This is a genomic window from Brevibacillus nigriterrae (genome assembly GCF_049846925.1).
Taxonomy (GTDB): domain Bacteria; phylum Bacillota; class Bacilli; order Brevibacillales; family Brevibacillaceae; genus Brevibacillus_H.
The window spans coordinates 1-57,671 of the sequence record NZ_JBNCMT010000015.1 but is presented as its reverse complement, the minus strand read 5'-3'; the positions used below and the strand labels follow the sequence as shown (position 1 = coordinate 57,671).

The 57,671-nt window shown below is 44.3% G+C and carries 50 protein-coding genes, 1 riboswitch and 1 other annotated feature (1 of these 52 running past the window's edge); of the genes, 12 read left to right on the top strand and 38 right to left on the bottom strand.

What is annotated here, in order from left to right:
- Nucleotides 1–143 carry the 3' portion of a phage holin family protein gene (locus ACPW7N_RS12765; RefSeq protein WP_425651475.1) on the top strand. Its footprint begins 217 nt before the window's first position, so only the last 143 of its 360 coding nucleotides appear in the window; its start codon lies off the left edge, out of view; it ends in the stop codon at nt 141–143.
- A gap of 229 nt (nt 144–372) precedes the next feature.
- Here ACPW7N_RS12765 and zapA read toward each other — a convergent pair whose 3' ends face one another.
- The 4 genes from zapA to pheS form a co-directional block, all read right to left on the bottom strand.
- Entirely contained in the window at nt 373–639 is a 267-nt protein-coding gene (gene zapA, locus ACPW7N_RS12760; protein ID WP_425651474.1) for a cell division protein ZapA, read from the bottom strand.
- Between the two features lie 128 nt (nt 640–767).
- Nucleotides 768–1,427 (bottom strand): HAD family hydrolase, encoded by a 660-nt coding sequence (locus tag ACPW7N_RS12755; RefSeq protein ID WP_425651473.1) that lies wholly within the window; start codon nt 1,425–1,427, stop codon nt 768–770.
- Between the two features lie 121 nt (nt 1,428–1,548).
- Complete coding sequence (pheT, locus tag ACPW7N_RS12750; RefSeq protein WP_425651472.1) at nt 1,549–3,972, bottom strand: phenylalanine--tRNA ligase subunit beta; 2,424 nt, start codon at nt 3,970–3,972, stop codon at nt 1,549–1,551.
- 15 nt (nt 3,973–3,987) lie between these two features.
- Entirely contained in the window at nt 3,988–5,022 is a 1,035-nt protein-coding gene (gene pheS / locus ACPW7N_RS12745; protein WP_425651471.1) for a phenylalanine--tRNA ligase subunit alpha, read from the bottom strand.
- A gap of 113 nt (nt 5,023–5,135) precedes the next feature.
- Nucleotides 5,136–5,367, bottom strand: a binding site (T-box leader).
- Between the two features lie 115 nt (nt 5,368–5,482).
- Here pheS and ACPW7N_RS12740 point away from each other — a divergent pair.
- Entirely contained in the window at nt 5,483–6,220 is a 738-nt protein-coding gene (locus ACPW7N_RS12740; RefSeq protein ID WP_425651470.1) for a DUF2225 domain-containing protein, read from the top strand.
- Nucleotides 6,221–6,335: 115 nt separating this feature from the next.
- Here ACPW7N_RS12740 and ACPW7N_RS12735 read toward each other — a convergent pair whose 3' ends face one another.
- The 3 genes from ACPW7N_RS12735 to ACPW7N_RS12725 all read right to left on the bottom strand — a co-directional run bounded on the left by ACPW7N_RS12735 (nt 6,336) and on the right by ACPW7N_RS12725 (nt 8,100).
- Nucleotides 6,336–6,500, bottom strand: coding sequence for a hypothetical protein (locus tag ACPW7N_RS12735; RefSeq protein WP_425651469.1), 165 nt, complete (start codon nt 6,498–6,500; stop codon nt 6,336–6,338).
- A 127-nt stretch (nt 6,501–6,627) separates the two neighbouring features.
- Nucleotides 6,628–7,443: a TrmH family RNA methyltransferase gene (locus tag ACPW7N_RS12730; protein ID WP_425651468.1), complete on the bottom strand. Its 816-nt coding sequence runs from the start codon at nt 7,441–7,443 to the stop codon at nt 6,628–6,630.
- 3 nt (nt 7,444–7,446) lie between these two features.
- Entirely contained in the window at nt 7,447–8,100 is a 654-nt protein-coding gene (locus tag ACPW7N_RS12725; protein WP_425651467.1) for a potassium channel family protein, read from the bottom strand.
- A gap of 139 nt (nt 8,101–8,239) precedes the next feature.
- Here ACPW7N_RS12725 and sspI point away from each other — a divergent pair, with 139 nt between their 5' ends.
- Nucleotides 8,240–8,476, top strand: a complete 237-nt coding sequence (gene sspI / locus ACPW7N_RS12720) for a small acid-soluble spore protein SspI (RefSeq protein ID WP_425651466.1) — start codon at nt 8,240–8,242, stop codon at nt 8,474–8,476.
- A 58-nt stretch (nt 8,477–8,534) separates the two neighbouring features.
- Here the strand turns inward: sspI and ACPW7N_RS12715 are convergent, their stop codons facing one another.
- The 5 genes from ACPW7N_RS12715 to ACPW7N_RS12695 form a co-directional block, all read right to left on the bottom strand.
- Nucleotides 8,535–9,617 (bottom strand): M42 family metallopeptidase, encoded by a 1,083-nt coding sequence (locus tag ACPW7N_RS12715; RefSeq protein ID WP_425651465.1) that lies wholly within the window; start codon nt 9,615–9,617, stop codon nt 8,535–8,537.
- Nucleotides 9,618–9,940: 323 nt separating this feature from the next.
- Nucleotides 9,941–11,392, bottom strand: coding sequence for a hypothetical protein (locus ACPW7N_RS12710; protein ID WP_425651464.1), 1,452 nt, complete (start codon nt 11,390–11,392; stop codon nt 9,941–9,943).
- A gap of 21 nt (nt 11,393–11,413) precedes the next feature.
- Entirely contained in the window at nt 11,414–11,767 is a 354-nt protein-coding gene (locus tag ACPW7N_RS12705) for a DUF1294 domain-containing protein (RefSeq protein ID WP_425651463.1), read from the bottom strand.
- Nucleotides 11,768–11,942: 175 nt separating this feature from the next.
- On the bottom strand, nt 11,943–13,733 hold the full coding sequence (locus ACPW7N_RS12700; RefSeq protein ID WP_425651462.1) for a B12-binding domain-containing radical SAM protein: 1,791 nt from the start codon (nt 13,731–13,733) through the stop codon (nt 11,943–11,945).
- 10 nt (nt 13,734–13,743) lie between these two features.
- Nucleotides 13,744–14,250, bottom strand: coding sequence for a MogA/MoaB family molybdenum cofactor biosynthesis protein (locus ACPW7N_RS12695; protein ID WP_425651461.1), 507 nt, complete (start codon nt 14,248–14,250; stop codon nt 13,744–13,746).
- Between the two features lie 140 nt (nt 14,251–14,390).
- Between ACPW7N_RS12695 and ACPW7N_RS12690 the strand changes: the two genes are divergently transcribed.
- From ACPW7N_RS12690 to ACPW7N_RS12670, 5 genes are all read left to right on the top strand, one after another.
- Nucleotides 14,391–15,821 carry an aminotransferase-like domain-containing protein gene (locus ACPW7N_RS12690; protein ID WP_425651460.1) on the top strand — a complete coding sequence of 477 codons (1,431 nt, stop codon included), beginning with the start codon at nt 14,391–14,393 and terminating at the stop codon, nt 15,819–15,821.
- Nucleotides 15,822–15,874: 53 nt separating this feature from the next.
- Nucleotides 15,875–16,489 carry a DedA family protein gene (locus tag ACPW7N_RS12685; RefSeq protein WP_425651459.1) on the top strand — a complete coding sequence of 205 codons (615 nt, stop codon included), beginning with the start codon at nt 15,875–15,877 and terminating at the stop codon, nt 16,487–16,489.
- Nucleotides 16,490–16,495: 6 nt separating this feature from the next.
- Complete coding sequence (locus ACPW7N_RS12680) at nt 16,496–17,842, top strand: TrkH family potassium uptake protein (RefSeq protein ID WP_425651536.1); 1,347 nt, start codon at nt 16,496–16,498, stop codon at nt 17,840–17,842.
- 133 nt (nt 17,843–17,975) lie between these two features.
- Nucleotides 17,976–18,575, top strand: coding sequence for a TetR/AcrR family transcriptional regulator (locus ACPW7N_RS12675; protein WP_425651458.1), 600 nt, complete (start codon nt 17,976–17,978; stop codon nt 18,573–18,575).
- A gap of 59 nt (nt 18,576–18,634) precedes the next feature.
- Nucleotides 18,635–20,038, top strand: coding sequence for an MFS transporter (locus ACPW7N_RS12670; RefSeq protein ID WP_425651457.1), 1,404 nt, complete (start codon nt 18,635–18,637; stop codon nt 20,036–20,038).
- 165 nt (nt 20,039–20,203) lie between these two features.
- Here the strand turns inward: ACPW7N_RS12670 and ACPW7N_RS12665 are convergent, their stop codons facing one another.
- The 16 genes from ACPW7N_RS12665 to ACPW7N_RS12590 all read right to left on the bottom strand — a co-directional run bounded on the left by ACPW7N_RS12665 (nt 20,204) and on the right by ACPW7N_RS12590 (nt 41,449).
- Nucleotides 20,204–20,800: a molecular chaperone TorD family protein gene (locus tag ACPW7N_RS12665; protein WP_425651456.1), complete on the bottom strand. Its 597-nt coding sequence runs from the start codon at nt 20,798–20,800 to the stop codon at nt 20,204–20,206.
- A 20-nt stretch (nt 20,801–20,820) separates the two neighbouring features.
- Nucleotides 20,821–23,919, bottom strand: a complete 3,099-nt coding sequence (locus tag ACPW7N_RS12660) for a molybdopterin-dependent oxidoreductase (protein ID WP_425651455.1) — start codon at nt 23,917–23,919, stop codon at nt 20,821–20,823.
- On the bottom strand, nt 23,912–25,207 hold the full coding sequence (nrfD, locus tag ACPW7N_RS12655; protein WP_425651454.1) for an NrfD/PsrC family molybdoenzyme membrane anchor subunit: 1,296 nt from the start codon (nt 25,205–25,207) through the stop codon (nt 23,912–23,914). Before nrfD ends, ACPW7N_RS12660 begins: the two co-directional genes overlap by 8 nt.
- A gap of 43 nt (nt 25,208–25,250) precedes the next feature.
- Nucleotides 25,251–26,153, bottom strand: a complete 903-nt coding sequence (locus ACPW7N_RS12650; RefSeq protein WP_425651453.1) for a 4Fe-4S dicluster domain-containing protein — start codon at nt 26,151–26,153, stop codon at nt 25,251–25,253.
- A 16-nt stretch (nt 26,154–26,169) separates the two neighbouring features.
- Nucleotides 26,170–26,376 carry a twin-arginine translocase TatA/TatE family subunit gene (tatA, locus tag ACPW7N_RS12645; RefSeq protein ID WP_425651452.1) on the bottom strand — a complete coding sequence of 69 codons (207 nt, stop codon included), beginning with the start codon at nt 26,374–26,376 and terminating at the stop codon, nt 26,170–26,172.
- Nucleotides 26,377–26,641: 265 nt separating this feature from the next.
- A complete protein-coding gene (locus ACPW7N_RS12640; RefSeq protein ID WP_425651451.1) occupies nt 26,642–27,976 on the bottom strand; it encodes a sigma-54-dependent transcriptional regulator in 1,335 nt (444 codons plus the stop codon).
- Nucleotides 27,977–27,991: 15 nt separating this feature from the next.
- Complete coding sequence (locus ACPW7N_RS12635) at nt 27,992–30,013, bottom strand: ATP-binding protein (RefSeq protein ID WP_425651535.1); 2,022 nt, start codon at nt 30,011–30,013, stop codon at nt 27,992–27,994.
- A 50-nt stretch (nt 30,014–30,063) separates the two neighbouring features.
- Entirely contained in the window at nt 30,064–31,065 is a 1,002-nt protein-coding gene (locus ACPW7N_RS12630; protein WP_425651450.1) for an ABC transporter substrate-binding protein, read from the bottom strand.
- Between the two features lie 180 nt (nt 31,066–31,245).
- Nucleotides 31,246–32,622, bottom strand: coding sequence for an SLC5/6 family protein (locus ACPW7N_RS12625; protein ID WP_425651449.1), 1,377 nt, complete (start codon nt 32,620–32,622; stop codon nt 31,246–31,248).
- Nucleotides 32,623–32,775: 153 nt separating this feature from the next.
- Nucleotides 32,776–33,858, bottom strand: coding sequence for a 3-isopropylmalate dehydrogenase (leuB, locus tag ACPW7N_RS12620; RefSeq protein ID WP_425651448.1), 1,083 nt, complete (start codon nt 33,856–33,858; stop codon nt 32,776–32,778).
- Nucleotides 33,859–33,997: 139 nt separating this feature from the next.
- Entirely contained in the window at nt 33,998–35,536 is a 1,539-nt protein-coding gene (locus tag ACPW7N_RS12615; RefSeq protein WP_425651447.1) for a 2-isopropylmalate synthase, read from the bottom strand.
- Between the two features lie 32 nt (nt 35,537–35,568).
- Nucleotides 35,569–36,585 (bottom strand): ketol-acid reductoisomerase, encoded by a 1,017-nt coding sequence (ilvC, locus tag ACPW7N_RS12610; protein ID WP_425651446.1) that lies wholly within the window; start codon nt 36,583–36,585, stop codon nt 35,569–35,571.
- 58 nt (nt 36,586–36,643) lie between these two features.
- On the bottom strand, nt 36,644–37,144 hold the full coding sequence (gene ilvN / locus ACPW7N_RS12605; RefSeq protein WP_425651445.1) for an acetolactate synthase small subunit: 501 nt from the start codon (nt 37,142–37,144) through the stop codon (nt 36,644–36,646).
- On the bottom strand, nt 37,145–38,878 hold the full coding sequence (gene ilvB / locus ACPW7N_RS12600; protein WP_425651444.1) for a biosynthetic-type acetolactate synthase large subunit: 1,734 nt from the start codon (nt 38,876–38,878) through the stop codon (nt 37,145–37,147).
- A gap of 680 nt (nt 38,879–39,558) precedes the next feature.
- On the bottom strand, nt 39,559–40,725 hold the full coding sequence (sat, locus tag ACPW7N_RS12595; protein ID WP_425651443.1) for a sulfate adenylyltransferase: 1,167 nt from the start codon (nt 40,723–40,725) through the stop codon (nt 39,559–39,561).
- A 25-nt stretch (nt 40,726–40,750) separates the two neighbouring features.
- On the bottom strand, nt 40,751–41,449 hold the full coding sequence (locus ACPW7N_RS12590; RefSeq protein WP_425651442.1) for a phosphoadenylyl-sulfate reductase: 699 nt from the start codon (nt 41,447–41,449) through the stop codon (nt 40,751–40,753).
- A gap of 318 nt (nt 41,450–41,767) precedes the next feature.
- Here ACPW7N_RS12590 and ACPW7N_RS12585 point away from each other — a divergent pair, with 318 nt between their 5' ends.
- The 3 genes from ACPW7N_RS12585 (at nt 41,768) to ACPW7N_RS12575 (ending at nt 44,606) form a co-directional block, all read left to right on the top strand.
- Nucleotides 41,768–43,390: a nitrite/sulfite reductase gene (locus tag ACPW7N_RS12585; RefSeq protein WP_425651441.1), complete on the top strand. Its 1,623-nt coding sequence runs from the start codon at nt 41,768–41,770 to the stop codon at nt 43,388–43,390.
- A gap of 30 nt (nt 43,391–43,420) precedes the next feature.
- Nucleotides 43,421–43,633, top strand: coding sequence for a DUF3906 family protein (locus tag ACPW7N_RS12580; protein WP_425651440.1), 213 nt, complete (start codon nt 43,421–43,423; stop codon nt 43,631–43,633).
- Between the two features lie 265 nt (nt 43,634–43,898).
- On the top strand, nt 43,899–44,606 hold the full coding sequence (locus ACPW7N_RS12575) for a pirin family protein (RefSeq protein WP_425651439.1): 708 nt from the start codon (nt 43,899–43,901) through the stop codon (nt 44,604–44,606).
- Nucleotides 44,607–44,679: 73 nt separating this feature from the next.
- On the opposite strand, the gene ACPW7N_RS12570 is transcribed toward ACPW7N_RS12575, so the two are convergent.
- The 9 genes from ACPW7N_RS12570 to infC form a co-directional block, all read right to left on the bottom strand.
- Nucleotides 44,680–45,480, bottom strand: a complete 801-nt coding sequence (locus ACPW7N_RS12570; RefSeq protein WP_425651438.1) for a methyl-accepting chemotaxis protein — start codon at nt 45,478–45,480, stop codon at nt 44,680–44,682.
- Between the two features lie 145 nt (nt 45,481–45,625).
- The gene (locus ACPW7N_RS12565; protein ID WP_425651437.1) at nt 45,626–46,798 is read right to left on the bottom strand and encodes an aminotransferase class I/II-fold pyridoxal phosphate-dependent enzyme; all 1,173 of its coding nucleotides are present in this window, start codon (nt 46,796–46,798) and stop codon (nt 45,626–45,628) included.
- 16 nt (nt 46,799–46,814) lie between these two features.
- Nucleotides 46,815–47,957, bottom strand: coding sequence for an aminotransferase class I/II-fold pyridoxal phosphate-dependent enzyme (locus ACPW7N_RS12560; RefSeq protein ID WP_425651436.1), 1,143 nt, complete (start codon nt 47,955–47,957; stop codon nt 46,815–46,817).
- Between the two features lie 126 nt (nt 47,958–48,083).
- A riboswitch (SAM riboswitch) is annotated at nt 48,084–48,196 on the bottom strand.
- 78 nt (nt 48,197–48,274) lie between these two features.
- Nucleotides 48,275–50,053 (bottom strand): methyl-accepting chemotaxis protein, encoded by a 1,779-nt coding sequence (locus ACPW7N_RS12555; protein WP_425651435.1) that lies wholly within the window; start codon nt 50,051–50,053, stop codon nt 48,275–48,277.
- A gap of 180 nt (nt 50,054–50,233) precedes the next feature.
- Complete coding sequence (locus tag ACPW7N_RS12550; RefSeq protein WP_425651434.1) at nt 50,234–52,594, bottom strand: leucine-rich repeat domain-containing protein; 2,361 nt, start codon at nt 52,592–52,594, stop codon at nt 50,234–50,236.
- Nucleotides 52,595–52,620: 26 nt separating this feature from the next.
- Nucleotides 52,621–54,075 carry an outer membrane protein assembly factor BamB family protein gene (locus tag ACPW7N_RS12545; protein WP_425651433.1) on the bottom strand — a complete coding sequence of 485 codons (1,455 nt, stop codon included), beginning with the start codon at nt 54,073–54,075 and terminating at the stop codon, nt 52,621–52,623.
- A 219-nt stretch (nt 54,076–54,294) separates the two neighbouring features.
- Nucleotides 54,295–54,654 (bottom strand): 50S ribosomal protein L20, encoded by a 360-nt coding sequence (gene rplT, locus ACPW7N_RS12540; protein ID WP_425651432.1) that lies wholly within the window; start codon nt 54,652–54,654, stop codon nt 54,295–54,297.
- 119 nt (nt 54,655–54,773) lie between these two features.
- On the bottom strand, nt 54,774–54,971 hold the full coding sequence (rpmI, locus tag ACPW7N_RS12535) for a 50S ribosomal protein L35 (RefSeq protein WP_425651431.1): 198 nt from the start codon (nt 54,969–54,971) through the stop codon (nt 54,774–54,776).
- A 28-nt stretch (nt 54,972–54,999) separates the two neighbouring features.
- Nucleotides 55,000–55,503 carry a translation initiation factor IF-3 gene (infC, locus tag ACPW7N_RS12530; protein WP_425651430.1) on the bottom strand — a complete coding sequence of 168 codons (504 nt, stop codon included), beginning with the start codon at nt 55,501–55,503 and terminating at the stop codon, nt 55,000–55,002.
- 72 nt (nt 55,504–55,575) lie between these two features.
- On the opposite strand from infC, the gene ACPW7N_RS12525 reads away from it, so the two are divergent.
- Nucleotides 55,576–55,698 (top strand): hypothetical protein, encoded by a 123-nt coding sequence (locus ACPW7N_RS12525; RefSeq protein ID WP_425651429.1) that lies wholly within the window; start codon nt 55,576–55,578, stop codon nt 55,696–55,698.
- Nucleotides 55,699–55,749: 51 nt separating this feature from the next.
- Here ACPW7N_RS12525 and thrS read toward each other — a convergent pair whose 3' ends face one another.
- Complete coding sequence (thrS, locus tag ACPW7N_RS12520; RefSeq protein WP_425651534.1) at nt 55,750–57,663, bottom strand: threonine--tRNA ligase; 1,914 nt, start codon at nt 57,661–57,663, stop codon at nt 55,750–55,752.
- Nucleotides 57,664–57,671: the final 8 nt, after the last annotated feature.

The window sequence follows — 57,671 nt, the reverse complement described above, 5'->3', positions numbered from 1 at the left end:
TCATTTATGTAACCCAGTTTTTTGTTACCGGGTTTCGAGTCACTATTCTCGGTGCGCTGCTCGCTTCCCTGGTCATCGGGGTTATCGACTTGTTCATCCCGATTCGCAACAAGCTGAACATGCCAAACGGAGAGGCAAGATAGTTATTGAGTACAGGAAAACCTGTATCTTCCTTTTGGTTAGATACAGGTTTTCACTTGTCTAGCTGTGAATCTCCCCATTGCAAACGGACACTTCTTCAGGAACGAGCAAGTGAGTAGTAAAGCTCGTCGTTACGCTCTGCTTCCCCTTGTTCAAATCCCAATTTTTGCAGCAAACGAATGGATCTGCCATTATAAAAAAAGGTGGAGCCGTTTGTGCCCCACCTTCCGTTTATTTGTCTTTGGCATCTTCTTGCAAGATTTTCAACAGTTCTTCGTATTCCTGCCGAAGTCGAAAGTACTCATCCGTAATATTGACTGCTGCCAGAACAGCGATCTTGGCTGTATCCAGTCGGGCATTCCCATGACTGATTTCATTCATTTTGTCGTCGACGTACCCTGCCACCATGCGCATATGGTTGACGCTAGCTTTCCCACTCAGTCGGTACTGTTGACCGTATATATCAACTATGAGTCGATTTTTCCCGTCTCCCTGCACAATGGCTTCCTCCTTGAAACATCAATGACAATAGTATTTCCCTATTAGGTTACTGAAAATGACATTATCCGTCAAGATTTTCCTTTTCATTCTCATTAAACTGTACACATTTTGGGTTTTCATTCCAGCTATGACTGGGTCAAATATGTTACTAATTGAGACAAACTGCAGTCCTCCATTGATTCCAATCGCCAGTCATATTTCTCAAATTGAAGTGTTCTTGTTAGCAGATTCGGGACAATTACACAGCGAAGTCCCGCTGCAACAGCAGCATTGCAGCCATTTGCTGAATCTTCGAATGCCAGCGCCTCTGCTGACCCAACCCCTAATGAGGAAATGGCTTGCAGGTATAGTTCAGGGTGTGGCTTTACCTGTTCTACGTCATCTTTTGTTTTGAGCACCTCGAAATAATCGATGATCCCCGTTTCTGTGAGATAATGTTCAACCCACTTACGAGAGGAACTGGACGCAAGGCCGATGCGAAGACCGAGCTTTTTGGCTTCTTTCAGGTATTCCAACACGCCTGGACGCAACGAGATCGCCGTCATTTTTTCTTCATACTTTTGGAGGGTAAGCCTCTCGATTCCGTTGCGATCCAAAGGCCTCCCCACTTTTCGTTCGAGTGCATCGAACAGAACTGAATTTTCTGTTCCGATACACATTGCAAATTCTTCTAGCGTCACATTCATGCCGAACTGTTCAGAAAACACATCTCTGAACGCTTCAAACCACGCATTTTCAGTGTCTACGATCAAACCGTCAAAATCAAACACAATCGCTTTTATCATGGCAGTAGTCCTCTTTACTATGATTCATTGTGAGAATCTGGATTTTCCTCATTTTACCACAAAATGAAGACAAACTCCTCATTTTGCTAGGAGGAGTTTGTCATTTTGTCTATGAAGTTTGTTAGCCGCGCAGTTCAGCACCTGTTTGTTCTGCCAATGCTTGCACGATGCGTGACGTAGATTGTTGTACTTCTTCGTCGAGCAGGGTGCGCTCTTGATGACGGTAAACAAGCGAGAATGCCATGCTCTTCTTGTCAGCAGCAATTCGGTCGCCTGCATAAACGTCAAACAAAGTGAGTGATTCCAAGAGATCGCCTGCCTGTTCACGAATAATAGAAGTCAGGCTGGATGCAGTAACTGAGCGATCGACCACGAATGCCAGGTCACGAGTAATAGCCGGGAACTTCGGCAGTGGTGTGTACAGGCCAAGGTCAGTGGCAGATTCCACCAGCTTGGAGACATCACATTGGAAAACGTATGTCTCATCCAGATCGTATGCCTTCTCGGTGGCTGGGTGCAACTGCCCGATGTAGCCGATGATTTCATCATTAACAAGCACATTGGCTGTACGGCCTGGATGCATTCCGGTACGCTCCGTGGTTGGCTGGAAGGAAACATTGACAATTCCTAGCTTGCTCAATACAGACTCGAGAATTCCTTTAAGCAGATAGAAATCAACTGGCTGCTTCACACCCATCCAGTTCTGGTGCACCCATGCACCGGTAACCAGTGCTGCCAGGTAGTATTTTTCTTCTGGCAGTTTGGTAATTTTCTCTTCTTCTGTCAAGAACACATTCCCTACCTCAAATAAAGCGAGATCGTGGTTCTGACGGTTCTTGTTATATGTCGCCACTTCCATGATACTCGGCAACAGGTTTGTACGAAGAACGCTGTGTTCTTCACTCATCGGCATGGCGAGAGCAATCTCTGACAAGGTCTTGTCATGCAAGCCAGCCACAACATTCGCCCGCGCTGGGGCTACCAATGAGTACGTAATCGCCTCAGAGAGTCCCAACCCGATCATGTGGTGACGAATGGTACGGCGGATGGTTTGCTCACGGGTTAACATTCCTTGTGTTGTCTCTCCACCCGGCAAGCTTGTCGGGATGTTGTCGTATCCATACAAGCGGGCTACTTCTTCCACCAAGTCCTCAGGCAGAGTAATATCTCCACGACGGGTTGGCACTTCAACCTGCCATTCGTTGTTTTCCAGTTTGTAAGTAAAGTTCAGTTTATCGAAGATCGGTGAAACTTCATTGGCGGCTAGCGCAGTTCCCAAATGCAGATTTAATTTTTCCAAGGTCAAACGTACCGTTCTTGGCTTTATTTCTTGCACTTTCGCACTTGCGATTCCCTTGGACACACGGGCACCTGTCAACTGTTGAATCAAAAGAGCTGCACGGTCTGCAGCCGGAATCACACGGGATTGATCTACGCCTTTCTCCCAACGAACGCAGCCTTCCGTACGCATTTGCAGCATGCGGGACGTGCGGCGGATGGACTTCGGCGTGAAGTAAGCTGATTCAAGAATGATTTCAGATGTCTGATCCGTAATCTCGGAGTTAGCTCCACCCATCACACCAGCGATTGCCAAACCTTTTTCACGGTCTGCAATCAAAAGTGTTTGGTCGTCAAGTGTACGCTCCTGATCATCCAGTGTAACCAGCTTTTCACCCTCTTGTGCCAGTCGAACAACAATCGAGCGATCATTCACTTTTGTTGCGTCGAAAGCGTGAAGTGGCTGGCCGTACTCCAGCATGACATAGTTGGTCACGTCCACTACGTTGTTAATTGGGCGTACACCCGCTGCCATCAAGCGATTTTTGAGCCACTGTGGCGAGGAACCGATTGCAACACCTGTGAAATGACGTCCTGCGTACTGATAGCTGTGGTCTGTTGCTTCAATTTCGATGCTGACTGGATTCACGTCACCATTCTCAACTACATCTGTAGAAGGAAGGATCACGTCACGACCGAGAATTGCCGCTACTTCATAAGCCACACCAATCATGCTGAGACAATCCGAACGGTTCGGAGTGAGACCCAGTTCAAGAATATAGTCATCCATCCCGAGGTAGGAGACTGCATCCATCCCTACTTCCGCATCTTCCGGCAACACCATAATGCCCTCTTGCTGGTCTTTGCCCAGAAGCTTGTCATTTAGCCCGAGTTCCTTCGCTGAACAAATCATCCCTTGGGATTCCACTCCACGCAGCTTGGAGCGCTTGATCTGGAAATCACCCGGGAGTTTCGCTCCGATCAACGCAACAGGAATTTTTTGCCCTTGTGCGACGTTTTGTGCTCCGCATACGATTTGCAGCTCTTCTTCTTGGCCTGCATCGACAATACAAACACTGAGGCGGTCGGCATCCGGGTGTTTGGAGCGTTCTTTGACATAACCGACAACTACCTTGGATACTCCTGTATTACGTGACTCAACCGCATCTACTTCTACACCGCTGCGGGTAAGCTTTTCAGCAAGTTCATGAGGGGTAATCCCCGACAGATCTACATATTCAGAAAGCCAATTGTAGGAAACCTTCATCGTTATTTATCCTCCCTATTCCCGATTGAACTGGCGCAAGAATCTGACGTCATTGGTATAGAAATGGCGAATGTCGTCTACTGCATATTTGAGCATGGCGATCCGCTCAACGCCCATACCGAATGCAAAACCGCTCACTTCCGTCGGGTCATATCCAGCCATCTCCAGTACACGAGGATGAACCATACCGGAACCGAGAATTTCAATCCATCCGGTTTGTTTGCATGTGCGGCAACCTTCCCCATGACACATCACACATTGAATGTCTACCTCTGCACTCGGTTCAGTGAACGGGAAAAAACTTGGGCGAAGACGAATTTGCTGGTTTTCTCCGAACATTTGGCGGGCAAATGTAAGTAAGGTACCTTTCAAGTCACTCATACCGATTCCTTTACCAATAACCAGTCCCTCGATTTGCGTGAACTGATGGGAGTGTGTCGCATCGTCATCATCACGGCGGTACACTTTACCCGGGCAGATGATCTTGACCGGTGTCGTCCCATTTTTAGCAAGCATTGTTCTTGCCTGAACCGGTGAGGTATGCGTACGCATCAGAATTTCGTCCGTCACGTAAAAAGAATCCTGCATGTCCCGAGCCGGGTGGTCCTTGGGAAGATTGAGCATTTCGAAGTTGAAGTAATCCATTTCCACTTCAGGTCCCTCTGCTACCTCGAAGCCCAATCCAATGAAAATGTCTTCAATTTCTTCAATAATTCGATTAAGTGGATGCATCGTTCCCACAGGTACATGGCGTCCAGGGAGCGTAACATCAATTTGCTGAGAAGCGAGTTTTTGGTTGATCGCTGCTTGCTCAAATTCAACCTGTTTGGTGGAAATCGCTTGTTCCAGCGCTTCTCGTACTTCGTTCACCACTTGCCCGATCACTGGACGTTCTTCAGCGGACAAGCTGCCCATCCCACGAAGAATTTCGGTCAGTTCACCTTTTTTGCCAAGGTATTTGACTCGCAGATCCTGAAGCTCTTGCGCTTCATTTACCTGTGCCAACTGCGAAAGCGCTGCTTCTTTCATTTCCTGTAGCCGTTTTTGCACAACCATCGCTCCTTCAAAATTGATTGCTTTCTTAAAAGATCCTGTTCAAAAAGGGAGGACAATGTTTCCCAGACTTTTTGAACGTCCTCTAAAAAATAAAAAACCCGCCCCACAGAAGGGACGAGTTATTCTCGCGGTACCACCCTAATTAGGCAAAACTGCTCTGCCTCACTTAGATCATCGATAACGGGATGAAACCGGTATACTCCTACTACCTTGAAAAAGGCTTCAGAAATCAGCTCCAGAGTGAATTCCAAGAGGTTCACGTAGAATTGCTTGCAGTCTGTGGCAATTCCTCCCTGAAAACGGTACGTCTCCTGTACTAGTCTCCTTCATCGCTTTACCAACATATTTCCTTAACAGCTTTCAGAAATTATACCGTAAAACTCTTTTTGTTGCAAATTCGTACCAAACATTTGGGCTTATTTCTGGTATATTAGTACTGGAGGCTGATTTCAAGATGATACAACAGGACTATTTTTACGACAAACATTATGAATGTCAGTTCTGCTCTACGCCATTTACCAGCAAAAAAGTGCGTCGAAATTCCCAGAGCGTATTGAAAAGAGACAGCGATTTTTGCACCTATTACAAACAGCAATCGGCAAATCCGGTTTTGTATACTGTCCAGGTATGTCCAAACTGTGGTTATGCCTTTACGGATCAGTTCTTGCCGGTATTCTCTCCACTCACGAAAAAACGGATACATGACAACATCTTCACGAAGTGGACAGAAAAAGAATTCGGCCTGACACGCTCCATCCCGGAAGCGATCGCTTGCTTCAAACTTGCCGGATTTACTGCTGAGTTGAAAAATGAAGCCCACAGTGTAAAAGCTGGTCTCTACCTTCGTCTGGCGTGGTTGTATCGCTTTCTGGAAAATGAGCAGGAAGAGCAACGATTTCTGCGCATGGCCGCCAAGGAATATGAGGAATCTTATATCCATTCCGATTATGTCAAAGGTGACAAAGAGATGTCCGAGGCTCGCATCCTTTACCTGATCGGTGAATTGTTTCGACGTATAGGTGAATTTGACAAAGCCATCCGTTATTTTGGCAAAACCATTGAGCTGAAAGATCGTACCGTTGAACAAGGAACGATACAGATGGCTAGAGATCAGTGGCAATTGGCACGAGAAGAGTATAAGCAGGTACGTGAGGCAGAAATGCTTGATTCACGGGAGGCTGCTGAGGCATAAAAACAGTTCAGACTTTAAATCATTGCAAAAAAATGGTTAACGAGCTTCAAGTTGCTATTCTAGAGGCTCGTTTTCTTTTGCATGTTACTTGCAAATTACTCTTCCTTCTCATTGCTTAGGGACTATCCATCCTAGTTTTTGATTCTGCTTCTCCTTCTGCGCTTCTCATACCCGCTTGCACATCGATTTGTGTATGAAGCCCCTTCTTTCGGCGTTGTCTGTCAACACAAAATCCGGCAATTACCAACAATGTGATGATGGAGCCAAAAATCCAGTACATGGAGTGCGCACCTCCCTTTTCTGTCATCCAGGAAATGAAAAAAGGAGCAACCATCCAAATCTGAAATAAGTTAAGTGACATCAAAACTTACCGATTCGAAGATTGCTCCATTATTTTTGATACGAAATTATGTATTTGCACGCTGACGCTTTGCCTCGTACAGCATAATCCCCGTAGCAACTGCCGCATTCAGTGATTCTGCCCCACCATACAGCGGAATGTGCACTGTCTCGGTCGCATTCGCCAGCATTTCCCTAGACACACCTCGTCCTTCGTTTCCAATGACGATGGCGATCTTCCCGTGATAAATAGGGGAATCATACGACTTACTTGATTCTCCCAAAGAAGTGACCAGCAGTTGTCCACCGGCAGAGAGGATTTCATTTCCCGCAGTAGCTCCGTCAATCGTAAAGACAGGAATACGGAATAACGACCCCATCGTGGAGCGTACCACTTTGCCGTTGTATAAATCTACGTTGCCGCCACACAGGATTACTCCGTCAACACCTGCGGCATCCGCCGTTCTGAGCATTGTTCCGAGATTGCCGGGGTCCTGGATTTCATCGAGGACAAGCAACAGAAAATCACGTTCTTTTGTCGTGCTCCACCATTTCTGCCATTGCAAAAATTGCTTGTGAACCTCCGCAATTACTCCCTGAGGCGACTTGGTATCGGAAAGCTTCTCAATTACTTGTGGAGTCGTGGCAATCAGTTTCGTATCAGCTTGCACGTTGCTGAGCAAATTGATGATTGTTTTGTCTGCCATCTGTTCCTGATCGAACAGCAGAGTAACAACATCCTGTGAGGTGCGTAATGCTTCCTCCACTAGGTGAATCCCTTCAATCAGGTATGTGCCCGAAGCGTCTCGTTCTTTTTTCTGATGAAGCTGATGCAGCCGTTTTACCAACGGATTTTGCAGTGAGGTAATGGTTTCCCAGTTCATCTTTTATTCCTGCTCCTCGAAATCCTTTAAGTCCCTATTATGTCCAATGACGACTAGCACATCTTTTTCCTTAATGACTTCATCTGGTCCTGGCGCTATATTGAAGTTTTCGCCACTTTTGATCGCGATAACGTTGACACCGAATTTAGCACGAACATCCAACTGACGGAGTGTATTGCTGACCATACTTCTGGAGACCACAACTTCTGCTACACTGTAGTCTTCGGCAAGCTCAATGAAATCGAGTACGTTGGCCGAGATCAGATTGTGTGCTACCCGGACACCCATGTCTCGCTCAGGGAATACCACCCGGTCTGCTCCCACTTTATACAGAACTTGTCCATGACGTTCATTCTGCGCTTTGGCCACGATTTTCTTGACGCCCATTTCTTTTAAGATGAGTACGGTCAAGATGCTCGCTTGAATATCGGCACCAATCGCAACGACAACCACATCAAAATTGCGTATGCCAATTTCTTTCAGCGCCATTTCATCTGTCGAATCAGCAACTACCGCATGTGTTACGTATTGAATAATTTCATTGATTCGATCTTCATTTTCGTCAATTCCCATAACCTCGAAATCCATTTCATACAGAGTCCGAGCAACACTGGAGCCGAATCGCCCCAAACCAATTATCGCAAACTGCTTCGCCATATTTTTCCACTCCTCTTTACTTCAACGGAAATTATAACATATCCAAATATCTCTCTTCAAAAAAAGTATTGGGCAAAAGCGATAAACCAATACTACAAATAGGTACCTTATTAACTGTCTTAAGGAGGGAGCTATTACCGTGAACATTAACCTGTTAAATCTTCGACAAGCAATCATGTACAAAATGCAGGGCTCTGATGCGACGGCTGTGAAAGATACCATTACGGATGCAATCAGTTCAGGACAGGAAAAAACACTCCCAGGTCTGGGTGTGCTGTTTGAAGTCTTATGGCAAAACAGTGATGAAAACACTCGCCAACAAATGGTAAGCACTATCTCTTCGCACATTCCAGAAAATGTAGGCTCTCCCGTATAAAACCCACCCAACACATAAAAGCGCCATTGCGGACTTCCACAATGGCGCTCTTTCATTTCTAGATATAGGTACGCAGCTCATCTACTTTCTTCTGATCGAGCCGCTCCACCAGAGCAACGATTAGCTTGACGAGGTTTTCGAAATCATCGTAATGCAAAATTGACGCATGGCTGTGAATGTAACGGGTTGGTACAGCAAGAGCAATAGACGGAACACCGCTTCCAACCGTGTGCATTGGTCCTGCATCCGTTCCACCACCTGGAACTGTGGAGAATTGATACGGAATTTTTTCTTCCTCTGCAACCGATACGACAAAGTCACGCAACCCTGGATGTGCGATCATCGTTGCATCATACAAGCATATTTCAGGACCTGCCCCCATTTTGGAAGGAGCCTGGTTGCGGTTAATACCCGGCGTATCTCCTGCAATCCCCACATCTACTGCAATTGCAATGTCAGGCTTGAGCATTTGAGCAACGGTACGTCCACCACGGGAGCCCACTTCCTCTTGCACGGTTCCCACTGCATAGACTGTATTCGGGTGTTGACGCTCTTTAATCCGCTTCGCAACTTCAATTGCCACTGCACATCCAAGGCGGTTATCCCATGCTTTGGCAACCATCAGCTTGGGATTATTCATCACAGAGAATGGACAAATCGGAACAATTGCATCGCCCGGACGGATGCCGAACTCTCCTGCTTCTGCTTTGCTTGATGCCCCTACATCGATAAACATATCCTTGATCTCAACGACTTTGCGTCGTGCTTCTACACTCATCAGGTGAGGAGGAACCGAACCGACAATCCCTTCGATCAACCCGTTCTTTGTCTGAATATGTACGCGCTGTGCAAGCATGACTTGCGACCACCAACCGCCAAGGGGCTGGAATTTGATAAAACCGTCATCCGTTATTTGGGTAACCATGAAACCTACTTCGTCCAAATGCCCTGCCAACAAAATTTTCGGGCCATTGGTGTCACCCATTTTTGTGCCAATGATGCTTCCCAGGCCGTCATAGCTTACATCATCGACATGTGGCTCTATGTATTTTTTCATTACGTTACGAGCTTCTTTTTCGAAGCCAGGTGCTCCTGGTGCTTCCGTCAACTCCCGGAACATCTCAAGCAAAGTATCCTGCATGCATTCATCCTCCAATCAAGATCGAGTTCAAAAAGGAGGACAAACAGAGCCTCGAAGTTCAAGGCGCGGAAGACCCGAGGTCGACTAAATGCCCAACGTCCTGTTGGAACGTCGACACTCCCACGTCCTGTGGAGCGCAGCTTCAACGTAGGTGAGACTACGTGAGCAGCGGAGGGGCAACGCAACGCAGAAATTCGAACGCTATGTTTCCCGGACTTTTTGAACTTCCTCTCATTCTGTAAAAAATCACTCTCTTAATCATACCTTGTTCTTTTCAAAAGAAAAGCATGATTTTCCAGCGGGTAGCAGTTAGTCCACAACTGCTAACGTATGGGCTCCTTGCGATATCCATCTATCCCATTGGCATCCATCCAGCTTTTTTTGCTCTCCATTAATGTGGTTAGATCAGGATCAAGCTTCCCGGTCTGTTTGAGCAAATACCATTGCGTCAACCATAAATCATTGTATGTGAGAAACGGATAATCTTGTCGGCCCATCTCACCGCTCGGAAAATAACCATAATAAAGGTTGCCTGATGGTTGAATCCAAAGCTCCGTCGTATTTTTTACCCCGTATAACAGTTTATTCGCCATTTCCTGATATCTGCCATCTGCCGTTAATGAATACATCTCCATGAAGTAGACAATTTCCTGTAATTGATGATTCAGACTCGTGTGTGTCTTCAGGTGCTCTTTTTCGAAATGGGCATAGTCATCGATCAGCCAGCCATCTTTTTCCCCTTGAACTACCGTATGGTGCTCTTCGCAATAGCGCAACAGAAACTCTGCATAGCGCAGATTGGCGACCACAAACTGAGGGTCCTGATATTTGGCTGCTGCTTTGGCAATCAAGTAACCCATGTCCGTATTGAAACGGGTATCGAAAAACCCTGCTTCAATCCCGTAATCCTCCTTTAACCAGTTGGATTGTGGCAGAGATGGCCAGAAGCCGTGCTCATTTTGCTGGGGAAGGACTGTCTTGACCATGACCCACCCTAAATCATCTGCTGCTCTCGATCCCCCTGTGATAACAAAGGAACGGGCCACATAGTTCTCTGGCAGACGCCAAAAATGATTGCGCCCTGTCGGATAATAAGTCGATGGCGTCCGTACATAAAAGCCGTCCCACGACCATTTCTGATCCACTGACAGGTCCAAAAGAAGCCAGATTTCTGGCATTCCAGGCCTTGCCCAATCTACTAGCGGCTCTGATGATTCCAGTGCCCATATTTCACCAATCGTATCCGGTACCTGAGAAAATTCGATGATTACCTTGTATCCGCTCTCAACTTGCTGGATGCGCAGGGGATACGAATTCGGCATTTCTGTCAGGGTATTGTACAGTCCTTTTTTATAGATATCAGGAAAACTGACCAACACATGCCTTTCATCCGTATCAATAAAGCCATACGAGCGTGGAAGTACCATTTCATTCGATAAAGCGATCGTCTTCCATACCTTCATGATCTTGCCGTCAGGACTTAATGTCCGTTCTACATAGCGAAAACTTCCATTTTTTCCTGGTACTTCAAAAGAAAAAGAAAACTTCTCTTTGCTTGCTTTCTGAAACGAGAATCGCTTGAACCAGTAAGTATCCCCATTGGCGTATTGCACGTTTTTATGCCAAAACAGACCATTTTTAAATGTATACTGATTTACTTGTTCGACTGGAAGATCCAATGCTGGATTTATCTGTTCCTCAGCAAAAGCGCCGGATTGAAGGGAAAACACCAAAAAAAGGAAAGTGATCAAAACAAACTTCAGCTTTTTTGTCATCTCCTACTCCCCTATACCCTATTATCGAAGGTGCAGCCAGATTCCGTAACACTGCATGATCAGACAGATCGGTATCAATATAAGAAAGCTGATATGACGTGTTTTGTGCCGAAAAAACAGCATACCAAGTCCAATACCGGCTGCTCCCCCCAGAACAGCTACAGAAAACAAGCTTGCTTCCGGGATTCGCATGTCCCCTTTTTTCGCCGCACGTTTATCACTCCCCATCAAAAGGAATGCATAGCTGTTAACCAATAGTAGCGCCACAAACAATGTTTGCTGTCCTTCAAACAGAACAGCATAAGCAATCAGCAGAAATGTAATGACAAGGGTAATGTTACGATTTCTTCTGTGTAAAAAAAGCCGATTTCCCAACTGCGATTCACCCTCAGTTTCACAAGTTTTGAACTTCCTACTTGGTATACGATATAAATGCTTGAAATGTTGCCGAATTTTTACATTTTTATTGAAATTTATTTTAACATAGCACATGTAAAAGAGCAGATTCCCCAAAATCGGATGGGATCTGCTCTTGTAGTTATGTCTAATTTTAATTCGGCGTTACGAGCTGAGTGAGTGATTCATTGCGAACCACCGTAAAGGTATTCTCCTGATTTTCCTGATAAGGGAAGTAGACAATTAAAGCAAAATTCCCTTCTACAACCTCGCCAGTTTTTAAATACTGCTCAATGTCAAACGATACATTGGTAACCATCGTATGCTTGAAGTAATCCTTTTCGTTCTGTGAATGATGGGCAAAGTCTTCCCTAAGTTGCTCGAGCTTCTCCTTTAGCTGATTAAAAACCGCAATCGCTTCCTGTTTCTCCAGCACTTCATCCCACCAGATTTTACGTGGCCGATGCTTCTGATTGCGTAAAAAGTCGAATTTCATCAAGCTGATGACATGCTCTAATTTCTCCGTTTGTCGATTTCCTAGGAAATTTTTCATACGTAAAAACAAGTCTTCGAGCTGATGTCCAAAGCGGTTCCAGCCTTTTTCTTCCCAGTAATCACCAAACTCCTGGAAGAAGTCGAATGGAGTCTCGAAATGTCGAGTGATGACCCACTCCATCGTCACATCCAGCCGATGAGCATTCCAGAATTTTTCCAGAATATCCTCTGTCCGCTTGATTCGTTGGATATCCCCAAAGGACAGCACATTGTTCCCCAGAATTTCATAAGGGGATTCATCCTGGAAAATATAACCATGATCAGCCGCCCGAGCTCGCACTCCTGTACCCCGCAGCATTTTCAAAAAGCCGAGTTGTAGTTCTTCTGGTCGAAGGGCAAACACTTCATTAAATGTATTGCGGAAGGAAGAGTAGTCTTCTTCCGGCAGCCCGGCGATCAAATCAAGATGCTGGTCAATTTTTCCAGATTCCTTGATTTTCAATACCGTATAACTCAGCTTTTCGAAGTTTTGCCTGCGATGGACAAGGCGGTTCGTCTCATCGTTTGTTGACTGCACGCCAATTTCAAAACGGAAAATACCCGGTGGAGCATTCTCTGCAAGAAAATCGACTACATCCGGTTTCAGAATGTCTGCGGTAATCTCAAATTGGAAAACCGTTCCATTGTGATTCTCAATTAAAAACTGAAAGACTTCCATGGCATACTTTTTATGGATATTGAAGGTACGGTCAACGAACTTTACTGTTTTGATGCCGTAATCAACCAATCGCTTCAAATCTTGCTTTACCCGCTCAATATCAAAATAACGCACACCACTTTCAATCGATGAAAGACAGTACTGACAACTGAACGGACAGCCACGAGACGCTTCGAAATAGACCACTCGATTCAACAGCTCGTCCAAATGATTTTCATACGGTGACGGGATCGTGTTCAAATCCTCAATTTGCATGCGTGGAAAAGTCAGACGGACACTCTCTTCCTCCCTGTAGGCAATTCCTGCGACCGTAGACAATGCAGCAGGCTCTCCGGTTTCCTTGGCCTTGGCATACACCTGGCACAGCTCCAGGAAGGTTTGCTCCCCTTCGCCCTTTACGATGACATCGACATACGGATGTTCTCGCAGCCAGTAATCAGTGTCATAGGATACCTCGGGACCACCCAGAATAATCGGGAGATCAGGCATGACCTTCTTCAAGTTGCGGACAACCTCCAACGTCTCCCGAATGTTCCAGATATAACAGGAGAAGGCCAACAGGTCAGGCTGTCGCTTGTAAATATCTCCCACCATATTCATAGTAATATCGTTGATCGTGTATTCTACCAGCTCAATATCAGGAAAGGTCGCTTCTGCATAGCTGCGTAAATAACGAAGTGCCAGCGACGAGTGAATAAACTTTGCATTTAACGTGGAGAGTACGATTTTCAAGGGCAAACACCTACTTTCTCAATTCCCTCACTACATGGCCCAACTCTGGCACAATCAGCTTCGTCATGGCTAGACGAACAGCACCTGTAGAGCCTGGTGTAGAGAATATGGCTTTCTCTTTATACGTTCCAGCGATCGCCCGACTCAAAATCGCTGCTGACCCGATGTCTTCCGTGTAGCTTAACATGCGGAAAATCTCTCCGAAGCCAGGCATCACCTTTTCCAGCAAACTGCTAACTGCTTCATATGTATTATCCCTCTTGGCGATGCCTGTCCCGCCATTTAACAAAATCACTTGTACGGTTGGATCGGCAGCCCCTTCCTCGATGGCATTCGCAATCTCAACCGGGTCATCTTTTACAATTTTGTACAACGGGATTGCATGACCCGCTTCTTGGAGCAAGCTTTTCATCAATTGTCCGCTCTTGTCTGTATCCTCATTGCGTGTATCCGATACGGTGATAACCATGCACCCGACCTGCTTAGGCGCTTCTGCTTTATGTTCACTTGTACTCATGTCCGATTCCTCCCACACCACGATAACTTCATTCTATTATAACGCTTCTAATCACCTGTTCAAAAAGGAGAACTGGACTTTTTGAACCTCTTCTATCAGTTATAATGAAAGAATCACATCCTCGTCAACGGGAGGTACCCATGTCACGCCCTTTCTTTGCATTTCGGATACAAAATCGTAAAGATATACCGTTGGCGGAGCAACTGGCGGAACAGTTACTGACTGCTCTAGCGCACGGTGCTTGTCTACAATCTGCCCAGCAACTGATCTCCCTTAGAGAGATGAAAAAAATATCTGGCTGTTCCCTGGAGACGGTCAAAAAAGCATACGATATGCTAGTGGATCAGGGCTGGCTGACTTCGGTTCATGGAAAAGGGTATTTCATCACTCAGAAGCTGAAAAACAACGTGTCCACTTCATGGGAAGACGCCCTTGTCTCCTTGCAAGACTCTACACCTGTGCCGACAACTGACTTTATCCGGCATCTGCGTCAGGCTTTTAGCGACAGTTTTGATTCACTTGGCTCATCACCTGATCAGGTTGGAGAGCGGCGATGCAAAATCAAGGAAACCTTTATCAAGCATGAGAAAGAACGAGGGGTAAGTATCTCTCCCAAACAGTTATTTCTTTTTAATCGGAGTCTCAGCGGCTTCCACTTCCTCTTGCAATTTTTCATTCGACCTGGTGAAACCGTTTTTGTTGAGGAATTCAGCTACCCGCCTTTTATTAAACTGCTGACTCAATATGGGCTGAAAGTTCGCTCAATCCCGCTGGATGAGGAAGGTCTTTCGCTTCCTTCGTTGCTGGAAGCACATCGTCAGGAACAGGCAAACTGGCTGTTGATCCAACCCCATCACCATTTTCCAACTGGAATCAGCTACTCTCGCAAACGAAAACAGGAACTGCTCCAATGGGCAGGAACCGAGGGTGTCTCCATCATTGAAAACGACCACCACGGAGATTTGTGGTTTAACCGTCCAAGGCGCACTTTGTATCAGCTAAATCAACAAGCAGGAGAACATGCTTCTATCTACTACATCCATTCATTCTCCAAAACGTTGGCCCGAGAGCTCCAGCTTGGACTTTTGGCAATGCCAACGAAAGGTCCGTTTACGTTCGAAGAAACACAGCAATTCTTTACACTTGCAGGCTCCGAACCATCTCTACTGGTACTGGAAGCAGTTGCCCATATGTTGGAGGACTCGTGGTTAAAAAAATCCTTTCTGCCCGAGCGAAGAGCGCAGTACGCTCACCATTGGCAAGTACTGCAACAAACGGCAAAACACGTACTCCCATCGACAGCAACGCTTCATCCGATCCGTGGCGGTTTAAATTGCTGGGTAAGTTGGGGTGAAGAAACCACAGAAGCTACCAGGCAGGAATTGCAGCTTCTGGAGATTTTGCGTGAAGAAGGGCTGGTTCTTTCACCCGGACATGCCTTTCGTCTGCAAACAGAAGCAGCCACACTGCGCCGTCCTGCCGTTCGTTTTCCATTATCGCCATGGGGACCTCGGGAAATACAACATTGGATCAGTCGATTGGGTGCGGCAATCCTTCGCTGTACAAAGTAGAAAAGTGGCTTAAAGTACCTACATGTCCCGTATACTACGATGAGGTGATTACCATGCTCACAAATATATGGGAAACGATACTTTTCATTACGGGAGAATTGGGCTACTGGGGAGTGTTGATGACGCTGATTATTGAAGGGATGGGGCTGCCCTTTCCGGGCGATGCTGTGCTGGCTTTCTATGGATTTCTAGCGAGTGATTATCGTTTTACTTTACTTGCGGTCATCCTGGTTGCCACAGTCGGGAGTTGGCTTGGTTCCATTGTCGCATTTTACTTGGGAAAACGATTCGGCTTGCCTCTCTTATATCGATATGGCAAATTCCTGCTCATTTCAGAACGCTCCATTGAAGTGACCAGTCGTTTTTCCGGCAAATACGGCGTATTGGTTCTTTTATTCGGCCGGATGCTTCCTGGTATACGTACCTTGTCTTCCTATATCGCAGGAATCGGCAATTTATCCTGGCCTGTCTTTTTGATCTACAGCTTTGCCGGTTTGTGGTTGTTTTGTACGTTTTGGATCAGTGTCGGTTTTTTTCTGGGAGAAAACTGGAATACATTTGTTCTGATAATTAAAGAATACTTGGTAAGAATACTAATTGGAGTTATACTACTTGGTGGTAGTCTCCTGTTATGGAGAAAAACCTCATTTATGACAAGAGGACGTTGATTGGACATGGTATTACGATTTTTCAATGATATCCGGCATGATCCGCCGAAAATGCTGGTTGCTGGCTTTTTTCTGATCATACTAATTGGTGCTTTTCTTTTGCATTTGCCCATAGCTACAGAAAGTGGAGTACCTCTCTCCTGGATTGATGCTATATTTACAGCAACATCGGCTACCTGTGTAACCGGATTGGTTGTTGTCGATACAGGATCAACTTTCAGCACGTTTGGCGAAATCGTTATCCTGTCAATGATTCAGGTTGGAGGATTGGGGTTCATGACATTCGCCACATTCTTCGCCATGCTGTTAGGCAAACAAATTTCTTTACGAAACCGGTTGCTCTTGCAAGAATCACTGAATCAGATATCGATTGAAGGAGTCGTGCGTTTAGCACGGACATTGCTTATTTTTACCTTGATTGCCGAGGTGGTCGGGGGAATTTTACTTTCGCTGCGCTTCGCCTTTGATATGCCTCTGGGCCGTGCCATCTACTTCGGCTTTTTTCATGCTATTTCCAATTTTAACAATGCCGGTTTTGACCTGTTTGGCGAATTCCGCAGTTTGACAGGCTATGTAGACGATCCGCTGGTCAATATTGTGGTATGTTCGCTTATCGTTCTCGGCGGGATCGGATTTATGGTTGTTGCCGAACTGGTTGATTATCGTAAAAAACGCCGTTTGTCCCTACATACCAAGATCGTGCTATCAAGTACAGCAATTCTGATCATTCTTGGCACAGTACTTATCTTTATTGTTGAATACACCAATCCCAAGACCCTACAGCCACTAACCTTTATGGGCAAATTCTGGGGGTCACTCTATCAGTCAGTTACCGCTCGTACGGCTGGTTCCAATACGCTCAGTATTCCTGATTTACATCACTCTACACTCTTTTTGATCATTTTCATGATGTTTATTGGTGCGTCTCCCGGTTCAACGGGTGGTGGTATCAAGACGACAACCTTTGCAACACTGCTCGGGGCTGTCTGGTCACAGTTTCGCGGAAAAGAAGACGTCATTTTCTTCCGCCAACGAATTTTGCCAATCATGATTTTCAAATCTCTGACTGTAACGGTTTGTGGATTGTTCATCGTAACCTCTGTAACGATGCTGCTTAATTTTACAGAGCAAACAGACGATTTTCTGATGATCCTGTTTGAAGCAACGTCGGCTTTTGCTACAGTTGGATTATCCATGGGGCTGACACCAGAGCTGTCACCCTTGGGGCGCATCATTATCACGCTTGCCATGTTTGCCGGAAGGGTGGGCCCTCTTACCATCGCATTTGCCCTTGCACAAAGAAAACAGAAAGAATACTACCGTTATCCAAAAGGAAAGATTATGATCGGATAGCTGATGAAACCTCATCAAACTTTGTTTTGATGGGGTTTTCTTTTTGGATATGTCATTTTTCTGATTGACCAAAGACCACTTGGAAGGGTACGATATACCATGTTAGTGACCGCTAACATCAGGAGGTGGATAAATGGAGAAAGAAGTTGAATTTCAGCACTTGTGCACTTATGATAAAATCCTGCATGCAGCACTTGCGTTGATGTCAGAAAAGGGGTACAGCCTTGTGACAACCAAGGAGATCGCCCAACATGCGGGTGTTAGCGAGATGACACTCTTCAGGCATTTTGGAACCAAAAAAGCCCTCTTTGAAAAAGTGGTAGGCCGATTCTCTTACGGGGAACATATTCATAAACTCTTTGATGAACGACTTACGTATGACCTAGAGGCCGATTTGTTGTTGATTAGTGAGACCTATCATCGAATCATGCACAACAATAAAGAGCTTTTCCTTCTCTCTTTCAAAGAAGGGCAAATGCTGCAGGAACTGGAAGCGTTCTTTCAGCGAAATCCGATCATGCTGAAAAACTTGCTAATTGAATACTTCAAACAGATGCAACGGATGGGGAAAATGCGGGAAATCGACCCTGAATCGACTGCTATGACTTATATTTGGATGAATTATGGATATTTTCATTCGACTACCCGTTGTGGGAAAGCCATAAGCTCGATCGATGTTCCTGCTTTTGTGCAACAAAGTGTTCGCATATTTTTACAGGGGGTACAGCCCTGATCATTTTGATCGTTTTGTTAGTTAGTGCTAACAAACATATCTATCGAGGTGAAGCAAAAATGAAAGCAGCAGCCATGCCTGCCCAACGTCCTTCTATCAAAGAGGGTTCCGTCTCAGATACTGCCAAGAAAAAAATCATCCAGGCACTATGTACGATCCTGCTGTTTTCCGTGATGAATGCAACTATGTTTAATATCGCGCTTCCTGCCATCGCTACCCAGTATCAACTGCTTCCTTCTCAGGTTGGCTGGGTCGTTACTGGTTACATCATCATTTACGCACTGGGATCTCTCACGTATGGAAAATTAAGCGATATTTACCCGATGAAAAAATTGCTGACAATTGGTCTTATTCTTTTTGCCGTCGGTTCCCTGATTGGTGCACTTTCCACCACATACTGGATGGTTCTTGCCGCTCGTTTGATTCAATCTGCAGGGGCATCTTCCATTCCTGCGCTTGCCATGCTTATTCCTACGAGATACTTCCCTGTCAGCGAGCGGGGAAAAGTACTTGGCATCATCGCTTCTATGATAGCTTTTGCTTCAGGTGTTGGTCCCATTGTGGCTGGTTTCATTACAGGTACATTGCATTGGAAGTTTCTCTTCCTGATTTCATTGGGCGCACTTCTGACCTTGCCGATTTTCCGAAAATACCTGCCTGATGACCAGCAGTCAGGCAAAAAGCTGGATGTCGTCGGAGGATTGCTATTTGGCGGAAGTATTGCCTGCGTACTGGTATCCATTACAAACTTTCACTGGTTGGTTCTGCTTGCAGGCATTTTGCTTTTTGTTCTCTTTTTGTTCCGGCAAAATCAGGTTTCGAATCCGTTCATCCAGGCAGAAATATTCTCTATCCGTACCTACCGCAATACATTGATCGTCAGTTTTATCACCGGGATGGCCGCCTTTGGTACCATGATCATGCTGCCGCTCATGCTGACTCATGTGAACCTGTTGAGCCCGAACTGGATCGGACTCGTCTTGTTCCCCGGTGCTATGAGTGCAGCCATTATGGGTCGAGTTGGCGGCAAGCTGGTTGATAAAATCGGCGGTGTGCGAGTTGCGAGAATCTCCCTTTTGCTTCTAGTAGCAGGAACCTTCCTCTTGTCTACTTTTTCTGGTTATGCAGCATTCGTGATTGCTTTATGCCTAATGGTTGTCTCTGTGGGCCAATCCTTCGGCCAATCTTCCTTGGCTACGCTTGTCTCTACATCGTTGCCAAAAGAATTAACAGGGGTAGGGATGGGGATTTACTCCATGATCAACTTTATGTCAGGTGCATTTAGCGGAGCAATGATCACCAAAATTCTGGACTTCCCTGTTTCAGAGCTTGCGCTAAATCCGCTTGGTTTACACGGACCTGGCGTCGTCTATAGCAATGTATTCCTTGGATTGTTCCTATTGGTTCTGATCAATCTGCTCTTCTTTACCAGCTCCACCCGCAAGCTGGTCGCACGTAAATAGAAAAACACTCGCAGCAGAAAGTGGACAGTGGTCAAGACCCCGTTTAGTGGACAGTAAACTTCTGACCTTTCTTTGCTGGCATAAAAATGCACCCCCTAAAGTTTTCATCCGTAACCATAGAGGTTTTTCCAATGTCTACTTTAAGGGGTGCAGATCAACTACTCATTAAACCACTAATAATAATTCTTTCCTTTTTACTGTGTGACAAAAGTAATTCAGAAATTCTTTAATAAACGGATGCCTCACACGATTTTCCGCATATTTTTGCATTGGCTGCAAAATAGGATAAAGATTTTCCCACAATAGTTCCTTTTTTAAAGTGCCCAACTCCGTGGATAATTCTTTATCTAGACTTTGAGCTGCTTTAATTTCTTCCTGCAATAAAGAACTGATAAACGCCATCAAACATCCAACATGATCTGGATAGAGATTATTCTCTAGCGGATAATAAAATCCCATTTTTTCATAGTGTCCTATTAAACAAAGTAAGTTTTTCTTGCTATCCTCCACCGCTGCCCCATTTTGGCTGCTATACGAGGAAATATAGGGAGGAATGAAAAAAGATCCAGGGATGGAAAAGTGATTGTCATACCAGATTTCTACTTCTTCTCGATGGTAAAACGGATGAAAGGGAAACTCATTTTTTACTATTTCCGGCATTTCTTTAAATATCGTTTCATAACGTTCCCAATCTCCGAGCCAAATAGCCGACAAAATATTGGCCAGTGCTAAGCTGCCTTGAAGTTCCTCTACTGCCTGCATTTCCATATCCCCCCTTTGGATTACACTTTCTTCACGTCAACATAAACATTTTGCTGGGCAGGACCGCCGACAATCAAATCTGCGAGAAAGCCTTCAAAATAGCTTGAGTCTTTATCCGCTAACGCATTGACGGAAAACCCTCTTCCCCGTTCCTTTGCATAACCGCTTTCCTCATGAAGCGGAACATTTGTGTCAAACGGAAGATGCCCGTATTTTTCAGTCTTCTTTACTATACTCCCATCAATGTTTACGTCTTCTGCCCCATTTGCGAAGTTGCCAAAGTTATAGTTCGCACCAAGCACCCCAGGCTTAATTCCCGGCGTCACAAGGGCAATTCCTTTTACTTCCGCACTTGTTGATGTAATCAAGACGGTATCTCCCGTTTTAATGCCTTTCTTATTAGCATCGACCGGGTTTATCCACAAATAATTTTCCGGACGAATCTCTCTTAACCATGGATTGCTTTCTGTGCGATGGGTTGCCATATTCCTCGATTTCCAATTAATAAATTGAAACGGTTTAGGGGGAGTATAGACCTCGCCATTATAAAGTCTGATTTCATCTGCAATTGGAACACCTTCGAAGAACTTACCGGTGTAGGCGCTCTTAAAGCCTGCTGCCTTTTCATCATAAAAATGAACTAGATTTTTAAATTGATATTTAATATGGTTGCCAACATATTCATCCCCCAGCGGTTCGTATCTTCCTCCTCGGTTAAGGACAAAAACGACTTTTTTCCATTCCTCAGGTTTCACAGCATTTTTTAAAACATTTAGATCAAAATACTTGCCTAGTGCTTTCTTTCTCGCTTTCTCAAAAATAGCCAGTTCTTCTGCATTTGCATCTTGGACCGGTTTTTTGCCATCAAAAGCGATATTGGCCACACGCTTCAGATAATAATCCTCTGGGTAATGAAGACTTGAGCCATCGGCAAATGCATGATCCCCAACTCCCGGCAGCCCCATTCCTTTCAGTAAATCGATATAAACCTGCTCAGTCGGCCGGGCATCAGGTACAATACGGGTTACTGGCTGGATTAGACCGGCAAATTTATATTTTAAGATAGGGAAGATTTCGTCAGCATTCCAGCTTTCCAAATAGGATAAGTCAGGTAAAATAAAATCCGCATACTTTGATGTTTCGCCAATCACAATATCCGATGATACGACGAGTTCGACTACTTTTTGGTCGCGAATGAATTTTTCCTGCATATCCGATCGTGGACCTGACATAATCGGTGACGTACGGTTTATGATCATGGCACGAATTTTATAAGGATATCCTTCTGCTGCACTTGGGAGTACATCATGAATTAATTGATTTCCAAGTGGATACCATGGACGCTTAGCAGGATAGCCGTCCCGGGCAAAAACGGAAGTCTTTTCATACGGGACTTTATGCCTTGTAAGTGGAATCCCCCATGCTTTATTCGCATTTGGTACAGTCACCAAATCATAGCGTCCTTCGGTGGCTTTAAACTTCGCACCCATTGAGGTGTCCCCACCCTTCCAGTCATGATTTCCGACTAAATGGTTTAACATGTTGATGGCACGAACGCTGTAATAACCATTAGCATGCATGGCTGGACCGCGATAGGAATGAATCCCGACTTTTTTTCCATGTGAAGTAAACTCTTTAGCGATTTCACTAATTTGTTCGATTGGAACACCACATTGACTTGAATATTCTTCCAGTGATTTTTCGAATACTTTTTCTTTAAAAATACGAAAAACAGATTTTACTTTGATTCCATTAATCGTGGTATTAACATCAAGATCACCTTGACGAGCATTGGTATTCAAGACAGGCTTGCCATTTTCTAATACGATAAATTCTTCTTCACCAAGACCTAGATCTTTAGCCCGCAAAAATGGTCGCTTCTTATTACCAATATTCACCAGATAGGTGGCATCGCTCCAAGTTGGTTCATCGTCCAGCTCAGCTTCTTTGCCATTGGGATTTCGTAAAAATTGATCATCATATCGATGATTTTCAATAATCCAACGGCACATGGCAAGTGCCAGTGCACCATCTCCACCCGGTTTAACAGGAACCCACATATGCGCTTTCTCCGCTGTTTTACTGAAGCGCGGGTCAATCACAACCATTTTCATGCCACGGTCGATGGCATTTGTTATTTGCGGGGCAAAGGTTGTCGGACCACGGTTAGCGGTTAATGGGTTCGTTCCCCAAACAAGAACAAACTCAGCATTTTCATAATCAGGAATCATCCTTTTCTTTTGCTTGGTCGCTTCATGTGAGCGGACATTTCCCACCACACTTTGAATTCCGCAATAACCGCCATGTTCATAATAGTTTATTGATCCAATACTTCCACTGCTCAATCTCTCAATAAATTCTCGACGATGTCCAGACATGACGACAATCTGGTTTGATTTTGGTCCAAAATCAGGGTGATTCGTATCAATAAGGATTTCGTTATATTTTGAAGCGAACTCTGCTTTTGTCTTTTCTTTTTTCTTTACTTTTTCCCAATCAGCCATCACTTGAGCTTCCGGTGCATAGGCCCAGATTGCCTTTAATCCAGGGGTGCCAAGATCATTACTTCCTTCGAGGATCTCTTTATAGGCTTCTTCCCAGGTGATTGATTTCCAAACGCCGCTTCCCCGTTCTCCTACTCGTTTTAAAGGTTTTTGGATCCGATAGGTATCATAGGCAGTTTGAATCCCAGCCTGACCTTTCAGACAAGTTTTTGCTCCCCGGAAAGTGTGGCCTGTTCTTCCCAAATCACCGGTTCCTTTAATCGCATTTGTAATGGGGGTATTATATTGGATATGTCCAAACGGTACCATGCCAATCGGACTGTATTGATTTCCTGCAATTTTTCGAACAACTGAGGAATACGGACTATTAGCATTTCCGGCAACGACATAAGCTTTTATGGTACAACTGGCATTACACTGTTGACAGGAAGTGAAGATAATATCATCCGCTAAATAATCTTGGTAATCCGTACCTATTCCATGACGTTCATCGGTCCAAACCCCATTAACCACCTGTTTTACCGGACCAATAAACGCAGGACCTACAAGCGCAACCACACCTATTGTACCGAGTGCTTTCAGAAACCCTCTGCGATCTAATTTTTCTTTATTCATATTTACTCACTCCACTTTCATGAGAGTCTAGCTGCTCAATCGGGAACAGTTTTTCACCAAGTGTATAGATGATGAGACACATAGCCACAAGTCCAAATGTTGTCAACCACTCCGACAAGTTTGGATAATAGTTCCCAACTGGCATTCCTTCCAATTTAGGCATGATCAAGGTTGGGACAACCATATTAAACCTGACCCCCACAACACCGATGATCGTCATAATAGATGCTGTTAAGATCCAATTGACTGATAGCCTTGTCTTTTTCAAAAATAAAATGATGAGTGGGAAAACCATAGCCAGTCCCATTTGGAAAATCCAGAAGCTCCACCACCAGTTGCTTCCGGTTAATAACTTGATCGTTCCAAGTTCTTCATGTCCCAATCCATAAATTGCAATGAGAAATTCATACCAAACCATAATAAATTCAATTCCTAAAAATAAGGCTAGCATGCTGCCAAGCGAACGAACCATTGGAACATCTAATTCTTGTTTTTGTACTTTAGACTTGATAACATAAATCGCAATCGACAACGCGGTACCTGATACTAGCGCAGAAAGAATAAAAATGAGTGGAAATAACCCAGAATTTAAATAAGGTTGGGCTTTTACCACTGCGAAGATCGACCCGGTTCCCCCATGCACTCCAAATACGGCAAGAGGAATCCCGATAATCCCCATTATCTTCAACTTTTTTTTATCACGATCGTGATCGACTTCTGTGAATTCTTGCTTGTTTAAAGTAAGGAACCGATACAATTTACCTTTAAAGTCATTATTTTTTGCTAAAGTAATCAGATCTTTTCGCATGGAAAAATACAGTTCCGTCACTAATAACACGATATAAACAATATAAAAATGAATTTCCCATGACATCGTACTCATGACGTTCCAATAAATAATGGAATTCATAATATGGTCAGGCCGGCCGATATCTAAGAAAATAAAGGTAATCGCTGTAATCATACAGACAATAGCCGATAAAAGCGCTGATCGCCCGATTCTCTCATACTTTTCCATGCCAAATCCATAAATCATCGTTGAGAGTAAAAAAGAACCTGCACTCATTCCAATAAAATAAATATAAAACGCAACCCATCCTCCCCATGGAACGATGTTCGATAAATACGTCGATGACATTCCTTTTAAGAAATATCCGCTAATAATAGAGTATAATCCTACTCCAAAAACTAGGATTAAACATGCCCACCAGATTTTTTCAATCTTACCAATATGTTTTGATTGCTTATAACCTGGCATGTTTTCACTTAGACTCACTTTTGTTATCATATTTATCACTCCCATTTTGAAAACTGCTGCAAGTGACTGAGATTTATTTCAGATAAATCACTCGTGGCTGTGTACCTAATTCTTCCTTCAGACGAAACGCTCTCGGGCTAGCGGCAAGTTTAGAAACGACACTATTTGGATCGTTCATATCGCCAAAATAACGAGCGTCACCAATACATGTTTCCACACACGCCGGCTCTTCCCCACGCTGAAGGCGATGATAGCAAAAACTACATTTACGTACGGTTTCTTGCGGAATCTTTCCTTTTTTCCTTTCGCCGCGCTCCACCCCATATTCCGGACTGGTCAAATCGTTATATCCCATCATTTCCTGCTCATAGCCGTCACCAAAATCATAGGACCTTGCTCCATATGGACATGCAACCATACAATAGCGGCAGCCAATGCATCGATCGTTATCAATCGTCACAATCCCATCATCAAGCTTATAAGTTGCTCTCGTTGGGCAAACCTGTACACATGGCGGTTTATCACATTGCATACAAGGCCTTGGCAGATTCACTACCGAGATGTTAGGATAATCACCTGCAAGTGTTTCAAGAACAACATTGTATGACATTCCCGGCGGTGTTCTATTTTCCGATTTACAGGAAACGGTACATGTATCACAACCAACGCATTTTTTTAAATCAATGACCATGCCCCATCTAGGGCCAGTATCTTTCTTTTGCGTTGTTTGTGTAGAGATATCGCTGCTGGCGTATTGATCTCCAAATTCCTTCAATAACGAAGCTGAATAAAGATGATGAAAAGCTTCTATTTTTAAGGTTCCATTTATGACCTTCCTTGCATCTCTGGCCATATTTAAGCCCAATTTTGTATCGTAATTGCTTTTTGAAAGTTCTTTTTCTGCATCGGGCACGAAATGATCAGCAAGTTTGTCATATTCTTTTGGTTCTAACCCTTTTTTTGTCTCCAGAGCCATGATAGAAACTCCTCTCCTATTTTGTGAGTGTGTCGGAAAATTCCTTCGGTTCCATTTTTACATCCTCTAATGCATCACTTGTTAGTTCACGGGTTGACTTCTTAAATTCTTTTAAGGTTTGACCAAATGCCCGACCCATTTCCGGGAGTTTTTTTGGCCCAAAAATGATAAGTGCTAACCCAAGGATTAAAATAAGCCCCGGGACACCAATACTGGATAACATACTGCCACATCCTTTGCTTTGTTGAGTTCACTTAGTATTAACGCAAGTATTGTGCCAATTTGTTTCTCTCTCCACTTCCGAGGAAATCCTTTGGTTCAATCATGGTCAAGTGTTGATATATCAAGCGATTCATTCTTCTCAAAAAAAAAAAGCGCAAAAGGAATGTTTCCCCTTTGCTGCTTTTTTTGACAATTTGTCTATGATAAGTGTTTTTATATGCCATTTTGTCAAATCGGTTTATTTTTGTGTGATCCCTCTCAAACGATCATTCTTTTAATCCGTATTGTTCAATTTTTCGATATAAATTCCGTAAACTAATACCAAGGATCTCAGCCGCTTTCGTTTTACTCCATTTCATCCGCATCAGCACATGACCGATATGTTCCTTTTCTACTTCCTCCAATGTACAAAGTTCCCCTTCTTTCAGTTGTCCTTCTGAAGACTTTTGTGTTGGCAGCAGCAAATCAGCTGCTTCAATTGTACCGCCGCTCGATAATAACCGCCCTCTTTCAATTAAATGGTTGAGTTCTCGCACATTCCCTGGATAATCATATTGCTGCAAAGCTGCCAAAGCATTCTCTGATAAGGCTTTTACAGACGACTTCTTTTGGTCCATAAAGTATTGGATTAATAGTGGAATATCTTCCTTTCGTTTGCGGAGAGGGGGAATCGTTAATTTAACGACATTTAATCGGTAAAACAAGTCCTCACGAAAATTTCCCCTACCCACTTCTGTTTCCATATTTCGATTGGTGGCTGCAACTACACGGACTTTTACTTTTCTTTCTCTTACATCCCCTACACGACGAAATTCACCAAGTTCAAGGAACCGCAGCAACTTTATTTGTAAGGCTAAAGGCATTTCACCCAGTTCATCCAAAAACAATGTTCCACCATCAGCTGCCTCAACAAGCCCCTTCTTCTCTTGGTTTGCTCCGGTAAAGGCACCTCTAACATGCCCAAATAATTCACTTTCAAGAAGCTGCTCCGAGAGGGCTCCTGAGTTCACAGCGACAAACGGCTCTTCTCGTCGACTGCTCCAATAATGCAAAGCTTTAGCAAACAGTTCTTTTCCTGTTCCACTTTCTCCCTCTATTAGTACAGGTATATCACTTTCCGCAATGCTGCGGGTTAAATGAATAACTTCCTTAAAAACAGGACTTTCACCAATAATCCTGAAATGATTCTGTTGCTGGATAATTTTTTTCATACTGTCATTTTTTGCTTTAAGTCTCTTATTTTCCTCAGCCTTTTTAATGGTTAATTCTAACTCTGACAAATTGTAGGGCTTCGTTAAATAATCGAATGCACCTAATTTCATCGCTTCAATCGCTGTTTCTATTGTCCCATGTCCCGTTAGCATAATAATTTCTGTCTCAGGCGCGATTTTTTTTGTTTCCTTTAACAACGAAATTCCGTCCATCTTAGGGAGACGAATATCATAAATAGCAATATGAAACAGTTGCTGTTTTAATAACGCTAATGCATCCTCAGCAGTTTCCGCTGAATGCACCTCATAACCTTGCCGCGAAAGTCTTTTCACTAGAAGACCTACCAAATCATTTTCATCATCGACGATTAAAAGTCTTGTTCCATTCATGGGAATCACCTTCCGTTACCTTTTTTTAATGGGTATTCGGACTTTTACAGTCGTTCCCACTCCTACTTTACTTTCCACTTGGATCGTTCCACCTAATTCTTCAATAATGCCATAACATACCGATAACCCCAGGCCGGTACCTTTTCCAACTGGCTTTGTCGTGTAGAAGGGATCGAAGATTTTCCCCAACACCTCAGGCTCCATTCCACAACCGTTATCCACTACCTGTATACACAACAGATTTTGTTCTACTCCGACAGAAATCGTAAGCTGTCCATCATTTTCCATTGCATCAATTGCATTATTGATTAAATTGACGATCACTTGCATTAATTTTAAGCTATCTCCTAATAGAGCCGGCAAGTCATGCGGAAGATCAGTACTTAGCGTAATTTGCTTCTTTTTCAATGTAGATTCGACTAGATGAATACTGTTAGCAATCGTTTCATTTATATCTAAATGAGTCATTGTCCAATTTGATTTTCTAGAAAAATTTAATAAATTACTCGTTATCCGTTTACATCTTTCGGTATTTTCTTTAATTTTCGTTAAATATAACGCCATTTCTTCTTCATCTAACTCTCCATCTTTTTGTTCCAATCGGTCAATCAAATCCTCCGCGAATACATTAATCGTAGCAAGCGGATTGTTTACTTCGTGAGCAAAGTTCGATGCCATTAATCCAAGCGCACTGAGTTTATCCGTTTGGATCATTTTTTCTTCCATTTGCTTTTGCTCGGTTATATCTTCAATAACAATTAAGAACTCTCCCTCCCCTTTCATCGCATGATTCAGTGGAAAAACCCGATGGTTAAAAATTCGTTCTTCTCCATTTTCTCCTTTGGTCTTTATAATGGAGTTCCCGTTCGTATCAAGTTCTGGGGAGGTGATGGGACAATCTTCACAAACTTCCTTTTTCCCCCCTAACAATGTAAAACATGGTAATTGTACACCTTGATTATGAATCCATTTTTGCAGCAAAGGGTTCATCCAAGTTACCTGATAGTCTTTCCTTACAAGTGCTAAGCCTGATTCAATTCCATTGACAACAACACTTAGTCTTTCTTTTTCTTGTTCCAGCCTAAGTGACTTTTCTTGAAGTTCGTTGCTCATTTCATTGAAAGATTCAGCAAGTTTCCCTAATTCATCCTGGCGGTTTAATTGAATGGGAACTGGTTTCCTTCCCGTTTTTAAATAATTCATCCCTTTATCCAAATAGATGATCGGTGTAGTGAAATAGAGCCCGGCGTAGACACTGATGAGGCTGACAATAATTGTGACGATTGCCACGGCATATAACCCATTTCTGAACAGATGATTGATCGGTTCGTACGCCGTAGATGCAGGCTGCTCCATCACTAGTGTCCAGCCTAAGTTGCCAATTTCAGTTTGAACACCAAGGACATCCCGGTTATCTAAATCCGGGAGTTTTTTCCATAATTGACTGTAATCTTGATGAGCAATCACTTTTCCATCTTGGTCCAACAGATATAAATAGCTAGAATACTCCTGCCTAAGTGATGAAATTTTACCAATTATTTTTTGCAGCTGAATGATGGCCCCAATCCCTTTTTGTTTTCCGTCCTCGATAAACGGGATCATTACCTTCATAATCGGTTGTCCGAATTGATTAAATTCAACCTTTCCATAGGTTTTACTCTTGGATTGAAAATCAGACCAGAGGGTATCTGAAAACCACTTTTCACCATGAAGAGGAATATTTAAATTAGTGCGTGATATCTTTTTTTGGACATAGCCCGAATGATCCGTTATGACAATTTCCTCTATTGACTCATTTTGCTGTAAGAGGTCATAAAAGATGCTTTGCTGTTTCCCCTGTTGCTTAAAGGCAATAGCCATTTGCAATTGTCGGAATGTCTGGTTAAACTCCAATTCAATTTCACTTGATAGGTTCTCAAGAATTAATTTTTGGTTTTCTAGGATCCTATTTTCAAGTTCTGCTTTAACATTCGAATAATAATAGTAACTAATGAACAAAAGTGGCATAATCGACATCATCATTCCAAATACCAACACTTTTATACGGATCGGTTGGGAAGAGAGCCAGCTCCCAATTTTTCCTTCCATTAATTTGCCCCCTTCCGATCTGGATTAATAAATTCAGCTAAGTTTCCCATCTCATTATTTATCTCAATGTCAAGTTCAGCTTTGACTTTTGAATTAATAAAAAAGTGAATCGTATCTGGAAGTTCTACCGGAAGACCCGAAGGAGAATTCCCTTGGATAATTCGACTAACATACCTCGCAGCTTGATATCCTTGTTCCTCAAAACTAGCACCATAGCTTGCAAGAATTCCTTCTTCCACCTCATTTCCGTATATTCCCATTACAGGAACTTTATTTTCTTTGATTGTATCTGCTAATTCATTTGTAAGTGATTCCGTACGAAAGCTAGGCAAAATTAACAGTGCATCATTTTTTTGTACATTTCGACTGAAAAATAAGGTGAATTCCTGGTCACTTACATCGACAGGGATTACTGACAAAGATAGCCGCTTGGCAGCGACCATCGTATTTTCTAGGCTAAGCACACTGACTTTCATTTTCTTGTCATAGAGAACAAAGAACCTTTTGGCAGAAGGTACTAAATGATGCAAAAGCTCCAATCTTTTTCCTGATAGACTCGTATGATAGTTATTAATGCCTGTAAAATTTCCGCCAGGTGAACGGTAATCTTTAATTAAGCCAATCTCTTTTGGAGCTGCAACTCCGGCAAAAACGACGGGGATTTTTATATTCTGCTCTTCCATCTTTTTTTTAAGGGTTAAGGTTTCAATTCCTCCAAGCGTAACAATAAGGTCAGGCTTTCCTTTTATCAGTTCATCGATTATCTCTTGTAAAGTATTTTCGTTATCCATGGCATTTTTCACGTCAAATTGAATGGTATCTTTCTTATACCCAAGTTCATGCAAGCCTTTCTTCAGACCAGTAAGCTTTTCCATTCGACTCTTCCCCATCATGATTATTCCTACTTTAGTCGGAGGATTTTCACGATAACTAATATAATTATTTAATAGGACTGATATAATCACCACGATGAGAATAAAAAAATACCATCTTGTTTTCATCTGTTCTAACTCCTAACCTAGTGTTCCTTACACCTTCCCTTATACCATACTGAATATAAGGCCTATATTACCTATGTAAAAAGGATAATTATATGAATTTTAATGGACATAAAAATAGGGTCGTCCCTAAGTAACGGTAATGCTTACGTTCTTTGGGGGACTGACCCTTCTAACAAGATATTACTTTCCAATCCTCTTTGCCCACTTGCCGATAAGTAAACCTAACAAACTAACCGTTCCTCCGATATAAAATGGATCAATTCCCGTTACAGGAAATAACGTCCATGTCCACACAAGTGAACCGATAGGCGCTCCCCAGATGCTGAATGTTGCCCACCTAGGATCAACTGCTCCGAACTTCAACAAATATGCCATGATAGGAAAAAACAGCGTAACACCTCTCAATGTCATGGACAAAAACGCCCATTCCAATATCAATGAATTCTCACTGGTACAAACGATCAGGTAGGCGAGAAGAATGGAGAGGAAGATAAACAGACGGGACAATCCAAGTTTGTCCCTCTCTCGTCGGAATCTATCGGTATAGCGCTGGATCACATCCTGATTCATAATCGTGCCGATGCTTAAAGCTAAGGCTGCACCCGTCATGACAACCGAAAGCAAGATGACGCCATAAGCAGTTCCCCCTACCCAGGCAGGCGTATAGTCCAAGAAAAATTGAGTGATGGCATGACGCGGCGGCAATTGGGGATCTTGTTCATGCATAAACATGCCGATCCACGTACTCAACAAACCAAGAATGATAATGATCAATCCGGCAATAAAAGAGGCGTTTTGCGCATCTCTTGTACTCTTCGCTGCAAACACTGGCTGCAAGTATGCTTGTGTTGAAAAAATGCCGATCAACATCGCACCACCTTGCGCCCAAGCGGAACCCGCACCGTCAGGAGCCAAAGATAGTCTACCTTCCATGTACCACTTCTGATACGTAGAAATCGACAAATCATAAGCAAGATAGATTCCGGTTCCCGCTAGAAGGGTTACCAGCAGAACGGTTTTCAATGATCCAACCTGACTTGCCCCAATGAATCCTCCAAATAAAACATATGCCATAATTAACACGGCAGGAACGATCGCCAGGATAGCTACTCTCCCTTGTCCAAACATAGAAAGCATGGGAAGAGCAGCAAGAATTTGCGCAATTAATTGAATGAACATCCCAAGAGACAAAAAAATACTGGCTCCCAGTTGGGCTGTCTGACCATGCATCTTACCCACCAGTGCCGGAAGTGTCTCTACTTGCATATCTCGAAGTTGCCCTGCAAACACCCCAAGCAGGATAATAGCTACGCCTCCCCCCAGGGTAAACCAGACCGCCGTCAATCCATGGCGAAAGGCCATTTCTCCCGTTCCAATAATCGATGTTCCTCCAACAAACCCGCCAACCAGCGCCCCCATTACGGTACCTACTCGAAGTGTTCCGCTTGCATTGGTGAAATCACTCGCTCTATGAATTTGCCGTTTAGCAGCGATCCCTGTCCAAACCGTCAGCAACAATATCAAACTAAAACCGATGATAAATCCGCTTGAAACCATACCCTTCTCCACTTCCCGTTCATCATAGCAATAGATACGATTCTCAATGTATTCCGCAGCGATTACAAGCTAAATATCACAATGTCGCTTTTAAAAAAAGATATACCCTCTCTATTAATAGAGAGGGTATATCAATGCAACATTACTATATACCTATTGTCCAAGCTCCGTCAAGACAAGTTTTCCCATTTCTATCGTTCCGATCGCAGTACTTCGATCAACCGCAATATCGCCTGTGCGATGTCCAGCGTCCAACACGGACCATACGGCTTTCTCTATTCGATCTGCCGCTTCGTCAAGTCCCAGGGAATGTCGAAGCAACATGGCAGCTGACAGAATGGTCGCTAGTGGATTGGCGATTCCTCGTCCTGCAATATCGGGAGCTGAACCATGAACCGGTTCATATAAGCCGAAGCTTCCTTCCCCCAAACTTGCCGATGCCAGCATCCCGATGGAACCTGTTAACATCGCTGCTTCATCACTTAAAATATCCCCGAACATATTCTCCGTCACAATGACATCGAACTGTTTGGGCGCACGAACAAGCTGCATCGCACAAGAGTCAACCAGCATATGGGACAACTCCACATCGGGATAGTCCTGACAAATTCGGTCTGCCACCTTGCGCCACAAGCGTGAGCTTTCCAGTACGTTTGCTTTGTCAACAGAGACGAGCTGCTTTTTGCGTTTCCTTGCAATTTCAAAGGAGGTACGAATAATCCGTTCGATCTCCGCTTCATCATAGATCAACTGATCGGACGCAACTTCACGGCCTTGCTCGTTCGTATAGCGATTTTTTTCGCCAAAGTAGATTCCGCCTGTCAGTTCACGAACGACAATCAGGTCTACTCCTGCCACAATCTCCGGTTTGAGCGAAGAGGCATCTACCAGACTTGGGTGCATGTTCGCAGGGCGCAGGTTCGCAAACAAATGAAGTGCTTTGCGTATCCCGAGCAGTCCTGCCTCCGGGCGCAGATGCCCTGGATTCTGGTCCCACTTCGGTCCACCTACTGCACCAAGCAGCACCGCATCTGCTTCCTTGGCAAGTTTCACTGTTTCTTCCGGCAGCGGGGTGCCTTCTTCATCGATCGCCACCCCACCAATTTTTCCATACGTAAATTGAATGGTGACACCCGATTGCTCTGCTACTACTTCCATCACTTTGACCGCTTCTGCTACGATTTCCGGACCAATTCCGTCCCCTGGCAGAACAGCAACCGTATATGTTTTTTTCATCCTCATCCCGCTCTTCTTTCGTCAGTAATTTTGATGATTCATCCGATCGATTCCGGTTTCTTCACTCTTATCCCGTTTCTATTTCTGATCTCTTTTTCTGTGAAAAACGTCTCGACGTTTTTCATAATTCACAACCAAGTTACTCAGCGGCACTTGCTACTAGCGACTCTCCCCGCCGTTCAATGATTTTATTGATTGCCCTCACATAAGCGATTGCACTTGCTTCCAGTACATCTGTGCTGACTCCCCGCCCTTGAACGGAAAGTCCATCTTGTTGCAAGCGAACGAAAACTTCGCCCAATGCATCTTTGCCATGTGTAACGGAGACAATTTTATAATCAGTCAAGGTGACTTCCTCACCCGTTGCACGGTCAATCGCTTTGTAGATCGAATCGACAGAACCGTTGCCACAAGCTGCCTCTTCGTAAACCTGACCGTCGTTTCGAACCAGTCGCACACTGGCAGTTGGCATCGAGAGATTGCCATACGAAAGCTGAACGGACTCCAGTTTGTAGCTTTCTGTTCCTTCCACAAGCTTCGCATCAAGCAAGGCGAGAATATCGCTGTCGCTAACTTCCTTTTTCTTGTCGCACAGTTCCTTGAAGGCAGCAAATGCTTTATCAACCTCTTGTGCATCAAGCGTAATGCCCAATTCTGCAAGCTTATCCTTAAAGGCATGGCGTCCTGAATGTTTGCCAAGCACCAACAGATTGGACTTGAAGCCGACACTTTCCGGGGTGATGATTTCATAGGTGGTCTTGTTCTTCAACACGCCATCCTGATGAATTCCCGATTCATGTGCATAGGCATTCGCCCCCACAATTGCCTTGTTGCCAGGCACGATCATACCCGTCAAACGGCTTACCAACTGGCTCGTTCTGGCAATTTCCTTCAGTTGCAGACGAGTGGTTGCCTGATAGGCGTCTTTTCTCGTCTCCAAGGCCAGCGCCACTTCTTCAAGGGCAGCATTGCCAGCACGCTCGCCGATTCCGTTGATGGTTCCCTCCACTTGCGTCGCTCCCGCTTCAATCGCTGCGAGACTGTTGGCTACCGCCATCCCAAGATCATCATGACAGTGACAGCTCAATTTCACCTTATCGATGTTCGGTACACGGTTTCTCATTTCACGGAAGATGTTTCCATATTCATACGGCGTCAAATACCCAACCGTATCAGGTAAATTGACGATCGTCGCTCCTGCCTTGATGACAGCTTCCACTACTTCAGCGAGAAATGGAATTTCAGAACGGCCCGCATCTTCTGCCGAGAACTCAACCTCTTGGAAATACTTTTTGGCGTAGCTGACCGCAGCGACTGCTCTCTCCACGACCTGTTCTTTACTCATCCGCAGCTTGTATTCCATATGGATAGGCGAAGTAGCAAGGAAGACATGCAGGCAGGCATTTTGTGCCCCCCGCAAAGCCTCGTATGCCTTATCAATATCATTTTGATGAGAACGTGCCAGACTGACTACCGTTGCATGTTTGACTCGCTTTGCGACCTCTGCCACGGAACGTAAATCTCCTGGGGAGGCAGCCGCAAATCCGGCTTCGATCCTTGAAATGCCCAGTTTCTCTAGTTGCAAGGCGATTTCCACCTTTTCATTCGTGCTTAAATTGACACCGGGCGATTGTTCTCCGTCACGCAATGTGGTATCAAAAATCTCTATGGTTCGCATTGCTCTCCTCCTCCAGAATAATTCATCCCTTTTTATTTAACAGATGCTTCTGTTTTCTCTTCTTTCTTGATCCACGCCATCATGTCACGCAGCTTGCCGCCTACTTGCTCAATGCCATGCTCAGCTTCCAAACGGCGACGAGCGTTGAAGCCCGGTCGATTCGCCTGGTTTTCCAGGATCCAGTTGCGTGCGAAAGTACCATCTTGAATTTCCGCAAGTACTTTCTTCATTTCCTTACGAGTCTCATCAGTGATGATACGGCGTCCTGTGCTGTAGTCACCATACTCTGCTGTATCGCTGATGGAGTAACGCATACGAGCAAGACCGCCTTCATACATCAGGTCAACAATCAATTTCAACTCGTGCAAACATTCGAAATAGGCGATTTCAGGGCGATAGCCTGCTTCAACCAATGTATCAAAGCCAGCTTTCACCAATTCGGTTGCGCCACCGCAAAGAACTGCTTGCTCACCGAACAAATCAGTCTCAGTTTCTTCACGGAAAGTAGTCTCGATAACCCCTGCACGTGTACATCCAATGCCGCTCGCATACGCCAAGCCGATTTCGTATGCTTTGCCGGTCTTATCCTGATGAACTGCAAGAAGTCCAGGTACACCAAAGCCTTCAGTATACGTACGGCGAACGAGATGGCCTGGGCTTTTTGGTGCCACCATGAGTACATCTACATCATTTGGTGCAACGATTTGACCATAGTGAATATTGAACCCGTGAGAGAATACCAATGCTGAGCCTGAACGAAGATTCGGTGCAATCTCTTCACGATAGACTTGCGCTTGTCTTTCATCCGGCATCAGGATTTGAATCACGTCTGCCTGCTGAGTTGCTTCCGCTACCGTGTAAACCTCAAATCCGTCCTTTTGCGCTTGATCCCATGACTTTCCTGGGCGAAGACCGATGACAACTTTTAGTCCGCTGTCACGCAGGTTCTGCGCTTGCGCATGGCCCTGGCTGCCATAGCCGATGATTGCGATTGTTTTTCCGTATAGTGCCGATTTATTTACGTCTGCTTCGTAATACATTTTTACCATGGATGATTCCTCCTCTGTTTTGACCAGCTATTTTTGTTTGGATAGGTATTGGTTTGTTTTAAGCGTTCACTGTTTGAGATACAATGCTTCTTGCCATTGCCATGGAACCCGTGCGAGTCAATTCACGGATACCGTACGGTTGAAGAAGAACCAGCAAGGCATCGATCTTGTCTGAATCTCCTGTCGCTTGAATAATGAGTGATGTCGGTCCAATGTCAACAATCGTGGCACGGAATGGCTCGACAATGCCATTGATCTCTGCTCGTTGACTGGGAGTGGCATCTACCTTGATGAGAGCCAATTCACGGGAGACCATTGCATCCTGGCTCAAATTCGTAACAGAAATGACGTCAATCAACTTAACAAGCTGTTTCATCAGTTGATCAAGCTGTTGCTCATCCCCGCCTGTCGTGATAATCATGCGGGAAAGTCCTTTTTGTTCGGAAGCCCCGACGGTAATGCTGTCGATGTTAAAGCCTCTTTGTCCGAATAGATTGGCAACTCGGGTCAGTACACCAGGATGATCATTTACATGTACGGCAAGCGTATGCTGTTGCATTTATTCATCCCCCATAACCATTTGATCTAATGTGTTCCCCGGTGCAACCATCGGGAATACGCTCTCTTCGCTCTCTACCTGGAAGTCGATTACAACAGGACCATCATGGGCAAGTGCTTCAGCCCATACTGCTTTTGCCTCTTCCAGCGTAGTGGCACGCAACCCCTTCACCCCAAACGCTTCTGCGAGTTTCAGGTAGTCAGGGCTGAATGTCAGATCAACCTGGCTGTACCGTTTTTTGTAAAAGATCTGTTGCCACTGACGCACCATTCCAAGGCACTGGTTGTTGATGATAGCGATCTTGATTGGCAAATTGAATTGTGCGGCAATTGCCAGCTCCTGATTTGTCATTTGGAAGCCGCCATCTCCTACGACAGCAATAACAGTACGTTCTGGATAGGCAAACTGCGCACCGATTGCTGCAGGGAAACCAAATCCCATCGTGCCAAGTCCGCCTGATGAGATCAGAGAACGTGCATTTTGGAACTTGTAATATTGTGCGACCCACATCTGATGCTGTCCAACGTCAGTGGTTACGATTGCTTCTCCCTTGGTTGTTTCGTACAAGTGTTCAATGACTTCCTGTGGCTTCAGCATTTCACCTTTTGCATAACGATACGGAATCTCTGCTTTCCACTTGGCCAATTGTTTGATCCACTCATCCGAATCACATGCTGCTACGTGTGGCAGTGCTTTTTGTAGTGTACTTTTTACGTCACCCGTAACTTTCACATACGTATTAACGTTTTTGCCAAGCTCGGCAGGATCGATGTCTACATGGACGATGCGTGCATTGGGAGCAAAATCTTTGGTGCGTCCCATCGTAATCCGGTCATCAAAGCGTGCTCCCAATGCAATGACACAGTCTGCTTGCAAAAGAGCATGATTCGCAGCATAGCTACCGTGCATACCTGGCATTCCTAATGCCAATTCGTGAGTACCAGGGAAACCACCTAATCCCATGAAGGTGTTAATTACCGGAATTCTTGATTTTTCAGCGAATTCTTGCAATTCAGCATGTGCATTCGCTGCCATGATGCCTCCACCCGCCATAATTACAGGTTTCTTTGCACCGGAAATGGCTGAAATGAATTCCTGAATACTTTCATCTGTAGGCACATGCGTTTCTTTATAGCCACGGATTTGGACGCTATCTGGATATTCAAAAACACATTTGGCATTGCTTACGTCCTTTGGAATATCCACAAGCACAGGTCCTGGACGTCCTGTTGTTGCTATATGGAATGCTTCCTTGATGATCTTGGCGAGATCACGAACATCTCGAACAAAGTAATTATGCTTGGTGATCGGAAGCGTAATCCCTGTAATGTTTGCTTCCTGAAAAGCATCTGTACCAATTAGGTTTTGCGGAACATTGCCTGTAATACAGACAAGCGGTACGGAGTCCATCTGAGCGGTAGCAATTCCGGTTACCAAATTGGTTGCCCCCGGGCCTGATGTTGCAATTACGACACCCGGTCTTCCTGTTGCCCGAGCATATCCGTCAGCCGCATGGATGGCCCCTTGCTCGTGTCTGGTGAGTACGTGATTGAGATGACTGCTGTACAGCGAATCGTAAATCGGCAGCACAGCCCCCCCAGGGTATCCAAACACAAACTCGGTTTGCTCCAAAATGAGACAGCGGAGCATAATTTCAGCACCAGTCAACACTTCCCCGATTCCCATATTGGGAACGTCCTTCTTACTTGTTAATTCGGCAGCCTCAACACTCATGATTCTCTCCTCCTCTTCCCCCAAAAAAATATGAAAACCCTTTCACCCACAGACCATTACACATGTCTATTGGGGCGAAAGAGTTCGCGTTACCACCCAAATTCATCGGCACCTCACAGCAGCCGATCTCTTGCAGTCGAATTGACTGCGACACGATAACGAGTGTCAATCGGACTAACCTACTACCAGCATTCCATGCCAGTTTCAGCAGACGGCTCAGAGGTGAGCTATCGAACGCATTCTTACCCGGTTCCCATCTTTCCCAGGCTCTCTGTGAAGAAGAGGCGAACAATGTAGTCCTCATCAATGCCTATTTTTATTTATCATTTCAGAAAATTTCTAATTGTGTATTGTTGTCTGAAAATAATGTTTGAACTGATTATAGCTACGTAAAAATGGGGTGTCAATCAAATCAAAATCTTTTTATTAGACAATCTTCCGAACGATTGTTCAGTAAAAAACCGCATTACGGCGCCATTTATACCATGTAAGCGGATACACAAAACGGTATAACCGTTTTGTTGCCCGCAAGCGTATGACAAGCTACCTCAGCGTAACATCTGACATTTACTTCGGTAAAAACGTCGAGACGTTTTTCACAGAATAATGTCAAGATTCATCCTGTTGAAAAAGAAAAAGTTCTCCATCCTGAAGATTGGAGAACTCTTTTTTATGTTTGATTAAATCGCAGTTGTTTCTTTCATTCCTTTAATCAGGATTTGTGCAACCTCTGGACGAGAAAATTGTGGAGGTGGCGTCTGTCCGTTGCGCAACAATTCACGAACCTTTGTTCCCGACAATGTCAAATGAGCAGATTTGTCATGAGGGCATGTTTTTGTCGTCGCCATTCCATCACATTTGGTGCAGTAGAAACTATGCTCGAAGAATAACAGGGAAATCCCGAGTTCATCTGAGGTGAACTGCTTAAAAATATGCTGAGCATCGTAGGTACCATAGTAATCTCCCACTCCGGCATGGTCCCGCCCGACAATAAAATGAGTGCATCCGTAGTTTTTTCGGACCATCGCATGAAGAACTGCTTCTCTTGGGCCTGCATAGCGCATGGCAGCAGGAAACGCCCCTAGAAAAACGCGTTCCTTGGGATAGTAGTTCTCCAAAAGCACCAAATAGCTTTCCATCCGTACCGTTGCCGGGACATCGTCTGATTTTGTCTGTCCCACTAATGGATTGAGGAACAAACCATCGACGATTTCCAACGCAGCCTTTTGGATGTATTCATGGGCCCGATGCACCGGATTGCGTGTCTGGAAGCCTACGACCGTATTCCAACCTTTGTTCTTGAAGGTCGTTCTTGTTTCGGCAGGAGTATAGTAGTATTCCTCAAAAATATCCGGTTTGGGACGCTGTAACACATCAATTGGTCCACCAAGATAGAGCGAAGGGCGCTCATACAATCTCTTCACACCAGGATGATTTTCATCCGTTGTCCGATAGACAAAAAGCGCTTCCTGTTTCTTGTCTGGCGTGTATTTACTCTCTACCGTAAGCACTGCATAGTTTATCCCGTCTTCTCCACGAAGCACAATTTTTTCTCCAATGGCTACATCCTGATAAGTTTCATTTACTGCCAGAGTAATGGGAATCGACCAGATTAGCCCATTTTGCAACCTCATGTTTTCTACGACAGAACCGTAATCATCTTCGTTCAAAAAGCCTGTCAACGGAGAGAACGCTCCGATGGCAATGCAATCGATGTCAGAAAGTGTCCAAGCATCTACCGTGAGAACACGATAGTTCGATAACTCCTGTGTAAGTTGTTGCAGTGCTGTCGTAGACAACAAGCGATTGACTAATTGTCCACCGTGCGGCTGGTTTACTCGCTCCATTCCATCTCCTCCTAAGCTCTCTCTCTTATTTGTGCAAGCCGCACTCTGTTTTGGCAAATCCAGACCAGCGACCAGCACGAGGATCTTCTCCTGGCATGACCTGACGTGTACATACACTGCAGCCAATACTCGGGAAGTTCTGATCATGCAATGGGTTGTAAGGAACATCATTTTCATAGATATACGTCCATACATCCTTGTTCGTCCAGGCAGCAAGCGGATTAAATTTCACCAAATTGAATTTAGGGTCCCACTCCACCATTTTGGAATTTGCCCGTGTTGGCGCTTGGTCACGCCGAATACCTGTGATCCACGCTTGATATTGACTTAATATTCTGGTTAAAGGCTCCACTTTGCGGATATTACAGCACTGATTCGGCTCTGATTTCCACAGCTCATCGCCATATATTTTGGCTTGCTCATGCAGTGTGAGTAATGGAAGCACTTGAATAAATGTAATTCCATATCGCTCTTCCAAGCGATCTCGGGTGTCATATGTCTCTTTAAAATGGATGTTGGTGTCCAAGTAGAAGATTGGTGTCTCGGGGGCCACTTTGGAGAGCATATCAACCAACACAACGTCCTCCGCACCAAAACTGGAAGCTAAAATAATTTCAGTTCCAAACGTTTCAGTTGCTTGTGCCAGGATTTCTTGAGGTGGTTGTTCCTCTAAATTCTCAGCCCAATGCCGAATCTCCTCCTCAGCAAAAGTGCGATCTGCCATCTACAATTCCCTCCTTGAATGTATCGCATTTCATCTTATGAAAGTTGGTACCTATTGGATACTTACCCATATCAGATAAAACGCAAGTGAATGGATCAAAACAATAGAACTCTTAATTAATCCAACCATTCCAATCGGATTTAATGATATTAGCTTAATTTGTGTACATCTTGCTGTCAATACAAATGATTGAAACCAACTAGAAATTTTATGAAATTTCAGTTGACCTCAGTTGTCAGGCAACGTATACTTATGTCACATAATTCCGATTAATCTTATCGGTATTTAACAATTTAAGATTAAGGGGGTTTTTCACGAATGACAGCGAGCTACAATCGCCCGTGGGAACAGGATACAAGCAAGTTAAGCAAACTGGAGCTTGTCAAATTGGAACGAGACGGGCTGGACATTATTAACTTAATCAAAGAAAAAGGCCACCTCGGGTATGACGCGTTCAGTGAAGAAGATTTAGGCTTCTTCAAATGGGCGGGGGTCTACGAACAGAAACCAAAAGACGGCCATTTTATGATGCGTGTGCGTATTCCTTCTGGCGTCCTGCGTACCGATCAAGTGCGTGCTCTTGCAGAAATTAGCCGTGATTATGGCCGCAATTTACTTGATGTCACTACTCGTCAGGCTGTCCAGTTTCACTGGCTGCGTGCAGAACACCTTCCCGATATTTTTGACCGTTTGGAGCGTGTAGGCTTATTCTCCTATCAGGCATGTGGCGATGTGCCACGCACGATTATCGGGAATCCGCTGGCTGGCATCGATCCCAATGAACTATTGGATACACGGGAGTTAGTCAGTCAACTGGAGAGCTTCTTCCTGCTGAATCGTGATTTCTCCAACCTTCCCCGCAAATATAAAGTGTCTGTTTCATCAAATGTGTACAATACGGCTCATGCGGAAATCAATGATCTAGCCTTCACCCCCGCTACGAAACAAATTGACGGAAATGAAGTGGTTGGTTTTCACGTTTGGGTAGGTGGCGGATTATCGGCAAAACCATATCTTGCCCAACAGCTTGACCTATTTGCGAGCCCGGAAGATGTGCTTCGAGTAGCAAAAGGAGTAACTGAAATTTTCCGAGATTTTGGATTCCGTGAAAAAAGAAACCATGCTCGCCTCAAATTCCTGGTCGCTGATTGGGGAGCAGAAAAATTCCTTGAAAAGTTAGTCGAATATATTGGTCCAATCCCAACTCGTGGCGAAGATCAGATCAAAGGCTGGAATGCAGGCTACTTCACAGGTGTCCACAAACAAAAGCAGCCGGAGTTAAATTACGTAGGATTGCTTTTGCCTGTTGGACGCCTCTCATCTGACGATTTTTTGGAAATTGCCCGATTGGCTGATACGTATGGTGACGGTTCTGTTCGTACCTGCAACTCACAAAATTTGCTGATTGCCAATGTTCACGATGACAAGTTAACCGGATTATTAGGTGAGCCACTGCTTGAGAGACTGACCCCTTATCCACGTACATTTATCGGTCATGCTGTTTCATGCACGGGCAATGAGTTCTGCAATTTGGCGATTGTTGAAACCAAGGAACGCATGAAGTCAATCGCTACCTGGTTGGATGAAAACGTGAAGATCGATGTGCCAATTCGAATGCATGTGAATGGCTGCCCTAACTCTTGCGGTCAGCAACAGATCGCTGACATTGGCTTGCAGGGTGCACTCGTCAAAACAGCGAATGGAATGACCGATGCGTTTGACATTTTCGTGGGCGGCAGTCTCGGTCCAGATGCAGCCTTCAATCAGAAGCTGAAAGGGCGTGTTCTTGGCGACCGTATCGCTCCTGTACTTGGCAGCCTGATCGAACAATACAAGGCAAATCGACTGGCAGAAGAAAAATTTCATCAGTACGTCCGTCGAGTGGGTGTCACGACCGTTCAGCAACAACTGGACGAAATTCTTGCGGCAATTCCCTCTTAGGCTGGAAGTGGGGCAATAGAAGGAGGAACCATGTTCTTATACAAGATTGAAATAACCACCAGAGATCTTTCTTCACTTGTCGCCATCGTCATCGCTGATTCAGATGAAAAAGCGTTCTCCTATGCGGAGAGCCAGGTACGGCGCCAATATGTGGTTGTGCCGGAAATATCGGAAATTTCTTTGGTAGAAAAAAAGTATCTTGATAAAGGAAAAGGATATCTGATCGAAGCCACTGCCCCTTAGGCTGTGCAAGCCACTGCCCTCTAGGCTGTGCAAGCCACTGCCCTCTAGGCGGTGGTTTTTTCTGTGCAAAATTTCATGACCGTTTTGTTGGCAAAAAACAAATTGTACATACTTATGAATATGACTCTCTGAGTGATTCTGATCTCGTCTACCATCACGATTGTTTCGTTACTTTACAATAGTAAGTTAACAGGTTATAATACTTACTATAAGTTAGTTACTTTAAATTATCTCAAATTTGATCTTTTATATTGGAGGAATGTATATGATCACAAAATACCCTGCAACATCTCGTTATTCGACCAACCACGGCTGGCTGCAAAGCAATTTCAGCTTCTCTTTCGCTGAATATTTTGATCGCAACAACATGAATTTTGGCCCTCTGCGTGTCTTTAATGACGATTTTGTCCACCCACTTACCGGCTTCGGATCTCATCCTCATCGTGAAATGGAAATTGTCTCAATCATTTTAAAAGGCTCCTTGCAGCACGAAGACAGCATGGGCAATAAAGAAATTATTCGTGCCGGAGAAATCCAGCGGATGACGGCTGGAACAGGGATTATCCACTCAGAAATGAATCCGTCTGATACGGAAGAGGTGAATTTCCTGCAACTGTGGTTTGAGCCAGACCAGTCCAAATTGACTCCAAGCTACGAACAAACATCGTATGACTTGCAGGCTCATTCGAATCAGCTAGTACCCATCGTTTCTAACAAAACTTATGACGGATTTACAACAGCGCTCATTCATCAAGACATGACCCTATATCTCTCCATGCTGGAGCAAGGGCAAAACCTCTCCTTTGCGCAAGACGAAGGCCGCCGAATCTACGTTTTTGTGATGGAGGGAGAGTTGACCCTTAACGGTGAAACGCTATTGGAGAAACGAGATGCTGCTCGCATCACAGACATCCAAAACCTGCAATTGTCCACCACCACGGGGGCACAGTTCATGCTAATCGACCTGCCTTAAAAATTACTTGTTCTCGTCAAAAAAAGAGAGTCACGGATGCTGATCCGTACTCTCTTTTTGCATAGTTGAGAACTTATAAATTTTTAAATACATCCTGCAATGTCTGCAAGGAAGCTGACAGCTCTCTGATCGTATTCGATATTTCCTTGGTTTGGGTACTCTGATCTTGTACTTTATGGTCTGCCTCTGCCATATAACTCTGAACCTGTTCAAACATCTGGTGGATCGTCCAGATGCTTGTCCGCACATCCTGAATCGACTTCATGGTGTCTTCTGACAGCTTCTGCATTTCCTTGGCAACCACACTGAAGCTTCTTCCATGCTCACCGGCTCTTGCTGACTCGATCATGGCATTCAGTGAAATCAGGCGGGTCTGGTCAGCAATTCGTTTGATCAATTCGCCCACTTGATCAATATCACGCAAACTGACTTCAGTAGTAATCAATGTTTGTTTGATCGTAGCCATGAATTCAGCGATGGAAGCTGCATCACGGGCGATCTCTGCACCGGATTGACCAATGTGTTCGATTGCCTGATTCACATCATCCAGCGATTGTGAAAATTGTTCCTCATTTTCACAACCGACAGACAGCCCGATGACTCCACCTGTCACTGGAATCGCTACCGAGTAACAAGGAGTACCATATACTTCTCGTGGAACATACCGTGAAATGGCTCTTTTGGTACGCAGTACAGCAGCAGGCGTGCCATCCGGCTTCAGTGCCTCTCCCACATGAATTTTTAGCTGAAATGCTCCATGTGTATTCCACATAATAAATTTCTCTTCGTCAGTCGCCCACACGGCCAGATCCTTTTTCCGAAAAAGCTCAGGCAAGTATTTTGCAATCGACATGTAGTTTTGCAATTCACTCATAGGAAAACCTCCGCCCTCTTTTTGACAAAGTCATTATGTACCTATCCCCATTTTTATACTTTTCAAACTATTTATAACAAGAAAAAACCCATCTGTGCAGTACCATTTCTCACAGATGGGGCTTACTATGACTAACCGTATTCTATTAGACACTCAGGCGTTGCAATCCAACAGGCACAGCAGAAGCGACAAGCGCCTGATCGAGGTCGGCAGCAAGATCATGCACATCTTCCAAACCAACTGAAAGACGGATCAGCCCATCCGTAATCCCTCTTTTGTTTCTTTCTTGTGCAGGCATGGAGGCATGAGACATCATCGCCGGATACGATAGAATGCTTTCCACCGCTCCCAGACTAACCGCCACAAGCGGCAACTTCACGGCATCAAGGAACCGCTTCACCCGTTCCTTGCATCCCAGATCAAATGAGAGCACCGCACCGTGTCCAGACGCCTGACGAGCTTGAAGCTGATGACCTGGGTGATCAACCAACCCCGTATAGTAGACACACTCAACATAGGGATGTGACTCTAGCCACGTAGCGAGGCGATCTGCGCTGGCCGTGCTGACATCGAGGCGAACTTTCAATGTTTTCAAGCCTCTCATGACCAACCAGCAATCCTGGACACCTAGAATTGCCCCAAAGCCGTTTTGGATGGTGTACAATTGAGCACCCAGTTCAGCATCCTTGGTCACTACCAAGCCTGCGACAACATCACTATGGCCAGCGATAAATTTGGTTGCACTGTGAATCACGATATCTGCTCCGAGCATAAGTGGACGTTGGTAATAGGGGGTAAGGAACGTGTTGTCTACAATGGTTGTCAGCCCATGCTCTTTTGCGATACGACAGATCGCTTCTATATCCGTTACTTTCAAGGTCGGGTTCGAAGGCGTTTCCAGATAAATGCCTTTGGTCTTTGGTTGAATCGCTGCCCGCACTCGTTCAGGGTCAGTTGTGTCAACGAAGGTTGCCTCCACACCCAAGCGGGAAAATACACTTGTTAAAATTCGATACGTTCCACCGTATACATCTTCCGAAACAATCAGATGGTCACCAGCCGAGAAAAGCAGGAATACACTGGAGATCGCCGCCATCCCGGATGCAAAGGCAAATCCTCTCTTCCCGCCTTCTAACTCAGCGATTGTCTCTTCAAGCGCTTGCCTGGTAGGGTTGCCTGACCTTGCATAATCAAAGGTACCCGGCTGATCCAAATCAAATTGATGAAAAGTAGAAGCCTGGTAAATAGGAACACTGGAAGCACCAGTCACCGTATCAATTCCACAAGTCCCATGCAAAAGTTGTGTAGCAAACTTCATTTTCCTCATCCCCCATCTATCGACATGAATCAAGCGCTTGCGCCAGATCTGAAATCAAATCATCTGCATGTTCAATCCCGATGGAGAGACGCAGCAGACGATTACATACTCCTACACGCTCTCTGATTTCCACGGGAATATCCGCATGCGTTTGTGTTGCTGGATACGTACAAAGTGACTCCACGCCACCGAGGCTTTCTGCAAAAGAGATCACTTGCAGCCTTCGTAAAAATGTTCCGACATGAGCGGCATCCTGGATCCGAAATGAAACCATTCCGCTAAATCCGTTTGCCTGCTCCCTTTGAACCTCATGCCCTTCATGTTCGGTTAGACCAGGATAGAAAACATCCGTTACCAGCGAATGCGATTGGAGAAATTGAGCAACCTTGAAGGCGTTCTCCTGATGGCGTTCCATCCGAAGTGCCAGTGTCTTTAACCCTCGAATTAACAACCAGCTATCTTGAGGTCCTAGCACTGCCCCGATGGAGTTGTGTAAAAACCGTAACTTTTCCGACAGCTCATCACCTTTGGTCACGATCAGACCAGCGAGTACGTCGTTATGACCTGCCAGATATTTGGTCGCACTGTGGAAGACGATGTCCGCTCCCAATTGTAGTGGACGTTGGTAAAACGGTGTCATAAATGTGTTGTCTACAATCGTGAGCAACTGGTGAGCCTTGGCAATTTCCGCAATCTTCCGAATATCTGTGATTTGCATGAGCGGATTGGTCGGTGTCTCGATCAGAATCGCCTTGGTGTTGGTTGTGATATGAGATGCTACCTCGTCTGCATAGCGCAGGTCCACATAGCTGAAAGAAAGTCCATAGCGTGAATAAATCTGCTCAAATAACCGATACGTCCCACCGTATAGATCGAGCGAAACAATGATGTGATCACCGTGAGAAAACAGTCCCATGATCGTTTGAATCGCTGCCATCCCTGACGCACAGGCAAATCCTGCTGTTCCGTCTTCCAGATCAGCAATTGCCGCTTCCAATACGGTACGGGTCGGGTTTGCTGTTCTGGCGTAATCAAAGCCCGTGCTCTCTCCTAATGCCGGGTGTCGATAGGCTGTGGAGGCGTAAATCGGAAAGCTGATGGCTCCTGTCGTCTCATCCTTTCCCACTCCTACTTGCACCAATTTTGTCTCGATACGCATGTTCATTTCCCTCCAAGTATCCACTCTGTCTCTTTTTTCCGATCTTGTGCAAAATGGTGAGGGCAAAAATAAAAGCCCTCTTTCCTGTCGAAAGAAGGCTTTGATCACGTTTCCGCAAGCAAATCCCTCTCATCTCTCAGAGCTTATGCTCTGCAGGAATTGGCACCGTATCCCCTACGAATAGGTTGATTGGTTGCCGGGCGTCATCGGGCCAGTCCCTCCGCCACTCTTGATAAGAAGAATGCTATTCATTTTTTGGTTGAATTCATCGTAGCGAAATGTCACCAAAAAGTCAACGTTGTTTTTGAAAAAAATCCCTACACCTTGAAAAACTGTACTTTTTCATGCAGTGCTTTAATGTTTCGGGAAACTTCTGCGACGGAAGCGACGGTTTCCTCCAGTGTTGCTGTTTGCTCTTCGGCCGAAGAAGCAATCGTTTCCATTCCACCTGCAATCTCTACGCTGATTGTGTTCACGTTATTGATCCGCTCCAAAGCGGTTTCGCCTTGTTGACGGATATTCGTAGATGCCTGATAGACTTCCGTAATTTGATCAGAAATCGAACTAACCAGCGTGGTAATTTCCGAGAATGATTGGCTGCTAACCTGTACCAGTTTTCCGATATCACTTACACTGTTGACTCCGTTTTGCATTGCATCGACAGCTTCCACGGCCTTGGCTTGAATTTCACCGAGAACCTGAATAATTTCCTCCCCTGCTCGACTGGTTGCTTCCGCCAGTTTGCGCACTTCATCAGCAACAATGGCAAATCCACGTCCATGCTCACCCGCTCGTGCTGCTTCAATGGCAGCATTCAACGCAAGCAGGTTCGTTTGACTGGCAATCGACGTAATCAACTGGGTAATTTCGCTAATTTTGTCCATTCGCCCTTTCAAGCCATCGACAACCTCAGCAGAATGCAGAACCACCTGATTCACTCGATTCATCTCGCCTTGCACCTGTGTGCTTGTCTGTAGACCAACAGAGGCATTCTCCGTAGCACGTTTGGTCGAATCAGTTGCAACCTTCAACAAATCAGTTACATCATGAATTTCTGCTTGCAGGCGGCGAATGACCTCTGTCGTGGTTTTCATGTCATCTCTCATCGAGGAAGTAGATTCTGCCATCTCTGTAATGGTTACGGCAATTTGCTCAGAAGCGACACCTGTTTGAGCTGCTCCCTCATTCAGATATGCCGCATAATGTGATACGTTATCCGTCACTGAAATCACATCGTGAATCATGGATCTCATGTTATCGCTGGATGCATTCAAATGACTGGCAAGGTGAGCAAATTCGTCCTTCCCTTTCACCACTGCATGAGTAGTCAGATTTCCTTTTCCTACCTCTTCGATAACGGTACCGACATTTTTCAGAATTCTGGTGTAGGATCGGGCAAACCAGTAGGCAATTAACGCTCCTACTAGTGTCGTAAGTGCAGCGATCCCGAAAATCAGATATTGGAGATTTTCAATCGATTGATAAAACTCAAACTCATAGGAACCTACACCAACATAAGCGTTCCACGGTTCAAAAGGCCGAACATAAGCCACTTTTGTCCCGATTTTGGCATTCGGATCATCACTTTTTTGGCCCGGCAAAAAGAACGGATACTCGATAAAACGTTCGCTTTCGGATGGCTTTTTAGCCGTTTCGGCGATCATTTGCAGGACATCTTTTCCGTCTGGCGTCTTGACGGTTGGTTGTTCTCCTTTTACATCAAACCGCGGGTGGACATATACCTTGAGCGGTGTCGCACTATCCATACTGTTGACAAACAAATATCCATTCTCCCGATAACGAAAACTGGACTGGTGGAAATCCCTTTCCTTGCCGTCAGGCTTTAGCGGGCCTGCCAGCATCTCTCTCGCTTTCGTCAGTGCTTCTTCTTCCGTCAGCTTGCCAGCTTGTACATCTTTATCGAGCATGGTCAGAATTTCAAAAGCATGATCGACGGTTTTCTTTAATTCTTGCTTACCTGCTTCTACTAATGACGCTTTCGCCTGATGATAACTGATCAAACTAATCGCCAATGCTGGAATGAGCATGCAGCTCACCAGTAACACCATTAATCTGACACGAAATGTTGAAAACACTGTGTCTCCTCCTCCAATACTTTTTCTCCAGTATCTTTCTCTAAAGTGTTTTTCTACGTTTTTTATACCCCTATAAATACAGTTAGAAACTTTCAAGGCCAAAAAACAAAGACACTTAAAATAAAAGTGTCTTTGTGATTCTCATTTCCTTTTTCAATTTTACCTTTCGCCGCTACCTTTTCACTTGCTCGTAACAGTTACTTCTAAAGCAACTTTCTTCTCATTGTAAGTAAAGGTAATCGTTGCCGACCCAGGTTCTAACGCAACTATCTTGCCATCCTTAAATCGTGCCACCTTTTCATTATTTGAAACCCCTACTACATTATTGAGCACATCTATGGTCTTCCCATTCATTTTTGCATTGATCTTGATGGTTGCTGACTCATCCATTGCCAGACTTATTTCGCTCTTATCCAATAGCAGATCATCAAGTGTTTTTGTCGCTGGAATCCCACTTACACTACCAGTGATTTTGCGTATGAACTCCCTGTCTTTGCTACCTTCTGCCACATTAATGTAATTCTCTTCCACTGATAAATTAAGCAGATTTTTCAAGGAATACAGCGGAGACAGATCATATATCTGGTTATCATTAAGCCAAATTGTATCAAGTTCTGGCAGTTTCGAGAGTACCGTGACATCTGTCAGTTGATTGTTTTCTAAATATACATATCGTAATTTTTTTAAACCTGAAAGAAATGAGATATCCGTTAGTTTATTTTCATCCAAATGCAAACTTTCAAGCTTATTCAATCCTTTGATACTCGAAAAATCCTTAATGTTATTTCTGCTAAGATTGAGGCCTTTCAGATTTTTCAGCTTTTTAACCGGTGCTATATCTGAAATCTTATTCCCCTCAAGTATCAGGTCTTCAAGATTTTTCAGATTTTGCAACGCTTTCATGCTGGTTACCTGATTATCATACAAGGATAACGATTCAAGCTTTTGCAATTTTTGAAGTGGAGTTAGATCGGAGACCTCATTGATTGGCAAGATAATTCTTTGAAGGTTGTAGGCATATTGCAGACCCTCCAGACTTTTTATCCCTTTTCTGGAGCCTTCAATTTCTGTCAGGTTCAGCATGTCCTGTTTGGTTAATGGAAGCCCTTCTTCTCGTCCTAGTGTTTTACGTATCAGTTTTTCCAGATTGAGATCAGGGATATCAACGCTTGTTGCAAGTGAAACGTGAGCTTTTGCTGTTTCTCCACGATAGGATGCAGTAATATCCGTTTGTCCTTCTCGACCTATTATTGTGAGTAGTCCTTTATTATCTATAAACGCTACATACGGATCACTCGAAGTCCAATCTGCTGCATCCGTTACATCATCTTTCGTACCATCATCATACGTTGCAGTGAGTTTCAACTGGACGGGCTTGTCCAAGTACTCGCCTAACTTATTAGGGTATATTGCTAATTTTGTCATATTCCTCACTTTATTAGGTACCGTTTTTACGACAAAAGCATCATACCCGGTTCTTCTTGATTCCACTTTACCTGCAAAAACAAATCCTTCATCCATTGTCTGTTGAAATGCTTCAATTTCTGGTATTCCTTCTATTTCATCGTCCCCAAATATATCTTCAGAGTCTAACGTCATTTTCCATTCATACTCTCCGTTACCGTTATACTTTTCCAAGTAGATTAAATCTTGTTCTTCTGAACCAAAGATGGCCGCTCCTCCTCCATCATTGGTTCCTGTGATCTTAAACAACACTTCTTTTCCTGACGGTTCGTTGTTTGACATTTGTGTTTTCCAGAGAACGTTTGCTGAATCATCAATTTTGTAAAGAGAACGATTGGCGCCTACAATTAAAAATCCTCCGTCATCTGTATCTTTTACCCGCCCAATATCCAGTGCTTTTTTTGACAGTTCTTTTCCTTCTGAATCCAATTCGATAAAGTGATCCGTGAACACGATATAGTGCCCGTCACTTCTCTGTTTCGCATATTGGGTTACAAGATAATCTTCATTGTTTCGTTCCCACTGCTGCTTTCCTTGTTTATCAATCTTTATGAGCCCCCCAAAACCGCCAAAGATAAACCCACCATCGATTGTCTCATTGACAAAAAACGCAAAGTCATTCTTTTCACTACCATAAGCTTTTTCCCATACTCTCTCGCCCTTGTTTGTAACCTTCAACAGATACATGTCGTACAGACCATTATCAATACTTCCACAAACGATGTATCCACCGTCCCGGGTTTCTCTAATGAACGAGGGTCTCATCTTCTTCACAAATGGGTTTTGTGGTATTTCATATGTAAATCTCTTTTCCCATTCTTTTTTTCCATTCTTTGTAAGTTTCACGATACTTAAACTTACATTGTATTCTCTCAGCAGAATATAACCGCCATCCCTTGTTTGTTCTGCATGCATAACCCACTCATAACTGTTTTCTTCCTCTCCATCCTGGTTTACCCATTCTATTTCCGGGACATTTCCTTTTGCATATAAAATGTTTACATCTTGAATAAAAAGAAAAGAAAGGAAAAAAGCAATTAAAGAACACAACCATACAGCCTTCCTAGCCTTTCGCATGACTTCCACACCTTTTTACTATTTGATTAACGAACATTGACAGTAATGGCAATAGTCTGTCCACCGTATTTTGCTTTAATAAATACTTTCCCTGTATCTATCGCTGTTAGAAGCCCCTTTTCCACAGTGACAACTTTTGTGTAGGATGATGACCAGCTTGCCTTTGCTGTGACATCTTCTGTAGTTTCATCATCATAAATCGCCACAATCTTTAATTGCCTTTTCTCGTTTAGCTTCAGTTGAACCGAGTCGCTTTCCGCTTGCAGACCGATTACTTCCTTCTCTTTATTGCCTAATTTCACCAGTTTCCCATCATCATATTTTTCAGAAGTGAAAAGGAGTGATTGATCTCTATCGATTACGGGTGCAGATGTAATGTACATATCCGTTTGATGTCTCCATTTTACTTGACCCGTTTTGGCGTTAACCGCATAAATTGCTTGATCCACACCGCCAAAATATAAAATGCCATCGTTGTCAATGATTGGAGTAGATAGTGAATGGATCGGTATTTTAATCATCCACTTTTTTTTCCCATCCTTATTAAAGGCATATAATCGTTTATTTCCCGGTACGTAAATCGTTCCATTTTTGTCGACGATGGGAGATGAATGCAAAGCGCCTTCCCCATCATTTAGTGTATACTTCCATTTTGTGTTTCCATCTAGATCTAATGCGAAAATCTTATCTTTTAATTCGGGATTTTCAGCATCTCCATAATCGAGAGATACATAAATATCTCCATTTTCGTCTAATACTGGCACCGTTGAAATTTTGAAATATCGGTTAGCTTTCTTGTCTTCAAATTTTTTCATCCACTTCAGAGTCCCATCAGGATTTACGGCAAAAAGTACGCCTCCAACAAGTTCATTTTGCAAAACTTCGTTAGCCCCAATAATGATTGTGCCATCTTTGGCGATAACAGGAGTTGACCATTTGAATTCTGCTGAACCAGGTGAATACTTCCATAACAAGGTTCCGTCCGGGTTTAAAGCAAACAACGCGGTAAGGCCTGTAAAAAAGATTGTCCCATTTGCGCCGATTGCGGAGGAGTTGTAAATATTCATATTTGCATCAAAGTCCCATAATTTCTTTCCTTCACTTGAAACCGCATGAAACACTCCCGATTCCTCACCGTAATAAATGGTACCGTTCTTTCCAACTACAGGGGAATACCACCATGGAGCTTGGTTAGCATTGGAGAGGACAGCCCATTTTTTGTTACCTTCGGAGTCAAATGCCAGTAAATTTGCCGTTGCTTGCTCTAAAACGTAAATAGACCCATCAGCACTTAGAACGGGGCTAGAAGGATCCGAACTGATACTGTTTGTCCATTTTTCTTCGGGTTTACTGGGGCCACTCAGAGATGTTTGACGAGTCCAGTTAAAGGTTGTTGGCTGGGCAGACAATTGATCATAAGCCCCTTGTTCATACCCCTCTCCTTGTTCAAACTGAAACCGATCTGCAAAAGCAGTATTCATCGCAACTCCCGGAATCGAAATTTCTGCGAAAAAAACGGAACAAAGAAGTAATAATCCAATAAAGGCAGGGAAGAATCTCATTTTTCTAAATACATTCCTTTCGCAATTAGGATATAAACATCATCTAGTTGTATTTGGATGAGTCAACGCACCCCTGTTTGTTAATCCAGCCCTAAAAAAAAAGAAGCACACGTCTCTGACGGTGCTTCTTGATGTTTATTAAGCGTTTAATTTACCTTTTGCAAGTGCTGCCAATTCGTTGAATGCTGCTTTATCGTTAACAGCAAGATCAGCAAGCATTTTGCGGTTTACTTCAACGCCAGCAACTTTCAAACCGTGCATCAAACGGCTGTAGGACAAGCCATTGAAACGAGCTTGAGCGTTGATACGAGTGATCCACAATTTGCGGAAATCACGTTTTTTCTGACGACGATCGCGGTATGCATAAAGCAAGGATTTCATTACTTGTGCATTAGCTGATCTAAATAAACGGTGTTTAGAACCGAAATAACCTTTAGCTAACTTAAGGATTTTTTTATGGCGACGACGAGTGACAATGCCACCTTTTACTCTTGGCATACTCAATTCCTCCTGATCTATCCAGCATGGCGGTCCAATACTTGGACGCTTATGGGGCACATGCTAAGTATTTTTGGGTAAAACGATTGCAAACCAAAAAACTAGTGAATCAGCTTATCTTATAGATAAGTGATCATTTGAGCGATGCGTTGTTGATCGCCTTTGGAAACCATTCCGCCTTTACGCAGGTGGCGTTTTGCTTTTGTAGATTTGTTTGCGAACAAGTGGCTTGTGAATGCAGAGTCGCGTTTCAATTTTCCGCTACCGGTTTTTTTGAAACGTTTCGCAGCACCCTTATGAGTTTTCATTTTAGGCATGATGGATCCTCCTAACTAATTCTGCTGATTACTTCTCCGATTTCGGAGTCAAGATCATAATCATACTACGACCTTCGATTTTTGGCTTACGCTCAACAGTTGCGATGTCTTCACTAAGTTGAGCAACACGTTCCAAAACCTGTTGACCGATTTCGGAGTGGGTGATTTCACGTCCACGGAAGCGGATTGTGCATTTCACCTTATCTTCGTCCTCAATGAACTTGCGGACATTGCGAAGTTTGGTCTGAAAGTCGTGTTCTTCGATGTTGGAAGAAAAACGTACTTCTTTCAGCTCGATGATCTTCTGGTTACGACGTGCTTCTTTCTCCTTCTTTGCTTGTTCGTACTTGAACTTTCCGTAGTCCATAATACGACAAACAGGAGGTTTCGCTGTTGGTGCTACGTTCACTAAATCTAAATTAGCTTCTTGTGCGATACGCAAAGCTTCTTTAATATTTACAACACCTAACTGCGCGCCATCTGCTCCAATCAAACGAACTTCACGAGCACGAATCGCTTCGTTGATTAACATCTGTTCCTTGCTAATACTTGCCACCTCCGTTAACTTTCGAGAGCAAAAACGTAAAAAAAGGTGTAGACGCTTATGCGCCCACACCTATCTCACCTAACAAGCATAACGATTGTGGTAGAGATAACCCGTCAACTGTCTCAAATGGACGTCGATGCAGGTGAGAAGCTGGGCGCTTCTGCTTATTCTCGAATGTAATTTGATTTACCTAAACAATAATACTAATGCCTCACCCGCTTGTCAAGGGATTTATTTCATATTATCGATTTCCTGCGTGATACTTGCAATAAAGTCCTCAACGACCATACCGCCCAAATCACCTTGGCCACGTTTGCGTACAGACAAAGAGCTCTCCTGTACTTCCTTCTCCCCGATGACGAGCATGTAAGGAATTTTGGAAACTTGTGCTTCACGAATTTTGTAACCGATCTTCTCGTTACGAGCATCAAGTTCGACACGGATGCCGGCTTCCTTCATTTTTTCCTTCACTTTTTCAGCGAACGGTACGTGTACTTCATTAATCGTCATCAAGCGAGCCTGAATCGGAGCAAGCCAAGTTGGGAACGCTCCTGCATAATGTTCAATCAGGATACCAATGAAACGCTCCATGGAACCGTACATCGCACGGTGAAGTACAACTGGACGATGCTTTTCGTTATCTTGACCGACATACCAGAGATCGAATTTCTCAGGCATCTGGAAGTCCAATTGAATCGTTCCACACTGATGTTTGCGTTTCAGTGCATCTGTGATGTGGAAGTCAATTTTCGGGCCGTAGAATGCGCCGTCTCCCTCATTGATGCCATAATTCATACCAAGTTCGTCCAATACATTGCGCAGAGACGATTCCGCAGCTTCCCACAATTCATCTGAACCCATGGAGTCTTCTGGACGAGTAGACAATACGACGGAATACTCGAAGCCAAACACTTTGTAGATGCGGTCGATCAGTCTCATCATGCTCTGGATTTCAGCTTCAATCTGATCTGGACGAACGAATACGTGCGCATCGTCCTGACAGAAGGTACGAACACGCAACATACCATTCAAGGCTCCGGAGTATTCATGACGGTGCACCTGACCGAACTCTGAATAACGGATTGGCAAGTCACGGTAGGAATGGTTTTTGTTTTTATAGATCAGCATGTGACCTGGGCAGTTCATCGGTTTCATCGCAAACTTCGTATGTTCTACTTCAGAGAAATACATGTTTTCATGGTAGTGGTCCCAGTGACCGGATTGTTCCCACAGGCGTTGGTTCATCATAAACGGTGAGCGAACCTCCGTATACGCAGCCATTTGTTGCAAACGGCGAGAGAATTGCTCCAGCTCGTTACGAACTGTGAAACCGTTCGGCAAATAGAATGGCATACCTGGTGCTTCTTCGGAGAACATGAACAATTCAAGTTCTTTACCCAATTTACGGTGGTCGCGTTTCTTCGCTTCTTCGATGAAGTGGAGATATTCGTCCATATCCGCTTTTTTCGGCCAAGCTGTTCCGTACACACGTTGCAACACTTGGTTATCGGAATTTCCACGCCAGTATGCACCTGCTACACTCATTAATTTGAAGGCTTTGATGAAGCCTGTAGATGGCAGATGTGGCCCACGGCAGAGGTCGAAAAATTCGCCTTGCTCATAGATAGAGATAACAGCTTCTTCTGGAAGGTCACGAATCAGCTCCAGCTTCAAGTGGTCGTTTTGTTTTTGGAAAATGTCCACCGCTTCATCACGGCTTACTTCCTTGCGAACGATTGCCAAATCTTCTTTGATGATCTTTTCCATTTCAGCTTCAATTTTGCCCAAATCTTCCGGTGAAAGGCTGACTGGAATATCCATGTCATAGTAGAAGCCGTCTTCGATCACTGGACCGATACCGAACTTCACCTCTTGACCATAAATACGTTTCACTGCTTGCGCCAACAAGTGTGCTGTGGAGTGACGGTATACTTCGAGACCATCTTGTGAATCCAGCGTTACAACTTCCACCAAGCCATCTTCGTTCAGCGGGGTTGCGAGATCTACCACTTTCCCGTTTAATTTTCCGGCAATTGCTTTTTTGCGTAGGCCTGGGCTGATCGATGCAGCTACATCGGCGATTGTGCTGCCTGCCTCAAATTCACGTACAGCACCATCAGGCAAAGTAATGTTTACATGTGCCATTTTCCTGA

What these genes read in the sequence shown, in the direction of transcription:
- ACPW7N_RS12755 (WP_425651473.1), bottom strand. Translation starts at nt 1,427, where the DNA reads ATGATAAAAGCGATTGTGTTTGATTTTGACGGTTTGATCGTAGACACT.
- pheT (WP_425651472.1), bottom strand. Translation starts at nt 3,972, where the DNA reads ATGAAGGTTTCCTACAATTGGCTTTCTGAATATGTAGATCTGTCGGGG.
- ACPW7N_RS12740 (WP_425651470.1), top strand. Translation starts at nt 5,483, where the DNA reads ATGATACAACAGGACTATTTTTACGACAAACATTATGAATGTCAGTTC.
- ACPW7N_RS12735 (WP_425651469.1), bottom strand. Translation starts at nt 6,500, where the DNA reads ATGTACTGGATTTTTGGCTCCATCATCACATTGTTGGTAATTGCCGGA.
- ACPW7N_RS12730 (WP_425651468.1), bottom strand. Translation starts at nt 7,443, where the DNA reads ATGAACTGGGAAACCATTACCTCACTGCAAAATCCGTTGGTAAAACGG.
- ACPW7N_RS12725 (WP_425651467.1), bottom strand. Translation starts at nt 8,100, where the DNA reads ATGGCGAAGCAGTTTGCGATAATTGGTTTGGGGCGATTCGGCTCCAGT.
- ACPW7N_RS12715 (WP_425651465.1), bottom strand. Translation starts at nt 9,617, where the DNA reads ATGCAGGATACTTTGCTTGAGATGTTCCGGGAGTTGACGGAAGCACCA.
- ACPW7N_RS12710 (WP_425651464.1), bottom strand. Translation starts at nt 11,392, where the DNA reads ATGACAAAAAAGCTGAAGTTTGTTTTGATCACTTTCCTTTTTTTGGTG.
- ACPW7N_RS12695 (WP_425651461.1), bottom strand. Translation starts at nt 14,250, where the DNA reads ATGAGTACAAGTGAACATAAAGCAGAAGCGCCTAAGCAGGTCGGGTGC.
- ACPW7N_RS12690 (WP_425651460.1), top strand. Translation starts at nt 14,391, where the DNA reads ATGTCACGCCCTTTCTTTGCATTTCGGATACAAAATCGTAAAGATATA.
- ACPW7N_RS12685 (WP_425651459.1), top strand. Translation starts at nt 15,875, where the DNA reads ATGCTCACAAATATATGGGAAACGATACTTTTCATTACGGGAGAATTG.
- ACPW7N_RS12680 (WP_425651536.1), top strand. Translation starts at nt 16,496, where the DNA reads ATGGTATTACGATTTTTCAATGATATCCGGCATGATCCGCCGAAAATG.
- ACPW7N_RS12675 (WP_425651458.1), top strand. Translation starts at nt 17,976, where the DNA reads ATGGAGAAAGAAGTTGAATTTCAGCACTTGTGCACTTATGATAAAATC.
- ACPW7N_RS12670 (WP_425651457.1), top strand. Translation starts at nt 18,635, where the DNA reads ATGAAAGCAGCAGCCATGCCTGCCCAACGTCCTTCTATCAAAGAGGGT.
- ACPW7N_RS12665 (WP_425651456.1), bottom strand. Translation starts at nt 20,800, where the DNA reads ATGCAGGCAGTAGAGGAACTTCAAGGCAGCTTAGCACTGGCCAATATT.
- ACPW7N_RS12660 (WP_425651455.1), bottom strand. Translation starts at nt 23,919, where the DNA reads ATGAATAAAGAAAAATTAGATCGCAGAGGGTTTCTGAAAGCACTCGGT.
- nrfD (WP_425651454.1), bottom strand. Translation starts at nt 25,207, where the DNA reads ATGATAACAAAAGTGAGTCTAAGTGAAAACATGCCAGGTTATAAGCAA.
- ACPW7N_RS12650 (WP_425651453.1), bottom strand. Translation starts at nt 26,153, where the DNA reads ATGGCTCTGGAGACAAAAAAAGGGTTAGAACCAAAAGAATATGACAAA.
- tatA (WP_425651452.1), bottom strand. Translation starts at nt 26,376, where the DNA reads ATGTTATCCAGTATTGGTGTCCCGGGGCTTATTTTAATCCTTGGGTTA.
- ACPW7N_RS12640 (WP_425651451.1), bottom strand. Translation starts at nt 27,976, where the DNA reads ATGAATGGAACAAGACTTTTAATCGTCGATGATGAAAATGATTTGGTA.
- ACPW7N_RS12630 (WP_425651450.1), bottom strand. Translation starts at nt 31,065, where the DNA reads ATGAAAACAAGATGGTATTTTTTTATTCTCATCGTGGTGATTATATCA.
- ACPW7N_RS12625 (WP_425651449.1), bottom strand. Translation starts at nt 32,622, where the DNA reads ATGGTTTCAAGCGGATTTATCATCGGTTTTAGTTTGATATTGTTGCTG.
- leuB (WP_425651448.1), bottom strand. Translation starts at nt 33,858, where the DNA reads ATGAAAAAAACATATACGGTTGCTGTTCTGCCAGGGGACGGAATTGGT.
- ACPW7N_RS12615 (WP_425651447.1), bottom strand. Translation starts at nt 35,536, where the DNA reads ATGCGAACCATAGAGATTTTTGATACCACATTGCGTGACGGAGAACAA.
- ilvC (WP_425651446.1), bottom strand. Translation starts at nt 36,585, where the DNA reads ATGGTAAAAATGTATTACGAAGCAGACGTAAATAAATCGGCACTATAC.
- ilvN (WP_425651445.1), bottom strand. Translation starts at nt 37,144, where the DNA reads ATGCAACAGCATACGCTTGCCGTACATGTAAATGATCATCCTGGTGTA.
- ilvB (WP_425651444.1), bottom strand. Translation starts at nt 38,878, where the DNA reads ATGAGTGTTGAGGCTGCCGAATTAACAAGTAAGAAGGACGTTCCCAAT.
- sat (WP_425651443.1), bottom strand. Translation starts at nt 40,725, where the DNA reads ATGGAGCGAGTAAACCAGCCGCACGGTGGACAATTAGTCAATCGCTTG.
- ACPW7N_RS12590 (WP_425651442.1), bottom strand. Translation starts at nt 41,449, where the DNA reads ATGGCAGATCGCACTTTTGCTGAGGAGGAGATTCGGCATTGGGCTGAG.
- ACPW7N_RS12585 (WP_425651441.1), top strand. Translation starts at nt 41,768, where the DNA reads ATGACAGCGAGCTACAATCGCCCGTGGGAACAGGATACAAGCAAGTTA.
- ACPW7N_RS12580 (WP_425651440.1), top strand. Translation starts at nt 43,421, where the DNA reads ATGTTCTTATACAAGATTGAAATAACCACCAGAGATCTTTCTTCACTT.
- ACPW7N_RS12575 (WP_425651439.1), top strand. Translation starts at nt 43,899, where the DNA reads ATGATCACAAAATACCCTGCAACATCTCGTTATTCGACCAACCACGGC.
- ACPW7N_RS12570 (WP_425651438.1), bottom strand. Translation starts at nt 45,480, where the DNA reads ATGAGTGAATTGCAAAACTACATGTCGATTGCAAAATACTTGCCTGAG.
- ACPW7N_RS12565 (WP_425651437.1), bottom strand. Translation starts at nt 46,798, where the DNA reads ATGAAGTTTGCTACACAACTTTTGCATGGGACTTGTGGAATTGATACG.
- ACPW7N_RS12560 (WP_425651436.1), bottom strand. Translation starts at nt 47,957, where the DNA reads ATGCGTATCGAGACAAAATTGGTGCAAGTAGGAGTGGGAAAGGATGAG.
- ACPW7N_RS12550 (WP_425651434.1), bottom strand. Translation starts at nt 52,594, where the DNA reads ATGCGAAAGGCTAGGAAGGCTGTATGGTTGTGTTCTTTAATTGCTTTT.
- ACPW7N_RS12545 (WP_425651433.1), bottom strand. Translation starts at nt 54,075, where the DNA reads ATGAATACTGCTTTTGCAGATCGGTTTCAGTTTGAACAAGGAGAGGGG.
- rplT (WP_425651432.1), bottom strand. Translation starts at nt 54,654, where the DNA reads ATGCCAAGAGTAAAAGGTGGCATTGTCACTCGTCGTCGCCATAAAAAA.
- rpmI (WP_425651431.1), bottom strand. Translation starts at nt 54,971, where the DNA reads ATGCCTAAAATGAAAACTCATAAGGGTGCTGCGAAACGTTTCAAAAAA.
- infC (WP_425651430.1), bottom strand. Translation starts at nt 55,503, where the DNA reads ATGTTAATCAACGAAGCGATTCGTGCTCGTGAAGTTCGTTTGATTGGA.
- ACPW7N_RS12525 (WP_425651429.1), top strand. Translation starts at nt 55,576, where the DNA reads ATGCGCCCACACCTATCTCACCTAACAAGCATAACGATTGTGGTAGAG.
- thrS (WP_425651534.1), bottom strand. Translation starts at nt 57,663, where the DNA reads ATGGCACATGTAAACATTACTTTGCCTGATGGTGCTGTACGTGAATTT.